The sequence below is a fragment of the Actinomadura sp. NTSP31 genome (assembly GCF_041951385.1).
Taxonomy (GTDB): domain Bacteria; phylum Actinomycetota; class Actinomycetes; order Streptosporangiales; family Streptosporangiaceae; genus Spirillospora; species Spirillospora napierensis.
On sequence record NZ_JBGNUT010000002.1, the window covers coordinates 56000 to 111363 of the forward strand.

Sequence of the window (55364 nt, forward strand, 5' to 3'; positions counted from 1 at the left end):
GCCAGGAGCTGATGACGCCCTCCTCCATGGTGTCGGAGAGGCGCGGCATGAGGATCTCGGTCATCGGGCGGGCTCCAGCACGGGACGGCCGGTCGCGCGGAGCGTGTCGCGGACGGCGGTGAGCAGGGAGTCGGCGGACGGCAGCGCCGCCGACTCCAGGGACTTGGCGTAGGGCAGCGGCACCTCGGCCATCGCGACGCGGCGGACCGGCGCGTCCAGCCAGTCGAAGGCGCCCTCCTGGATCGTCGCGGCGATCTCCGCGCCGATGCCGTAGGTGAGCCAGTCGTCCTCGGCGACGACGGCGCAGCCGGTCTTGCGGACCGACTCGACGATCGTGGCGCGGTCCAGCGGCCGCAGGCTGCGCAGGTCGACGACCTCGGCGGACACGCCCTGGGCGGCGAGGGTCTCGGCGACCTCGGCGGCGACCCGCGCCATCCGCGAGTAGCCGATGATCGTGATGTCGGTGCCGGGGCGGGTGACGCCGGCGCGGCCGATCTCGGCGGGCTCGATCTCCTCCACCGGGGCCGGCAGCTCGCCCTTGGTGTTGTAGAGGGCGAGGTTCTCCAGGAACAGCACCGGGTCGTCGTCGCGGATCGCGGCCTTCAGCATCGCCGACGCCTCGGCGGGCGTGCTCGGCGCGACGACCTTCAGGCCGGGGATGAAGGAGTAGAACAGCTCGACGTTCTGCGAGTGGGTGGCGCCGAGCTGCTGCCCGCCGCCGCCCGGGGTGCGGATCACCATCGGCACGCTGGCCTGCCCGCCGAACATGCCGTAGATCTTGGCGGCGTGGTTGACGATCTGGTCCAGCGCGAGCAGCGAGAAGTTGATCGTCATGATCTCCACGACGGGGCGCAGGCCGAGCATCGCGGCGCCGATCGCGGCGCCGACGAAGCCCTCCTCGGCGATCGGGGTGTCCCGGACCCGTTTCGGCCCGAACTCCTTCAGCAGCCCCTCGGTGATCTTGTAGGAGCCCTCGAAGAGCCCGATCTCCTCGCCCATCAGGAAGACGTTCTCGTCGCGGAGCATCTCCGCGCGCAGCGTGTCCCGGAGCGCCTGGCGGTAAGTGACGGGTGCCATGGAACTGCTCCTCAGGAACTGAATACCGGGTCGGCGGGCAGGCGGCGGAGCTCGCCCGGGACCGGGGTGGCGTAGGTGTAGTCGAACAGCGTGGAGACCTCGGGCGCCGGGCTCCGGTCGGCGAACGCGGCGGCGGCGTCGATCTCGGCGGTGACCTCCGCGTCGAGGCGGTCGCGCTCGTCGTGCGACAGGATGCCCGCCTCCTGCAGCTCCAGCGCCATCCGGGCGAGGGGGTCGGCGGCCTTCAGGGCCTCCTTCTCCTCCTTGGACCGGTAGCGGGCCGGGTCGACGACGGAGTGCCCCTTGAGCCGGGGGCTCGTGGTCTCCAGCAGGTACGGCTTGCTCTCGGCGCGGGCGCGCTCGACGGCGACGCGCGCGGCGTCCCGGACGGCCACCGCGTCGGTGCCGTCCACCCGGACGCTCTCCATCCGGTAGGCGGCGCCGCGCCGGTACAGCTCGGGCTCGGCGGCGGAGTGCTCCACGGTGGTGCCCATGCCCAGCCCGTTGTTGATCACTACGAAGACGACCGGGAGGTCCCAGAGGCCGGCGATGTTCAGCGACTCGTGGAAGGCGCCGATCGCGGTGGTGCCGTCGCCCATGTGGCACATGACGACCTCGTCGCCGCCCTTGTAGGAGACGGCGAGGGCGGCGCCGGCCGCCAGCGGGACCTGGCCGCCGACGATGCCGTAGCCGCCGAGCAGCCGCGCCTCGGCGTCGAACAGGTGCATGGACCCGCCCCAGCCCTTGGAGACGCCGGTGGAGCGCCCGTACAGCTCGGCCATCACGCGCTCGGCGGAGATGCCCTTGGCCAGCGCGTAGCCGTGCTCGCGGTAGTTGGTGAACAGGTAGTCGCTCGGGCGCAGCGCGGCCATCAGGCCGACGACGGTCGCCTCCTCGCCGAGGTTCAGGTGGCAGTAGCCGCCGATCTTCGCCTCGGTGTAGGCGCGGGCGGCCCGCTCCTCGAAGCGCCGGATCAGCAGCATCTGCCGGTAGTAGCCGACCAGCGTCTCGGCGCTCTCCGCCGGGGCGCCGGCCGCGGCGCCGTTCACCGTGCGCGCGGCACCGCTCTTCGCCGACGCGGCCGTCGGCCCGGAGGCCTCGGTGCCGCGCGCTCTCCGGGGCGTGCGAGCCGGAGCGGCCTTGGTAGCCGACCGTGTGGTCTCAGCCATCGGCGACCTTCCTTAGTCCGGGGGAACGCCGTAGGATCGCCACGACGCTCACCGATCATCATTGATCAATGATCGATCATATTCGAGTCTACCGGGTCGGGCGTCAAGACCCACTTACCGTCGCCCCGTCTAATATTGGCTCCCGTGAACACGCCCGTCCCCGCCCAGCTGCTGCGCACCGGGCTCGCCGACCAGATCCGCGAGTTCATCGTGGAGGGCATCAGCTCGGGGCGCTGGGAGCCGGGCGAGCGCATCGTCGAGCGCCGCATCGCCACCGAGCTCGGCGTCAGCCAGGGGCCGGTGCGCGAGGCGCTGCGGCAGCTGGAGGCGCAGCGGCTGATCGAGTCGCTGCCGAACCGGGGCGCCCGCGTCCGGGAGTTCACCGAGCAGGACCTCGCCGAGATCTTCCCCGTCCGCGCCGGGCTGGAGCGCACCGCCGCCGAGCTCGGAATGGCGCGCATCGCGGGCTGCCTGGACGCGCTGGAGCGGCGCAACCGGCAGCTGAGCGAGGCGGCGCGCGAGGGCGACCTGCACGAGCAGATGCGGCTCAGCATCGACTTCCACCGCGAGATCGTCGAGGCGGCCGGCAACCGGCTGCTGTTCTCGGTGTGGGAGGGCCTCGGCATCGAGCTGTGGACGACGCTCTCGCTGCGGCTGCACCACACCGAGATCTACTCCAAGTCGGCCGAGCACGCCGAGCTGATCGAGGCGTTCCGGCGCCGCGACCCGCGGGCGCCGCAGCTGCTGCACGACCACGTCATGAACTACGCGCCGCAGGCGCCGGAGGACGCCGCGCCGTGAGCCGCCCGGGCGGTGCCCGCGCGGGTCACTCCTGCTCGCGGTACGCCTTGGTGAGCTGCGCCTCCGCGTCGTCGAGGTAGGAGCGCAGCTCGGCCTCGGCGGCGTCCAGGTCGCCGCGTTCCAGCAGGTCGTACAGCCGCCGGTTGCGGGCGAGGTACGGTTCGTGGAACTCGCGCGGCGAGCCCATCTCATGGAAGACCAGGCGCATCTCGGCCAGCAGGTGCCGCGTCATCTCATCGACCCGGGGGCTGCCGACCAGCGCGGCGAGCGCCTGGTGGAAGCGGATGTCGGCGGTGCCGACCTGCTCCCAGACGTCGTCCTCGGCGGCGCGCTCGCCGTCGACCACGGCGGCCTCCACCCGGGCGAGCGCCTCGGACGGGGCGGACGGCGCGCACCGCACGCCCTCGCACTCCAGGATCCGGCGGACCCGGTACAGGTCGGCGAGCCCGTCGGCGGTGACGCGGCGGACGAACACCCCGCGGTTGAACTCGTGCACGAGCAGCCGCTCGTTGATGAGCAGCCGGAACGCCTCGCGGATGGTGTTGCGGGACACCTTCGCGGCGCGGCCGAGGTCCTCCTCGGGGATCCGCTGGCCGGGCACGAGGCGCCCGTCGGTGATCTGCTCGCGCAGCAGGTGGGCGACGCGGTCGGCGGTGCTGTGCCGGCCGATGTCGTCGCGGGCCGCCGCGATGGTGTCCAGCCACGACCCCTGCGCCGGCATCGGCCCGTCCTCCCACCGTGCGCGCGGCGCCGCCGGCCCGCGCGCGGAACTCCTACGGGCACCACCGTATCCCCTTCCCGGCAGAAATCATCAACAAGGGGATTGCTGGATTGTTGAACAATCCTTACGCTGTCGGAAAGCCCGACACCCCGGAAGGGGCAGCCATGACGGACACCGCCCTCGACCAGCCCCCGGCCCCGCCCGCCCCCGCCTCCCGCCGCGGCGCCCTGCTCGGCGCCATGTTCCTGATGGCCACCAGCGCCATCGGCCCCGGGTTCATCACCCAGACCACCTCGTTCACCGCCAAGCTCGGCGCCGCGATGGCGTTCGCGATCCTGGTATCGGTGCTGGTGGACATCGCGATCCAGCTGAACGTGTGGCGGATCGTCGGCGTCTCCGGACGGCGCGCCCAGGACCTCGGCAACTCCGTGGTGCCCGGCGGCGGCTACGCGCTGGCCGCCCTGGACGTCTTCGGCGGCCTGGTGTTCAACATCGGCAACGTCGCCGGCTGCGCGCTCGGGCTGAACGCGCTGCTCGGCCTGGACGTCAAGATCGGCGGCGCGCTGTCCGCGCTGGTCGCGATCGCGGTCTTCCTGATCCGGCGGGCCGGCGTCGCGATGGACCGGATCGTGGTGGTGCTCGGCGCCGTCATGATCGTGATGACGCTGTACGTCGCGGTGAAGTCGGGCCCGCCGATCGGCGACGCGCTCCGCCAGACCGTCGCGCCCGACCAGGTCGACTTCCTGGTCATCACCACGCTCATCGGCGGCACCGTCGGCGGCTACATCACCTACGCCGGCGCGCACCGCATGATCGACTCCGGGCTGACCGGGCCGGGCAACGTCCGCGAGATCAACCGCAGCGCCGTCACCGGCATCCTCGTCACCGCCGTGATGCGGGTGCTGCTGTTCCTCGCCGTGCTCGGCGTCGTCGCCGGCGGCGTCACCCTCGCCAAGGACAACCCCGCCCCGTCGGCCTTCCAGCACGCCGCCGGCGAGACCGGGCTGCGCGTGTTCGGCCTGATCATGTGGTCCGCCGCGATCACCTCGGTGATCGGCGCGTCCTACACCTCGGTGTCGTTCCTGGTGTCGTTCTCCGGCTGGATCGAGCGCAACCGCAACCGGCTCGTCGTCGCGTTCATCGTGGTCTCCACCGCGATCTACCTGGCGATGGGCACCACCCCCGCCAAGCTGCTGATCCTCGCCGGCGCCCTCAACGGGCTCATCCTGCCGTTCGGGCTGGCCGTGCTGCTGTGGGTCGCGGCCCGCCGCCGCGACCTGCTCGGCGGCTACCGCTACCCGGCCTGGCTGCTGCTGCTCGGCGTCGCCGCCTGGCTGCTCTCGCTCTACCTGGGATGGAACTCCCTGACCGGCATCAAGCACCTCTGGAACTGAGAGGGGGGAGGGGATGCGGATCCTGCCGGCCGGCGACCGGGCCCTCCTCGTCGAACTGCCCGGCCCGGAGGCGATGCTCGGCCTGTACGCGGCGCTCACCGCCGCCCCGCCGCGCGGCGTCGCCGACGTCGTCCCGGCGGCCCGCACCCTCACCCTGCTGCTCGACCCGTCCGCCGACCCCGCCGAGGTCGCCGCCGCCGTGCGCGGCGCGCGGCCCGGCGCGGCGGCCGGGTCCGCGGAGACCGTCGAGGTCCCCGTCGTCTACGACGGCCCGGACCTCGGCGCGGTCGCCGCGCTCACCGGGCTCGCCCCCGACGCGGTCGTCGCCGCCCACACCGGCACGCCGTGGCGGGTCGCGTTCACCGGGTTCGCCCCCGGGTTCGGCTACCTGGAGGGCGGGGACCCGCGGCTGGACGTCCCGCGCCGCGGAACGCCGCGCGTCCGGGTCCCGGCCGGCGCGGTCGGGCTCGCGGGCAGGTTCAGCGGCGTCTACCCGGTCGAGTCGCCGGGAGGATGGCAGCTCATAGGGCGAACGGAGGCCGTCCTATGGGACCTGGACCGCGACCCGCCCGCCCTGCTCAGGCCGGGGGTAAAAGTTCGTTTCGTCCGGAGGGAACCATGAAGCGCGGCCTGGACGTTCTCCAGTCAGGACTCCTGGCGACCGTTCAGGATCTGGGACGTCCGGGTCACGCGGCGCTCGGCGTGGGGGTGGCGGGCGCCGCGGACCCGGATTCGTTCCGCCTCGCGAACCGCGCGGTCGGCAATCCCGAGGACGCCGCCGCCATCGAGGTCACCCTCGGCGGGCTGCGCGTCCGATCCCGCGGGGGAGTGCTCGCGGCCGTGACCGGAGCACCCGCGCCCCTGACCGTCGACGGCCGGGCCGCCGCGCCCTACTCGGTCTTCCACGTGCCCGACGGCGCCGAGCTGCGCATGGGCACGCCCGCCGCCGGCCTGCGCAGCTACCTGGCCGTGCGCGGCGGCATCGCGGTCCCGCCCGTCCTCGGCTCCCGCTCCACCGACACGCTGTCCGGGCTCGGCCCGGCGCCGCTCAAGCCCGGCGACGTGCTGCCGGTCGGCCCGCCGCCGCGCGGGAACCCGCTGCTGGACGTGCTCCCCGTCGCGCCGCCGCCCGCGTCCGCCATCGAGCTGCGCGCGATCCCCGGCCCGCGCGCCGACTGGCTGGTCCCCGGCGCCCTGGACGTGCTGTTCGGCGCGCCCTACGAGGTGACCAGCGAGATCGACCGGGTCGGCATGCGGCTGGACGGCCCGCGCCTGGAGCACGCCGGGCGCGGCGAGCTGCCCAGCGAGGGGACCGTGACCGGCGCGCTCCAGGTCCCGCCGTCCGGGCTCCCCGTGCTGTTCCTGGCCGACCACCCGGTGACCGGCGGCTACCCGGTGATCGCCGTGCTGGCCTCCGCCGACATCGGGCGCGCCGCGCAGGCGCGTCCCGGGCAGCGGCTGCGGTTCCGCCCGCAGCCGGCCCCCGCCCTCGCAGGACCGCACTCCCGACAGGAGCGAACGTGACGAACCCCATCGACCCCGGCTCGCTGTCCCCGGACCAGGCCAGGGCGCTGTTCCGCGCCGGGCTGCGCGTCCCCACGGCCGGGTGGTGCTCCGGCTGGACGCAGGCCAACCTCATCGCCGTGCCCCGCGACCAGGCCTACGACCTGCTGCTGTTCGCGCAGCGCAACCCGAAGCCGTGCCCCGTGCTGGACGTCACCGAGCCGGGCGCGGTGTCGGCGCCGCTGTTCGCCGGCGACCTGCGCACCGACCTGCCCGGCTACATCGTGTACGAGGACGGCGAACCGGTCGCCGAGGTGCCCGCCGTCACCGACCACTGGCGCGACGACCTCGTCTGCTTCCTCATCGGGTGCAGCTTCACCTTCGAGGACGCGCTCCGCGAGGCCGGCGTCCCCGTCCGGCACATCGAGCAGAACACCAACGTCCCGATGTACCGGACGAACCGGATGTGCCGCCGCGCGGGCGGGTTCGGCGGCCCGCTGGTCGTCTCGATGCGGCCCGTCCCGGCCGCGCAGGTCGCCGACGCCGTCCGGGTCACCGCGCGGTACCCGTCCGTGCACGGCGCGCCCGTGCACGTCGGCGACCCGGTGGAGCTCGGCATCGACGACCTGGACGCGCCCGACTTCGGCGACCCGGTCGAGGTCCGGGTCGACGAGATCCCGGTGTTCTGGGCGTGCGGGGTGACGCCGCAGGCCGCGGTCATGGCGTCCCGCCCCAAGCTGGCGATCGGCCACGCGCCGGGCCACATGGCGATCACCGACGCCCGCGACACCCGGTACCTCGTGCCCTGAGTCCGGCATAGGCTGCCCCCATGCCCGAGATCGTCGCCCCGGGCGACCGGCTCGGGGAGCGCTACCTGCTGGAGGCGCCGCTGGGCGCCGGCGGGATGGCCACCGTCTGGCGCGCCACCGACCTCGTCCTGGACCGCGCCGTCGCGGTGAAGGTGCCGGCGGACGGCTGGCCGGAGGAGTTCACCCGCCGGCTCCGCCAGGAGGCCAAGGCCGCCGCCGGCCTCGCCCACCCGAGCATCACCGGCGTCTACGACTACGGCGAGGACGAGATCACCCCGCGCACGGGCCGGTTCGCCCAGCGGCGGCGCGTCCCGTACGTGGTCATGGAGCTGCTGGACGGCGAGACGCTGTCGGCGCGGCTGGCGCGGGGACCGCTGCCGTGGCGGGAGGCGGCCGGGATCTGCGCCCGGATCGCCGACGCGCTGGCCGCCGCGCACGCCGCCGGGATCGTGCACCGCGACGTCAAGCCCGCGAACGTGTTCCTGACCCCGCTCGGCGTGAAGGTCCTCGACTTCGGCATCGCGTTCACCGGCCCCCCGAAGTCCGCCGGGTCCGGCGGGCCCATGCTGGGCACCCCGGCCTACGTCGCGCCCGAGCTGCTCACCGGGACGCCGCCGGCGCCCGCGGCGGACGTCTTCTCGCTGGGCGTCGTCCTCGGCCAGGCGCTCGCCGGGGGCGCGCCGTCGCCGGTCGCCGACCCGCCGCCGGACGTCCCCGCCGAGGTCGCCGCCCTGGGCCGGCGCTGCCGGGACGAGGACCCGGCCGCCCGCCCGACCGCGGCGGAGGCGGCCCGCGTCCTGGCCGGCGCCGCCGGCGTCCAGCTCGCCGCGTTCCCGCAGCACGCCGGGGCCGCGGCGGTGGCCGGCGACGGCGAGCACCCTCCGACGCGCGTGCTGGACGAGCCGCTCCCGGAGCCGTCCGACGCGCCCGCATCGAGCGAGCCCGCGCCCGAGCCCGTGCCCGAGCTCGCGCCCGCCCCGGGCGAGCCGCCGCCGGGCGGCCCTGTGCCGTCGCGCCGGCCGCTGGTCATCGCGGGCGCGGCGGTCGGCGCGCTCGGCCTGGCGGCGCTGCTGATCGGCGTGCTCACGCCGGACTCCTCGCCGAAGACGGGCGGCCCACCGAAGGGGCCCGCACCGTCCGAGAGCACCGCGACCGCGGCGGCGACCGCGTGCTCGGTGGCGTACCGGATCGACGGGTCGTGGCCGCAGGGCTTCCAGGCCACGGTGCGGATCACCAACCTCGGAAAGGCCCGGGTCGACGGCTGGCGGCTGGCGTTCGACTTCCCGGACGGCCAGTCGATCACGCAGGTGTGGAACGCCGGGCAGGAGCAGCGCGGCGCGTCGGTGACGGTCACCGCGGCCGGCTGGAACGCGTCGATCCCGCCGCGCGGGACGGTCGAGTTCGGCTTCCTCGGACGCTGGGACGGCGGCAACGGGCGCCCGACGCGGTTCGCCCTGAACGGCGTGGAGTGCCGCTAGCCGGCCCGTTCATGGGAGCGCTCCCAGAAAGTTCCCGCAGCTCACCGGCCATTTTCTGCGGTCAATCCTGATTGTCCTATTGTGCGGCGGATCGCCGAGGGCTTAGCATCCCGGTCAATCGAAGCGCTTCGACACCGTTCGACGGACACGACCCCACCCGGTCCCACCCCCGTGAAGGATCCCCCCATGTTCAAGGCAGGCAGGGGTGCGGCGCTGCTCGCCGCCCTCGCCACCGCGGCCCTGTCGCTCTCCGCCTGTGGCGGCGACGGCGGCGGCTCCGACGGCAAGGTGCTCAAGCTCTGGCACTACGAGGCCCCCGACAGCGCCATGGGCCAGGCGTGGAACGAGGCGATCAAGGAGTTCCAGGCCGCCCACCCGGGCGTCAAGGTGAAGTTCGAGGAGAAGGGCTTCGAGCAGATCCAGAAGACCGCGCCGATGGTCCTCAACTCCAAGGACGCCCCCGACGTCCTGGAGTACAACAAGGGCAACGCGACCGCCGGCACCCTGTCCAAGCAGGGCCTCCTCCAGGACCTCACCCCCGAGGTCACCAAGCGCGGCTGGGACAAGCTGGTCAGCCCCGGCGTCCAGGTCACCGCCAAGTACGACGCCAAGGGCACCATGGGCGGCGACAAGTGGTTCGGCGTCCCCAACTACGGCGAGTACCTGCAGGTCTACTACAACAAGGACCTGTTCAAGAAGAACGGCGTCAAGATCCCGACGACGTTCGCCGAGCTCACCGCCGCGATGGACGCGTTCGTCGCCAAGGGCGTCACCCCGCTGACCAACGCCGGCGCCGAGTACATGGCGCACCAGTTCGTCTACCAGCTCGCCCTCGACAAGGCGCCCGACCGCTCCTGGGTGGACGCCTACCAGCGCTACACCGCCAAGCCGGACTTCAAGGACGCCGCCTGGACCTACGGCGCCACCACCTTCTCCGACTGGGTGAAGAAGAAGTACGTCGCCAAGGACTCGGTGAGCAAGAAGGCCGAGGACGCGGGCGTCGCCTTCATGAGCGGCAAGTTCCCGATGATGTTCTCCGGCAGCTGGTGGTTCGGCCGGGTCGCCAAGGAGGCCAAGTTCGACTGGGAGACCGCGGTCTGGCCGGGCGCGAACATGACCCTCGGCTCCAGCGGCAACCTGTGGGTCGTCCCCAAGGGCGCGAAGAACAAGGAGCTGGCCTACGACTTCATCGACATCACGATGAAGAAGAAGGTCCAGAACATGCTCGGCAACCTCGGCGGCATCCCGGTCGCGGCCGACTCCTCGGCGATCACCGACCCCAAGGTCAAGAAGCTCACCGACGACTTCACGGCCCTGGCGCAGAACAACCGGCTCGCCTACTACCCGGACTGGCCGGTCTCCGGCTTCTACGACGCCTGGGTCGCCCAGGTCCAGAAGATCATGAACGGGACCGCGCCCGGCGAGGCGCTGGGCGCGCTGCAGAAGACCTACGAAGACGGCCTGCCCAAGTGACGACGCACCACGAGGCCGGGAAGGGACGCGGCGCCGCCACCGGCGCCGCGACCCGCCCGGCGGGACGCGCGCGGGCGCGCGAGCAGCTCGGGTACCTGCCCTACCTGCTCCCCGGGCTGCTGCTGTTCACCGCCGTCATCGGCGTGCCGTTCCTGATGAACATCGGGACGAGCTTCACCGAGTGGTCCGGCGTCGGCAGCCCGTCCTGGATCGGCCTCGACAACTACCGGGAGCTGGTGAAGGACGGCGAGTTCTGGGCCTCGTTCCGGCACAACGTCCTGGTCATCATCGGGATGGCGATCGTCCCGACCGCGATCGGGCTGGTGCTGGCCGCCGCCCTCACCGACCTGATCGACCGGCACTTCGGGTCGCGCGTCGCGGCCGTCCTGCGCGCCTGCCTGTACCTGCCGCAGGTCCTGCCGATCGTCATCGGCGGCGTGGTGTGGAGCTGGCTGCTGTCGCCCGACAACGGCGCGGTGAACACGCTGCTCGACGACGTCGGGCTCGGCTCGCTGGCGCACGACTGGCTCGGCGACCCGTCCACCGCGCTGTGGTCCGTCCTCGGCGTCATGGTGTGGATGCAGATCGGGTTCCCGCTCGTGGTGTTCATGTCGGGGCTCCAGCGCGTCGACCCGTCGCTGTACGAGGCGGCCGAGATCGACGGCGCGACGTGGGCGCGGCGGTTCTGGCACATCACGATCCCGCAGATCCGCCCGGAGATCTTCGTCGTGCTGCTGTGGACGACGATCGCGGCGCTCAAGGCCTTCCCGCAGATCTTCGTGCTGACCAAGGGCGGGCCGGGCGGCGCCACGAACGTCCCGTCGTACTACTCCTACGTCAACTTCTTCGAGAAGTCCGACGTCGGCTACGGATCGGCGATCGCGACCGTGCTGACGCTCGTCATCGTCGCGCTCACCGTCGTCTTCCTGCGGCTGCAGGGACGTGACCTGGGGGAGGAGGGGCGATGACCGTGACGATGACCAAGCCCGGCGCCCCGGCGCGGGACCGGCGGGACGCTCCGCGCCGGCGCCGCCGCCGCGGCCCGTCGGCCTACGCGGTGCTCGTCGCACTGATCGCGCTGGCCGGGGTCATGCTGATCCCGTTCCTGGTCGTGGTGTCCAACGCGCTGAAGACGCCGCAGGAGTACACCTCCAAGGGGCCGCTCGCGCCGCCGTCCGGGTTCAACCTCGACGCGATCCGCGACTTCTGGGAGCGGGTCGACTTCGGGCACGTCCTGTGGAACAGCGTGCTCGTCAGCGGCTCGGTCGCGGTGCTGGCCGTCCTGCTGTCGGTGTTCAACGCCTACGCGCTCGGCATCGGCCGCATCAAGGGCCGCATCTGGCTGCTCGCGCTGCTGCTGCTCGCCAACACGCTGCCGCAGGAGGCGCTGGTCTACCCGCTGTACTACCTGGCCAAGCAGTTCGGGATCTACGACACCCGGCTCAGCGTGATCATCGTGTTCACGGTGGTGCAGAGCGCCTTCGGCACCTACCTGCTGTCGTCGGTGATGTCGGCGTTCCCGCGCCCGCTGCTGGAGGCGGCCCGCATCGACGGCGCGAACCGCTGGCAGATCCTGTGGCGGGTGGTCGTCCCGGTCGTGCGGCCGACGCTGAGCGTGCTGCTCGTCTTCTTCTTCGTGTGGACGTGGAACGAGTTCCTCATCCCCATGGTCTTCCTCATCTCCAACGAGAACCAGACGGTCTCCGTCGCGCTCGGCGTGCTGCAGGGGCAGCGCCTCATGGACGCCACCATGTCCAGCGCCGCCGCGCTCCTCGGCCTCCTCCCGACCGTCGTGTTCTTCCTCATCTTCCAGCGCACCCTGTCGCGCGGACTCACCGCAGGAGCCATTAAGTAATGAAGTTCAGTGACGGCTACTGGATGATGCGCGAGGGTGTGCACGCCGTTCATCCGGTGGAGGTCCTCGACGTCGCGGAAGGGCCCGGATCGTTCTCGGTCCAGGCGCCCGGGCAGCGGATCCGGCACCGGGGCGACCTGCTCAAGGGGCCGGTGGTGACGATCGACTGCGCGTCGCCCATGCCGGACGTCATCGGCGTCACGATCACCCATTTCGCGGGCACGAAGCGGCGCGGGCCGGAATTCGAGCTGGCCGCCGATCCGGCCGGCGACGTCCGGGTGGACGGCGACGCGGCGGAACTGACGTCCGGCGCGCTGACCGTCAGGGTCCGGCGCGGCGGGGAATGGGGCGTCGACTTCCTGGCGGACGGCCGGCGGCTGACCGGGACGGCGCCGAAGGCGACGGCGGTCATCGACACCGACGACGGCAGGCACTACGTGCGCGAGCAGCTCGATCTGGGCGTCGACCATTTCGTGTACGGGCTCGGCGAACGGTTCGGGCCGCTGGTGAAGAACGGCCAGTCCGTCGACATCTGGAACGCCGACGGCGGCACCGCCAGCGAGCAGGCCTACAAGAACGTGCCGTTCTTCCTGACGAACGCCGGCTACGGCGTCTTCGTCGACCATCCCGGGCACGTCTCGTTCGAGGTCGCCTCCGAGGCCGTCGCGCGGACGCAGTTCAGCGTCGAGGGCCAGTCGATGCGGTACTTCGTCATCTACGGGCCGTCGCCGCGGGAGATCCTGCGCAAGTACACCGCGCTGACCGGGCGGCCCGCGCGGCTGCCGGACTGGTCGTTCGGGCTGTGGCTGTCCACCTCGTTCACCACCGACTACGACGAGGCGACCGTCTCCTCGTTCATCGACGGGATGGCGGAGCGGGACCTGCCGCTCAGCGTGTTCCACTTCGACTGCTTCTGGATGCGCGAGTTCCAGTGGTGCGACTTCGAATGGGATCCGCGGGTGTTCCCGGACCCGGCCGGAATGCTGCGCCGGCTCAAGGAGCGCGGCCTGAAGATCTGCCTGTGGGTCAACCCCTACATCGGGCAGCGCTCACCGCTGTTCGAGGAGGGCAGGGCGCGCGGCTACCTGCTGACGCGGCCGAACGGGGACGTCTGGCAGTGGGACAAGTGGCAGCCCGGCCTGGCGGTGGTCGACTTCACCAATCCCGAGGCGCGGGAGTGGTATTCGGCGAAGCTGGAGGCGCTGCTGGACATGGGCGTCGACTGCTTCAAGACCGACTTCGGCGAGCGCATCCCCACCGACGTCGTGTACCACGACGGCTCCGACCCCGAGCGGGCGCACAACTATTACACCTATCTCTACAACCAGACCGTTTTCGAGCTGCTGCGCAAGAAGCGTGGCGAGGGCGAGGCGGTGGTGTTCGCCCGGTCGGCGACGACCGGAGGGCAGCGTTTCCCGGTGCACTGGGGCGGCGACTGCGAGTCGACGTTCGAGGCCATGGGGGAGAGTCTTCGCGGGGGCCTTTCCCTCGGCGTGTCGGGGTTCGGCTACTGGAGCCACGACATCGGCGGCTTCGAGGGGACGCCCGATCCGGCGCTGTTCAAGCGGTGGATCGCGTTCGGGATGCTGTCCTCGCACAGCCGGCTGCACGGAAGCCATTCCTACCGGGTGCCGTGGCTGTTCGACGAGGAGTCGGTGGACGTCCTCCGCGACTTCACCAAACTGAAGATGCGGCTGATGCCCTACCTCTCTGAGGCGGCGCGGCAGGCCTGCGGCGAGGGCGTGCCGATGATGCGGGCGATGGTCCTGCAATTCCCGGACGACCCGGCCTGCACGCATCTCGAACGCCAGTACATGCTCGGCGACGATCTGCTGGTGGCGCCCGTGTTCTCCGCGGAAGGCGACGTCTCCTATTACGTCCCGGACGGCGTGTGGACCCATTACCTCACGGGCGAACGCGTGCACGGCGGACGTTGGGTGAAGGAGCGGCACGGGTTCGGCAGCGTCCCATTGCTGGCCCGTCCCGGCGCGGTCATCCCCGAGGGCTCGGTGGACGACCGGCCCGACTACGACCACGCCGACGGCGTGACGTTGCGGGTGTACGAGCCGTCCGACGGGATGCACGTCGTGACCCAGGTGGACGAGACGACGTTCACCACCGCGCGAAGCGGCGCGACCGTCCGCGTGACGGGCGAAGGGGCTTGGAACGTTCTGCTGGTCAACGCGCGGGTGTCCACCGTCGAGGGGGGCGACGCGTCCCATCATCCGCAAGGGGTTCTGGTCAAGGCGGCCGGTGGCGAACTCGTCATCACTCTGGAAGAGGAGAACTGATGGGATTCCCGGACGGATTCCTGTGGGGAACGGCGACGGCGTCCTACCAGATCGAGGGCGCCGCCGCGGAGGACGGCCGCACGCCGTCCATCTGGGACACCTTCAGCCGCACGCCGGGAAAGGTGCTGAACGGCGACACCGGTGACGTCGCCACCGACCATTACCACCGCTGGCGGGAGGACGTCGCGTCCATGGCGCGGCTGGGGGTCGGCGGCTACCGGTTCTCGATCTCGTGGTCGCGCGTCCTGCCGGAGGGGAAGCCCAACCAGAAGGGCCTCGACTTCTACTCGCGGCTCGTCGACGAACTGCTCGAGAACGGCATCGCGCCCGTCGCCACGCTCTACCACTGGGACCTCCCGCAGGAGCTGGAGAACGCGGGCGGCTGGCCGGTGCGCGACACCGCGCGCCGCTTCGCCGACTACGCCGAACGCGTCGGCCGGGTGCTCGGCGACCGCGTCGAGACCTGGACGACGCTGAACGAGCCGTGGTGCTCGGCGTTCCTCGGCTACGCGGCGGGCGTCCACGCGCCGGGACGCACCGACCCGGCGGACGCGCTCGCCGCCGCCCACCACCTCAACCTCGCGCACGGCCTGGCGGTGCGGGCGCTGCGCGGCGTCGTGCCGCCGTCCGCGCGGCACTCGGTCACCCTGAACCTGCACCATTTGCGCGGCGACGCGGAGGCCGTCCGGCGGGCCGACGCCGTCGCCAACCGGATCTTCCTCGACCCGGTGCTCGGCCGCGGCTACCCCGCCGACCTGCTCGCCGACACCGCGGGGATCACCGACTGGGCGTTCGTCCGCGACGGCGACACCGACGTCATCGCCGCGCCGATCGACGTCCTCGGCGTCAACTACTACTCGCCGACGCTCGTCCGCGTGTGGGACGGGGTGACGCCGCGCGAGAACGACGACGGCCACAAGCGGGGCGCCGCGACCCCGTTCGTCGGCTGCGAGGGCCTGGAGTTCGTGAGGCAGCCGGGCCCGTACACGGCGATGGGCTGGCCGATCGACGCGTCCGGGCTGGAGGAGCTGCTGCTGCGGCTGCACCGCGAGTACCCCGACACCCCGTTGATGATCACTGAGAACGGCGCCGCGTTCGACGACGAGGTGGTGGACGGCCGGATCCGCGACGACCGCCGCATCGCCTACCTGCGCGACCACATCGCCGCCGCGGAGCGCGCCTGCGACGCGGGCGTCGACCTGCGCGGGTACTTCGCCTGGTCGCTGCTCGACAACTTCGAATGGGCCTACGGCTACGACCGGCGCTTCGGGCTGATCCACGTCGATTACGGCACGGGCGAACGCACCTGGAAAGACAGTGCGTTCTGGTACCGCGACGCCATTTCCGCGTCGCCGGCATCGGACGCCAAGTGAACCGCTCGACGACGGGACGCTCCGTGGTCAAGATCACCGATGTGGCGCGGCACGCCGGGGTGTCGCCGAGCACGGTGTCCTACGTGCTGAGCGGCAAGCGCACGATCTCCGAGGAGACCCGGCGGCGCGTCCGCGACAGCATCCGCGAGCTCGGCTACCGCCCGCACGCCGGGGCCCGCGCCCTCGCCAGCAGCCGCTCCAACGTGCTGGCGCTGATGATCCCGCTGCGCTCGGGCATCGCGGTCCCCGTCGTCATGCAGTTCGCGATGTCGGTGGTGACCGCCGCCCGCCGGCACGACCACGACGTCCTGCTGCTGACCCAGGAGGAGGGCGAGGACGGCCTGCGCCGCGTCGCCGACAGCGCGCTCGTGGACGCCCTCATCGTGATGGACGTGCAGATGGAGGACCCCCGGCTGCCGCTGCTGCGCTCGCTCGACCGGCCCAGCGTGCTCATCGGGTTCCCGGCCGACGCCGGCGACCTGACCTGCATCGACCTGGACTTCCACGCGGCCGGCGCGGTCTGCGTGGAGCATCTGGCCGGGCTCGGGCACCGGGAGGTCGCGCTGGTCGGCTCGCCGCCCGAGGTGTACGCCCGGCAGACCGGGTTCGCGCAGCGGGTCGCGGACGGGTTCGGCGCGGCGGTCCGCGAGCACGGCCTGGCCGGCGGCGTCCACCCGTGCGAGGCGACCCCGGAGGCGGCCCGCGCGCTGGTCGCCCGGCTGCTCGCCGAACGCCCGGGGCTGACCGGGATCCTCGTCCACAACGAGCCGGTCGTGGACACGGTCGTGCGGGCGCTGCGGGCGAACGGGCGCGCCGTCCCGCAGGACGTGTCGGTCGTGGCGATCTGCCCGGACGAGATGGCCGAGCACGCCGAACCGCCGCTGTCGTGCGTCGCGATCCCGGCGCAGGAGGTGGGCGGGCGCGCCGTCGAGCTGCTGATGGGCAAGCTCGACGGCGGGACCGTCCCGGCCGCGACCCTGCTCCCGCCGACCCTGACCCCGCGCGCGAGCACCGCCCCGGCGCCGCGCTGACGACCCCGCCCGTCCCGCCCACCACACATCCCGCTCTCACCACCCGCTCACCGTCCCGCCCCGCCGGACCGAAGGAGGCATGCGTCCGGGCCCGCGCGGCCCGGTTGTCGAAGCGCTTCGACACTTGTTGCTCGGGGGACGAGTCCAAGAGGAGGAACAGGTGCACACCACCCCCCCCACCCCCCCTTTCCCCGCCCGGCGCCGCCGGGCCGTCGCCCTCGCCGTGGCCGCCGTGCTGGCGGCCCCGGCCGCGTGGACGGCCGCCCCGGCCTCGGCCGTCGAGACCTTCCCGTTCCGCGACCCCCACCTGCCGGTCGACGCCCGCGTCAAGGACCTGCTGGGACGGCTCACGACCGACGAGAAGGTCTCGCTGCTCCACCAGTACGAGCCCGCGATCCCGCGCCTCGGGATCAAGCGGTTCAAGACCGGGACCGAGGCGCTGCACGGCGTCGCCTGGTCCACCGACATCGACGCCTCCGGCGCCGTCCGGACCGCGCAGGGCACGGTGTTCCCGCAGTCGGTCGGCCTCGGCGCCACCTGGGACCCGGCGCTGATGAAGCAGATCGGGTCCGCGGTCGGCGACGAGGCCCGCGGCTACAACAGCGAGAACCCCGACGTGTGGGGCCTGCAGCTGTGGGCGCCCGTCGTCAACCTGCTGCGCGACCCCCGCTGGGGGCGCAACGAGGAGGGCTACTCCGAGGACCCGCTGCTCACCGGGCTCCTCGCCACCGCCTACGGCAAGGGCATGCAGGGCGACGACCCGGACCGGCTCAAGGCCGCGCCCGTCCTCAAGCACTACCTGGCCTACAACAACGAGATCCGCCGCGACCAGACGTCCTCCAGCGTGCGGCCCCGCGTGCTCAAGGAGTACGACGAGGTGCCGTTCAAGCTGCCGCTGACGCAGGACGCGGCGACCGGCCTGATGACCTCCTACAACCTGGTCAACGGACGCCCGGCGACGGCGTCGCCGCTGGTGAACGACGCCAGACGGTGGAGCGGGAAGACCCTGCTGAACGTCACCGACGCGGGCGCGCCCAACAACCTCGTCGGCTCCGAGCAGTACTACCCGGACCTGCCCGCCGGCGACGCCGCCACCATCAAGGCGGGCGTCGACAGTTTCACCACCGACGACACGAACTCGTCCATCACCACGAACGCGGTCAAGACGGCCCTGTCGAAGGGCCTGCTCAGCGAGGCCGACCTCGACCGCGCGGTCGGGAACATCCTCAGCGTCCGCGTCCGGCTCGGCGAGTTCGACCCGGGCGGCGGCAAGTACGGGAAGATCACCAAGGACGCCGTCGACAGCCCCGCCCACCGCGCCCTCGAACGCAAGGCCGCGACAGAGCAGATGGTGCTGCTGAAGAATCAGAACAACGCGCTGCCGCTGTCGTCCGGCAAGAAGGTCGCCGTCGTCGGCCCCCTCTCGAACACGCTCTACACCGACTGGTACTCGGGTTCGCTCCCGTACAAGGTCACTCCGCTGGACGGCATCAAGAACAAGGTCGGCGCCGGGAACGTCGCGTCCAGCGAGGGGGTCGACCGCATCGCCCTCAAGGACGTGAAGACCGGCAAGTACGTGGCGGGCGGGACCACCGCCGCCGGGGCCGTCCTCAAGACGGGCCCGACGACCGCCGACGCCTCCGCCCAGTTCGACGTCTTCGACTGGGGCCAGGGCATCGTCACCCTGCGCTCCGCCGCCAACGGCAAGACCGTCGGCATCCACTCCGGCAACACCTTCGCCAACGACCAGGACCAGCCGAACGGCTGGTTCGTCCAGCAGATGTTCAAGCTGGAGAAGCAGGGCGACGGCTCTTACCTCATGCGCTACGCGGGCTACGAGAAGGCCTACGACTGGGCCGACCCGACCAAGATCTACGTGAAGGCGCAGGACGACGGCACGCTCGTCCTCACCACCAAGGACGACGCCACCGCGTTCGCCAAGGACGTCGTCGGCAGCGGCGTCGACTCCGCCGTCAAGGCCGCCACCAGCGCGGACACCGCCGTCGTCGTGGTCGGCAGCATGCCGTTCATCAACGGCCGCGAGGACCACGACCGCACCACCATGGCGCTCGCCGAAGGCCAGGAAGAGCTCATCAAGGCCGTCCGCAAGGCCAACCCGAACACGGTCGTCGTCGTGGAGAACAGCTACCCGACGACCCTCACCTGGGAACAGGCGAACGTCCCGGCGATCCTGTGGACGAGCCACGCCGGCGCCGAGACCGGCAACGCCCTCGCGTCCGTCCTGTTCGGCGACGAGAGCCCGTCGGGCAAGCTGCCGCAGACCTGGTACCGCTCCGAGAGCGACCTGCCCGACATCCTCGACTACGACATCATCAAGTCCGACCGCACCTACCTGTACTACAAGGGCAAGCCGCTCTACCCGTTCGGCTACGGCCTCACCTACACCACCTTCCGGTACGGCAAGCCGAAGCTCAGCAGCCACTCGCTGTCAGGCGGCAAGACCCTGACCGTCACCGTCCCGGTCACCAACACCGGCAGGCGGGCGGCGGACGAGGTCGTCCAGCTCTACACCCACCAGCGGACGTCCCGCGTGAAGCAGCCCGTCGAGCAGCTCCGCGCCTTCCAGAAGGTCCACCTCGCACCCGGCAAGACCGCCTCGGTGACCCTCCAGGTGAAGGCGTCCGACCTGGCGACCTGGGACGTCACCCGCAACAAGTGGACCCTCGAGACCTCCAGGCAGGACGTCCTCGTCGGCTCCTCGTCCACCGACATCCGGCAGCGCGCCGCGGTCGACGTCCACGGCGAGCGCGTCCCCGCCCGCGACCTCACGCGGCCGACCCGCGCCGCCGACTTCGACGACCAGAACGCCGTCCAGCTCGTCGACGAGTCCAAGGCCAAGGGCGACGCGGTCGCCGGCACCGAAGGCTCCTGGCTGGCCTTCAAGGACGCGGCGCTCGAGAACGGAACCCTCACCGTCCGCGCGGCCAAGGAGACCGCCGGGAACTCCACCGTCCAGGTCCGCCTCGACAGCCCGACCGGCCCCGTGGCCGCGACGCTGACCGTCCCGTCCACCGGCGGCAAGTACACCTACAAGGACGTGACGGCCGCCCTGCACGCCACCGGCCGCCACGACCTCTACCTCGTCTTCAACGGCGAGGCCCGCCTGTCCGCCCTCACCCTCCGCTGAGAAGATCCCGGCTCGCCGCCCTCCAGCGGCGAGCCGGGCCCCTCACGCCGAGGTCCGATGCTCCCCGCCGCGGGCCCTTGCCTCCGCCTTCAGCAACTGCGAAACCCGCTGGGTCGAGACGCCCAGAATGATCCCGATCTCCTTGCCCGTGAGCCCCTCGTCGTGAAGCATGCGCGCCACCCTCCGCAGCTTCAGCGCCGCGTCGTCGCGCGCCTTCTCAGCGGCCCGGGTCTCCGCCCTCGCCTGGCGGGCCTGCTCGGCGAGCCCTTCCCCGATATCGGGAACGAGTTCCAGGTCGAAAGAGTCCATCGGGACGTCCAGCGCGAGCGAGATGTAGTCGCGCGCCATCATCTCGGCGTCCTTCAGGCTGTGCGACTGAGTCGCGCCCACCGATTCGATGTCCAGCTCCCAGCCGTGCTCCCATCTGCGGGCCCGCACCCGGTACACATCCCGCCCGTCGCTCACTGGAGCCATCCCTCCTCGAGGCAGACCAGGCCTTTGATCGTGTTGCTCACGACGAGCGCGGAGATCTCCCGGTGCCGGGAATGATCGCCCTGTGCTCCCCGCACGGACAGACCCATTTCGTATGCGGACCCCTGTCGGGCGTCCGCTTGTCGCAGCCCTGTCTTCTCAACGCACGCTCAAGGTCGGCCAGCTTCATCGGTTTGGGCACCAGTGTAATCTAGCCCCCCTTGATGTTCTCTGTGATCTGATCGGCACTCTAAGTGAGCAGTGCATTGTCGCCTCAGCCGGTGACGTCGACGGCTCTGTTCCGGCTTGGTCGGGGCGGGGTCGCCGGCCTGAGCGACAGCAGCGCGTCGCGGGACGCCGACCCCGGCGGCGCGGTGTAGAAGACGGTCCACTGGTCGCGGTCCGGGTCGTGCAAGGCCTCGCACTCCAGATCGAGCAGGCCGGCCACCGGGTGGTGGATGCGCTTGCGGACGGACCGCTCGACCCGGACGTCCTGCTCCTCCCACAGGCTCCGGAACTCGGCGCTCGCGGCCAGGAGCCGCTCGACCAGGTCGCGGACGCCGTGGTCGCGCGGATACCGGGCGGCGGCCGCCCGCAGGTCGGCCACCGCCTCGCGCGCGAACCGGGGCGCGTCGGCCGCGTCCACCCGCCTTTGCGCCCGCGGCCGGGCGAAGAACCGCCATACGATGTTGCGCTCGCGCTCCGGCATGGCGGCGAAATCCCCGAGCAGCGCGCACGCCATCGGATTCCACGCCAGGACATCGAACTTGGCGTCGCACACCAGCGCGGGCGTGTCGTCGAGCCCCTCCAGCAGGCGAAGGACGCTCGGCCGCACCTCCCGGACCGGCGTCGGCGGCGGCGCGGGCACCTCGCCCGCCAGGTAGTGCAGGTGGGCCCGCTCGGCGTCCGACAACCGCAGCGCCCGCCCGAGCGAGGTCAGCACCTGCCGCGACGGACGCGGCCCGCGTCCCTGTTCGAGCCGGACGTAGTAGTCCACCGACATCCCCGCCAGCTGCGCGACCTCCTGCCGCCGCAGCCCGGGCGTGCGCCGGCGTCCCGGACGCAGCCCGACGTCGGACGGCTGCACCCGTGCGCGCCACCGCCGCAGGAAGGCGGCCAGCTCCGCCCGGTCTCCGTGCTCCACCCCCCAAGTGTGGCCGCCCCGGCGCGCGGCGACCATGGGACCGCCGGTACCAGTCTCAACGGTCCTCTCCCGGACCGGGCGGACCGCGGCCACGGTGGGACCCATGACGACAGAGAAGATCGCCTTGATCACGGGCGCCAACAAGGGCATCGGATTCGCGACGGCGGGCGCGCTGGCACGGGCGGGCCACACCGTCCTGCTCGGGGCCCGCGACCCCGGCCGCGGCGAGGCGGCCGCCGCGGCCCTGGCCGGCGAGGGGCTGGACGTCCGCTTCGTCCCGCTCGACGTGACCGATCCCGCGACGATCGCGGCCGCCGCCGCGCTGATCGACGCCGACCACGGCCGGCTGGACGTCCTGGTCAACAACGCCGCCGTCACCCGCGACCGGTCGCGTCCGCCGGCGGAGCTGCCGGTCGCCGACCTGCGCGAGGTCTACGAGACCAACGTGCTCGGCGTCGTCGCGGTGACCAACGCCATGCTGCCGCTGCTGCGCAGGTCGCCGGCCGGCTGCATCGGCAACGTCTCCAGCGGCCTCGGCACGTTCGCCTTCCTCCAGGAGCCGGACGAGGGACTCGCGCGCTATGCGAACCTGCTCGGCTACAACTCCTCCAAGGCGGCGCTGAACGCGGTCACGCTCATCTACGCCAACGCGCTGCGCGACGAGGGCATCAGGGTCAACGCGCTCTCGCCGGGCTTCTGCGCCACCGACCTCAACGGCCATACCGGCGTCCTGACCGCCGAGGAGGGCGGAGCCCACCTCGCCCGCCAGCTGGAACGCCCCGAGACCGGCGCCTTCCTCAACGAGAACGGAGGCACCTACCCCTGGTGACCGGCACCCTTCCTTCTTCGGTGCGGGGGCTTGCGCGCCGTGGTTAATGGCACTAACTTGAAGTTAATCCTATTAACCACCAAGGGAGGGTGACATGGCGAGCATCGCCACCGCGCCGCGCGGGGGGCTGCTGAGCGTTCCGGCCGTGGCCGGGATCGGATACGCGCTCTCGTGGGCCGCCGGGCTGTCGGTTCCGGTGCCCGCGGCCGGGTTCGGCGCGTCCGGGAGCGAGATCGTCCGGGACTACGCGGGGCACGGGGGCGCGCTGACCGTGCAGTTCCTGCTCACCGAGGGATTGCCGGCGGCGGGGCTCGCGCTGGTTCCGCTCGCGCTGGGACGGGCGGCGCGCTGGTCGAGGGCCGGACGGATCGCCGCGGGCGCCGGGCTGGTGGCCGCGGCGATCTCCCTGGCGCAGTTCGCGATCGGGCTGGGGCTGGTCGCCGCGTCCTCACCGGGCACGGCGCACGGACTGCTGGAGGCGCTCAACCGCGCGGACGGCGTCAAGATGCTCCTTCTCGCCGCCGTCGGGGCCGCGGGAGCCCTCTCGGGGACGCTTCCCCGCCGGCTCCGCCACGTCGGATTCGCCCTGTCCGTCGCCATCGCGGGCTCGGGCATCGGCTACGCGCTGCTCCTCACCGGCGTCGCTACGCTGGCGTACGTGTCGCTTCCGCTGCTGATCCTCTTCGTCGCCGGCTCCGGCATCGCGCTCGGCCGGACGGGCAGGTAGGGGATGCCGCGCGCGGGACTCACCCCGGAGCGGGTCATCGCCGAGGCCGCGGCCGTCGCCGACGAGGCGGGCCTCGAACGGCTCACGCTGGCGGCGGTCGCGAAGCGGTGCGGGGTGTCGCTGCCGGGGCTGTACAAGCACGTGGAAGGGCTGGACGCCGTCAAGCGCGGCATCGCGATCCTGGCCGTCGGGGAGATGACGGCGCGGCTCGCGGCGGCGACCTCCGGGGTCACCGGACGGGACGCGCTCGCGGAACTGTCGGCCGCCTACCGGGCCTACGCCGCCGCCCGTCCCGGACGCTACGCCGCGAGCGTCCGGGCACCGGCTCCCGGCGACGGGGAGCACGCGGCGGTCGCCGAGCAGGCGGTCGCCGTCGTCGCGTCCGCGTTCAAGGGGTACCGGCTCGAAGGCGGCGATCTCGTCCACGCGATCCGCATGTGGCGGATCGCCTGCCACGGGTTCGCGTCGCTGGAGGGCGAGACGGCGTTCGGGCTGCCGGAGTCGCTCGACGAGACCTTCGGACGCCTCGTCGACGCACTCGACGAGGCCTTCCGGAGGATGGCCCCCGGCTCCCCGTCGTCCGAGGCCTGACCGCCGCCGCCGGTCAGGGGCGCAGGGCGGCGGGGAGCCTGTCGGGGCGGCGCAGGTGGTGGGCGACGTTCCCGACGAGCTCCAGGGTGATGCGGCGCTCGGCGAAGCGCCACCGGCCGTCGCGCAACGCGAACCGGTCGTCGTAGCGGCCGGCGCAGATCGGCTGGAAGGGCAGGTCCGGCGTGGCCTGGAGCACGGTGAAGTACGACGCGGCCGTGGCCGCCGGGCCGTCCGGCTCGACCGCGACGTTGGTGGTGACGTGCTTGGTGCGCGGCGTGCCGTCGTCGTACAGGATGATCGTCTTCTCGAACATCCGCGCCACCGCGTCGCCGGTCAGCGTGGCGCCGCCGCTCACGAAGTCGGCGTCCGCGAACAGCCGGGCGACCGCCGCGAAGTCGCCGCGGTCGACCGCCTCGGCGTAGGCGAAGATCAGGTTCCGGACGGCCTGGTCGGCCGGAAGGGCGTCGGGCATGCGCGGCCTCCAGAGGCGGAGCGTCCGCTCATTGAAGCCCCCGCGGCGGCGGGCCGGCGGCGCGGTCCCGGTCGGCGGGACTCAGGAGCAGGCGCGGGTGTGCAGGTCGCGGACCTCGGCCTCCAGGGCGGGGACCGGGCCGTCCACCCGGATGCCTGGCACCACGTCCTGGATCGGGATCGCGTTGACCGGCGACGGCGGCACGCCCAGCGCCGCCCGCCACTCGGCGACCTGCCGGGACGAGTGCACGTAGACGATGCGGCCGAGGCCGACCCAGCCGTGCGCGGCCGAGCACATCGGGCAGTGCTCCCCGGAGGTGAACACGGTCGCGGCGGCGCGCTCGTCCGGCGCCACGTTGCCGGCGGCCCAGCGCGCCGCCTCGAACTCCGGATGCCGGGTCTGGTCGCCGCCGGCGGTGCGGTTGCGGTCCTCGAACAGCACCTTCCCGGACGCCGCGACCAGCACGGTGCCGAACGGCTCGTCGCCGTCCGCCAGCGCCTCGGCGGCCAGCTCGACGGCGCGCCGCAGGTGCGCCATCTCCTCGTCGGTCGGCGTGTAGGCCACGGCGGGCTCCTCTCGGTTCGGCGAAGTCATGAGCGATCATAGGCCGGGCTCATGACAGTGGAGGACGCCGTTACGCCGACTCGCGCAGCACCAGGTGCGGGCGCATGATGACCACCGGGTCGGCGACGGCCTCGCCGCGGATCCGGGACACCAGCAGCCGCGCCATCGCCACGCCCATCTCCTCCGGCGACTGGTGCACGCTGCTGAGCGGCGGGTCGGCCAGCGGCGCGGACGCGGAGTCGTCGAAGCCGATCACCGCGACGTCGTCGGGGACGCGGCGGCCGAGCCGGCGCAGCACCCGCAGCGTGCCGAGCGCCATCGGGTCGCTCGCGGCGAACACCGCGTCCATCGCGGGCTCGCCGGCCAGCAGCCGCTCGGCGGCGCTGATGCCGGTGGCCTCGCCGAAGTCGCCGAACGCGACGTACTCCGGCAGCCCCGCCTCGCCGAGCGCCTCCCGGTACCCGGCGAGCCGGTCGATGCCCACCCCCATGTCCTGCGGGCCGGCGATCGTCGCGATGCGGCGCCGCCCCCCGGCGATGAGGTGCCCGACGGCCTCGCGGGCGCCGAGCCGGTTGTCGACGTCGACGTAGCTGACCGGCGACAGTCCCGGCGGGCGGCCGCCGAGCACCGTCGGCACCCCGTTGGCCTCCAGCTTGGCGGGCAGCGGGTCCTCGGCGTGCAGCGAGGTCAGCAGCACCCCGTCCACGTGCTGGGTGGTCAGGTAGTGCTCCAGGCGCGCGTACTCCTCGGGGGAGCGGGCGAGCGCGAGCAGCAGCTGCAGCCCCGTGTCGCCGAGGCCGTTGCTGATGCCCCGGATGATCCCGGCGAAGTACGGCTCGCCGAACAGCCGCTGGTCGGACTCGGCGATCACCAGCGCCACCGTGTCGGTGCGCCGGGTGACGAGCGTGCGGGCCGCCCGGTTGGGCACGTACCCGAGCTCGTCGATCGCCTTCAGCACGGCCTGCCGGGCCCGCTCGCTGACCCGCGGCGACCCGTTGACCACCCGGGACACCGTGCCGCGGCCGACCCCGGCGCGCGCCGCGACCTCTTCCAGGGTCGGGCGCGTCCCCCTCTGCGTCATCAGGCCCCTCCGTCCTTCCTGTGGCGTCGCCGCCGCTCCGCCGGGCCGGCGGCCGCCGGGGCGCCGGCCCGGCCGGGCGGCGGGGCCGGCCCCCGGGCGGTGCCGATCCGGCGATCCTCAGCCGCGCCCGGGCAGGCCGCCCCGCCGGATCACGTCCGAGTACCAGCGCGCGCTGTCCTTGGGCGTCCGGCGCTGCGTCGCGTAGTCCACGTGGACCAGCCCGAAGCGCTTGGAGTAGCCCCAAGCCCACTCGAAATTATCCAGCAGCGACCATGTGAAATAGCCCGCAAGCGGTACGCCGTCGGCGATGGCGTCGTGGCACGCGCGCAGGTGCGCGTCGATGTAGGCGATGCGCCCCGCGTCGTGGACCGTGCCATCGCCGTCCGGGGCCTCGTCGTAGCCGGCGCCGTTCTCGGTGATGTACAGCGGGACGGCCGGGTACTCGCGGTGCACCCGGGTGAGCACCTCGTGCAGCCCGCCCTCGTCGATCTCCCAGCCCATCCCGGTGGTCGGCCGCCCCGCCGGGACGAACCGGACGTGCTCGCTGCCCACCCACGGCGAGTGCGTCGCGAACGGCCCCGACGCCGTCTGCGCGGCCTCCCCGGGCGTCCCCGCGACCGTGTGCCGCGTGTAGTAGTTGATGCCGAGCTGGTCGATCGGCTGGTTGATGACGGCCAGGTCCGCGGCGTCGGGGTCGAACCCGTGCCGGGCGGTGTCGGCCAGCACGTCGTCGGGGTAGCGGCCGAGCAGCAGCGGGTCGAGGAACAGCCGGTTCTGCATGCCGTCGATGCGGCGCGCGGCGTCCACGTCGGCGGGGTCGTCGGTCGCGGGGGAGACCGCGTACAGGTTGACGGCCGCGCCGAAGTGGTTGCCCGGGTGGCGGGCCCGCATCGACTGCACCGCCAGCCCGTGCCCCAGCATCAGGTGATGGGCCGCGAGCAGGGCGCCGGACGGGTCGAGCCGCCCGGGCGCGTGGTCGCCGGACGCGTAGCCGAGGAACGCCGCGCACCACGGCTCGTTCACCGTCGTCCAGTGCTTCACCCGGTCGCCGAGCGCCTCGTGCACGGCGGCGGCGTAGTCGGCGAACCGGTGCGCCGTCTCGCGCCGCGGCCAGCCGCCCGCGTCCTCCAGCGGCTGCGGCAGGTCCCAGTGGTACAGCGTCGGCCAGGGCTCGACCCCCGCCTCCAGCAGCGCGTCGACGAGGCGCCGGTAGAAGTCGAGCCCCGGCTCGTTGACGGCCCCGGCCCCGGACGGCTGCACCCGGGGCCAGGAGATGGAGAACCGGTAGGAGGTGAGGCCGAGCTCGCGCATCAGCGCGACGTCCTCGGGGTACCGGTGGTAGTGGTCCACGGCGACGTCCCCCGTGTCGCCGCCGAGGACCTTGCCGGGCGTGCGGGCGAAGGTGTCCCAGACCGACGGTCCGCGGCCGTCCTCGGCGGCGGCGCCCTCGATCTGGTAGGCGGCCGTGGCCGCGCCCCAGCGGAACCCGGTGGGGAACCGCGGTCCGGTCCCGCGGGCGCCGGCAGGCTCTTCGGTCGGGCCCTGTACGGCGCTCGATTCCAGAGAGGTCACGCCTTCACTGCACCTTCCATGATTCCGCCGATGATCTGGCGGCCGAAAACGACGAACACCACGAGCAGCGGCAGGATCGCCACGGTGGTACCGGCGAACATGAGCGTGTAGTCCTTGAAGTACGCGTTCGCCAGGTTGTTGATCGAGATCTGGACCGTGGGGTTCTCCGGCGTGAGCACCGCGAGCGGCCACATGAAGTCGTTCCAGGTCTGCATGAACGTGAACAGGCCGAGCACGCCGGCGGCGGGCCGCAGCGCGGGCAGCACGACGCGCCAGTAGATGCCGAACGTGGTGCACCCGTCGACCCGGGCGGCCTCGATCAGCTCGTCCGGGACGGCCTGGTCGGCGTACTGCCGCATCATGAACACGCCGAACCCGGTGACCAGGAACGGCACGATCACCGCCTGCAGATGGCTCTGCCAGCCCAGCTTCACCATGATCATGTAGAGCGGGATGATGCCCATCTGCACCGGGATCATCATGGTCGCGACGATCGACACCAGCAGCACGTTCTTGCCGCGGAAGCGCAGCTTGGCGAAGGCGAAGCCGGCCAGCGAGGCGAAGAAGACGGTGGAGACCGTCACGCACGCCGAGGCGATCGCCGAGTTCACCAGGCCCTTGGCGAAGTAGGCGTCGGGGTTGTCGAACAGCCGGCGCACGTTGTCCCCGCCGTGCCCGCCGGGCAGCATCGGCGGCGGGACGTCGGCGACCACGTCGTTGGTGCGGGTCGCCACCGCGATCATCCAGTAGATCGGGAAGACCGACAGGGCGAGCGCGACGATCAGCGTGAGATAGGTCAGCGGGCTGGCGTTCCACAGGTTGCGGAACCGGCCGGGCCGGCCGCCGCGGGCGTGCCGGGCGTCGCCGGGACCGGCCAGGAGCGTGGTCACTTGGTGCCTCCCGTGCGCCGCACGAAAAGGAAGTTGATCAGGGAGAACAGGATGATCATCAGGAACAGGGCCCACGCGACCGTGGCGCCGTAGCCGTACCGGTCATGGCCGAAGGCGTTGTCGTACATGTACATCGTCAGCGTCTGGAACTGGTGCAGCGGGCCGCCGTCCATCTTGTTGGGGGTGCCCACGCTGAACAGCACCGGCTCGGTGAACAGCTGCAGCCCGCCGATGGTCGCGATGATCGTCGTGAAGATGATCGTCGGGCGCAGCATCGGCACGGTGATCTGCCAGAACTGCCGGATCCGGGACGCGCCGTCGATCGAGGCGGCCTCGTACAGGTCCTTCGGGATCGCCTGCATCGCGGCGAGGTAGATCAGCGCGTTGTAGCCGGTCCAGCGCCAGTCGACCATGGTGGCGATCGCCACCCAGGACCAGCCGCGGCTGCTCGTCCAGTCGATCGGGTCGATCCCCACCAGCCCGATCGCCCAGTTGATCATGCCCCAGTCGTGGTCGAACATCTGGGTGAACACGATCGCGACGGCGGCGGTGGAGGTGACCAGCGGCGCCACCATGCCGATCCGGAACAGCGTCGGCACGCGCATCCGCCGGTTCAGCGCGTTGGCGACGAACAGCGCGATCATCAGCTGCGGCACGGTCGACAGGACGAAGATGCCGATGGTGTTGACCGTCGCGTGCCAGAAGTCGGCGTCGCTCCACAGGTACTTGTAGTTGTCCAGGCCGACCCACTTGCGGGTGCCCGAGGCGAGCTCCCAGTCGTGCAGGGACACCCAGAGCGTGTAGACCAGCGGGAACGCGCCGAAGATCGCGAACACGAGGTAGAACGGCGAGATGAAGGCGTAGGGCGACGCCTTCACGTCGAGCCGGGTCAGGCGGGTCCGCAGGGAGCGGCGCCCGGCCGGTGGGGCCTGCGCCGGTGGATGCTGGGGACCGTTCCGGCTGGGGCGCAGATCGGTGGCCATGGCCATGCGCCTCCTTTCCGAGGACGGGGCTGAGCGGGAGAAGGAACGGCGGCGGCGCCGCGCGGGGAGGTGGGCACGGCGCCGCCGCCGTGGCGGGAGGCGGCTACCTGGCGGCCTTCTTGGCCTCCTCGACGGCCTTGGACCAGGCCTCATCCGGCTTGACCTTGCCCTGCCCGACCGAGATCAGCACGTTCTCCACGGCCGCCCGCACGTCCTCGTTCTTCGGGCCGAGGTGCACCGGCTTCACCGAGGCCACCAGGCTGCCGAAGATCGTGCCGATGGGCGCGTCGTTGAAGTAGGCGCTCTTCGCGCCGGAGACCGTCGGGTCCTGCTCGGCCTGCGGCGACGAGGGGAAGGTGTTGGCCGACTTGAAGGCCCCGGCCTGCCCCTGCGGGGAGGTCAGGAACTCGGCCAGCGCGGCGGCCTGCTTGGCGTGCTTGGTCTGCTTGGGGACGGCGAGCCACGAGCCGCCCCAGTAGCCCGAGCCGCCGGGCGTCGTCGCCACGTCCCACTTGCCCTTGCCGGAGGCGCCGGAGAACTGCTCGATGCCGCCGAGCATCCACGACGGGCAGGGCACGGTGGCGAACGTGTCGCGCTTGAGCCCGGTCTGCCACGGCGGGGTGAACACCGACATGTCGGAGGTGAGCTTGCTCTGCTCGAACTTGAGCGAGGTGTCGAACGCCTGCTTCACCGCCGGGTTGCTGTCGAAGACGAGGTTGTCGTTCTTGTCGAAGAAGCTGTAGCCGGGGCCGGCGCCGGCGTTCTGCAGGACGGTGGCGCGGAAGACCGCGGTCGGGCCGTCGAGCCACTTGGTGCCGGACACCTTCTGCTGGAACTTCTGCCCGGTCTGCAGGAACGCGTCCCACGTCGGCCAGAGCTTGCCGACCTCGTCGCGGTCGGTGGGCAGGCCCGCCTTCTGGAACAGGTCCTTGCGGTAGCACATGGCGAGCGGGCCGACGTCGGTGCCGAGCCCGACGAGCTGCTTGCCGTCGGGGCTGAGGCCCATCTGCCACTTCCACGGCAGGAACTTGTCCTGCAGCGCCTTGCCGCCGTAGTCGAGCAGGTTGACGAACTTGGACCGCTGCTGCATGTAGAGCGGCAGGATGCCCTCCTCGAGCATCACCACGTCGCCGGCGCCGCTGCCCGTGGCCATCCACTGCTGGATGCGGGGCTTGTACTCGTCCAGCGACGAGACCTTGCGCTGCTTGATGGTGACGCCGGGGTGGGACTGCTCGTACTGCTTGTAGAGCTGGTCGTAGCCCACCTCGCCGAACACGTCGACGGTGAGCGTCACCGGCCCCGAGTCCGCGTCCTTCTTCTTGTCGCCGTCGTCGCCGCCGCAGGCGGCCGCGAGACCGCCCGCGAGCACCACCGCCATCGCCGTGCCCAGTCCGCGCCGCATGATGGCCCTCATGGCGGACCCCTCTCAGGTTGTGTCTTCCATTGCGTGGGAGCGCTCCCACGGATGAAAGACCGTGACGGGCCTCACTGTCAATCCGCCGCAACACATTCGTTACAACTCGAACGGATCGCCCGAGGCCCCCGGCGAACCCGGGCTCAGGCCTCCGGTACGGTGGACAGCCGCCGGCCGGCCGGGGGCGGGGCCGCCGGGACCGGCGCCGAGGACCGCCGGACCACCAGTTCCGGACGGAACAGCAGCTCGGTGCGGGGGGAGCGGGCCCCGCGGATCTCGTCCAGCACCGTGCTCACCGCCGCCATCGACATCTCCCGCACGGCCTGCCGGATCGTGGTGAGCGGCGGGTCGAGGTAGGCGGTCAGCAGCGAGTCGTCCATGCCGGTCACCGACACGTCCTCGGGTACCCGCAGGCCACGCGCGCGGGCCGCCCGGATCGCGCCGAGCGCCATGATGTCGTTGCCGCCGCAGATCGCGGTGCAGCCCGCGTCCAGCAGCTTCGCCGCCGCCGCCTGCCCGCCCTCGACCGTGTACATCGTGTTCACGACCAGCTCTTCGACCTCGGCCGCAGGCAGCCCGGTGTGCGCCGCCATCGCCCGCCGGAACCCCTCGGTCTTGCGGCGCGTCGGCACGTACACGTCCTGCCCGATCGCCAGGCCGATCCGCCGGTGGCCCATTGCGGCCAGATGCCCGACGATCGCCTCCAGCGACGCGACGTCGTCGTTGGAGACGAACGGCGCGTCGATGTCGGGCCGGTACCCGTTCACCAGCACGATCGGCAGCGCCTGCTCGGTCAGCCGCGCGTACCGGGCCCGGTCGGAGCGCGCGTTGGCGTGCAGCCCGTTGACGAAGATGATCCCGGCGACGCCGCGCTCCAGCAGCATCTCGATGTAGTCGTCCTCCGCGACGCCGCCCGGTGCCTGCGAGCACAGCACCGCCATGTACCCGTGCCGGGCCAGCGCGCTCTCGATGACCTCGGCGAACGCCGGGAAGATCGGGTTGGTCAGCTCCGGGATGATCAGCCCGATCAGGCCGGCCCGCCGCTGGCGCAGCCGGGCCGGCCGCTCGTAGCCGAGCACGTCCAGCGCGGTCAGCACCGCCTGCCGGGTGCTCGGCGACACGCCCGGTTTGCCGTTGAGGACCCGGCTCACGGTCGCCTCGCTCACCCCGGCGTGCACGGCGATGTCCGCCAGCCGTGTCGTCATAGGTCTCAAGTTATCCCTCATTAACGTCCCGCCACAGCGCGGTGTCGGGCGCGAGCTCGGCGGTGCCGCCGGCGGTGTGGACCGGTCCGCTGGCGAGCAGCGGGGTTCCGGGGACGGGGACGCGGACCGCGCGGTCGCCCATGTTCACGACGCAGACGCAGGCGCGGCCCGTCGCCGGGTCCTCGCGGGCGAACGACAGCGTGCCGGGCGGGCCGTCCAGCCAGCGGAGGGGGCCGTCGCCGAGCGCCGGATGGTCGCGGCGGGCGCGCAGCGCCGCCCGGTAGAGGGCGAGCATCGAGCCGGGGTCGTCGCTCTGCGCCGCGACGGTCAGGTCGCGCCAGGACGTCGGGATCGGCAGCCACGACGAGGCGCCGGCGCCGAAGCCGAACGGCGGCTCCTCGCCCTCCCACGGCATCGGCACCCGGCAGCCGTCGCGTCCCTGGCCCTCGCCGCGCAGCCGCTGCGGGTCCTGCTGGAACTCCTCCGGCAGGTCGAGCACCTCGGGAAGACCCAGCTCCTCGCCCTGGTAGACGTACGACGAGCCGGGCAGCGCGAGCGTCAGCAGCGCCGCCGCGCGAGCCCGCCGCAGGCCCGTGCCGCCGCCGCCGTAGCGGGTGACGTGCCGCTTGACGTCGTGGTTCGACAGCACCCACGTCGCGGGCGCGCCGACCGCCCCGGCGGTGCGCAGCGACTCCTCGATCACCGCGCGCATCGCGGGCGCCTCCCACGGCGCGGTCAGGTAGTGGAAGTTGAACGCCTGGTGCGACTCGTCCGGGCGGGTGTAGGCGGCGAGCCGCTCGGGCGTCGGCGCCCACGCCTCGGCGACGGCGATCCGCTCCCCGGCGTAGCCGTCCAGGATGCGGCGCCACTCGCGGTGGATGTCGTGCACCGGATCCTGGTCGAAGTAGGGCAGCACGGCGGTACCGAGCATCTCCACCTGGTTCGCGTGCCCGACGTCCGGCAGGCCCGGCGCCTTGGCCATGCCGTGCGCGACGTCGACGCGGAAGCCGTCCACGCCGAGGTCGAGCCAGAACTTCAGGATGCCGGCGAACTCGGCGCGGACCTCGGGGTTCTCCCAGTCCAGGTCGGGCTGCTCGGCGGCGAACAGGTGCAGGTACCACTGCCCGTCCGGCAGCCGCGTCCAGGCGGGGCCGCCGAACACCGACTCCCAGTCGTTGGGCGGCTCGGCGCCGTCCGGGCCGCGGCCGTCGCGGAAGACGTAGCGGGCCCGCTCCGGCGAGCCGGGCGCGGCGGCCAGCGCCGCCTGGAACCAGGGGTGCCGGTCGGAGGTGTGGTTCGGGACGACGTCGACGATGATCCGCAGACCGTGCCGGTGCGCGTCGCCGATCAGGCCGCGGGCGTCGGCGAGCGTGCCGAACAGCGGGTCGACGTCGCGGTAGTCGGCGACGTCGTAGCCGAAGTCGGCCATCGGCGAGACGTAGAACGGGGTCAGCCACAGCGCGTCCACGCCGAGGGAGGCCAGGTACGGCAGCCGGGACCGGATGCCCGGCAGGTCGCCGACGCCGTCCCCGTCCGAGTCGGCGAAGCTGCGCACGTACACCTGGTAGATGACGGCGTCGCGCCACCAGCGGGCGGTGCCCCGGGCACGGGCGGCGGGGGCGGCGAGGGTGTCCTGCGTCATGTACGTCCTTCGGGTCGGGTGCCTGACATCTCACTCTGCCGCAGGGCCGGCAGGGTCACTTCACGCCGCCGGCGGTGAGGCCGGCGACGATCCGGCGCTGGAAGACCAGCACCACGGCGATCAGCGGGACGGTCACCACGACCCCCGCCGCCATCTGGGTGCCGAACGGCTGGTCGAAGCCCGACACGCCGGTGAACTTCGAGATCGCCACGGTGGCGGTCTGCATCTCCTTCTTGTTGACCATGGACAGCGCGATGAGGAACTCGTTCCACGCGGCGATGAACGTCAGGATCGCCGTGGTGAACACCCCGGGCGCCGCCAGCGGCACGATGATCTTGCGGAACGCCTGGCCGCGGGTGCAGCCGTCCACCATCGCGGCCTGCTCCAGCTCGCGCGGCAGCTGCCGGAAGAAGGCGGTGAGCAGCCACACCGACAGCGGCAGCGCGAACCCCAGGCTGGGCACGATCATCGCCTGGTACGTGTTGATCCACTTGATGTCCGTGAAGAGCTTCAGCAAGGGCACCAGCTGGGAGATTCCCGGGAACATCGTGGTCGCGACGATCAGCCCGAGCACCGCGTTCTTGAACCGGAAGTCCAGCCGGGCCAGCGCGTAGGCGGTGAACGTGCCGATGAGCAGGGTCAGCGCGGTGGTGCAGCCCGCCACGACGACGCTGTTCAGCAGGGCCCGGCCGAAGCCGTTGTCACCGGAGAACACCGCGTGGAAGTTCTCCCACGACCACTGCGTGGGGACGATCGAGTTGTCGAACTGGTCCTGCGGCCGTCGGAACGCCGACACGGCCATCCAGTAGAAGGGCGCCAGGCAGTAGCCGGCGACGACCGCGAGGCCGAGGTAGGAGAGCAGCCGCTTCGGCAGTGAGCCCGTCATGCGGTCACCTTCTTCCGGCGGCGGCCCCTCACCGGACGGCTCCCGCGGGTCCGCTTCGTCTGCTGCCGGGCCTCGCCGATGATGTCGGCGCCGAGGAGCCGGACGAACAGGTACGCGATCAGCGCGATGTACAGGAAGAGGATGGTCGCGTACGCCGCCGCCGACCCGTACCGCAGGTTGGACGCCTCGAACCAGGCGATCATCGTCAGGGTCTCCACCGACCTCTGGTTGACGCCGATCAGCACGGCGGGCAGGTCGAACATCCGCAGCACGTCCAGCATCCGGAACAGCACCGCGACCAGCAGGGCGGGCCGGACCAGCGGCAGCGTGATCCGCCAGAACCGCTGGAGCGGGCCGGCGCCGTCGACCTGGGCGGCCTCGTAGACGTCCCGGGGGATCATCTGCAGGCCGGCGAGGACGAGCAGCCCGATGAACGGGGAGGTCTTCCACACCTCGGCGATGACGACGGCCAGCTTGGCGGGGAACCCGTCGGCGGTCCACAGGATCTGGTGGCGCAGCACCGCGTTCGCGGCGCCGTCCGCCTGGAAGATCCACCGCCACAGCAGGCCGGAGATCGCGGTCGGGATCGCCCACGGGACGAGGATGCTGGCCCGCACGAACGCCCGGCCGCGGAACGCCTGCTGCATGATCAGCGCCATGCCGACGCCGATCACCGTCTCCAGCACCACGGTCGTGACGGTGAAGAACGTCGTGTTGCCGAAGGCGTTCCAGAACGCGCCGGCGCGGTCGCCGTGGAAGATCGCCGTGTAGTTGTCCAGGCCGGCGAACCGGTCGCCCTGGACGACGAAGCCGTCGGCGTCCAGCCCCTCGCCGCGCGCGTACAGCGACTCGCGGAAGCCGGCGAGCACCGGGTAGCCGATGACCAGCGCGAGCACCAGCAGGGTCGGCGACAGCAGCAGCGCCGCGAGCCGCTTCGTCCCCTGCACGTCGCGCCCGCGGGAGCGCGGCCCGCCCGCCGCGGCGGTGCCCGCGGCGGGCGGCGTGCCGTCGTACGTGGTGGTCATGCCGCTCACTGCGCGGTCAGCGGGCCGAGCGCGGCCTGCAGGTCGGCCAGCGCCTGGTCGACGGGCTTCCTGCCGGTCACCGCGTCGTACACCTGGCCCTGGATCGCGGCGGTCACGTCGCCGTACTTGATCGCGACCGGGCGCGGCGTGGCGCCGGCGATGGCCTGCTTGAGCACCGGCAGGTACGGGAACTTCTTCGCCATCTCCGGGTCGTCGTAGAGCGAGGCGACCGTCGGCGCCTGCGAGGTGGCCAGCAGGTTCGCGCGCTGCGACTGCTCACCGGTCAGGTAGCGGACGAAGTCGAGCGCGGTCGCCTTGTTCTTGGCGAACGAGGAGATCGCGAGGTTGTGGCCGCCGAGGTTGGCGACGCCGGGCCCGTTCGGGCCGGGCAGCTGCGCGACCGCGAACTTGCCCGCCACCTTCGACGAGCCGTCGCCGGCGTTCGCGAGCGCGTACTGGTAGGGCCACTGGCGCTGGAACAGCAGCCTGCCGGACTGGAAGTAGCGGCGGCCGCCCTCGGTGTCGAGGGTGACGGCCTCCTTCGGCATCCGGCCGTCCTTCTTGGCGTCGACCAGGAACTCCAGGCCCTGCTTGGCCTGCGGGGTGTTCAGCGTGGGCTTGCCGTCCGGCCCCACGATCGACCCGCCCGCGCCGCCGATCGCCTCGACCGCGCTGATGGTGATGCTCTCGGTCTTGTTGACCTCGGTGAAGTAGCAGTCGACGCCCTTGCCCTCGGGCAGCTTCTTCACCTTGTCGCAGTCGGACCACATCTCGGCGTAGGTCTTCGGCGGCGCGGAGATCCCGGCCTTGTCGAGCAGGTCCTTGCGGTAGTACAGCATCCCGGCGTCGGACGTGGACGGCACCGCGTACAGGTTGCCGCGGTACTGGCCGGTCGTGACGGTCGCGGGCAGCATCTTCGACAGGTCGACCCGGTCCTTGGGCAGCGGCGTCAGCCAGCGGTTGGCGGCGAACTCCGCGGTCCACACGACGTCGAGGTTCAGCACGGTGTACGCGTCGGACTTCGTCGTCGCGTTCTGGATCATCTGCTGGCGCTGGTCGTTCGGCTCGTCCGGCAGCTCGATGACCCGGGCCTTCTCCTTCGGGTGGTCGGTGTTCCAGCCGTCGATCTGCTTCTGCAGGTAGCCGGAGCGGTCCTTGCCGGTGACGAAGGTGATGGGCCCGCGGCCGGTGAGGCTCGCCGCGCCCGCCGCGTCCTTGGAGCCGCCGTCGTCCCCGCCGCAGGCGGAGAGGGAGAGCGCGAGGACCGCGCAGACGGCGGTACCTGCAATGAGGGGGCCAGGGGTTCTCAGGGCGCCGATCGGGGGGATGCGCCGCATGGGGTCCTCCTTCGCGGGACGGGCCGGACGGCCGCCCCGCAGGGTCCGGGATTGGGGTGGCTGGACCGGGACGCTAGCAAGGGGTTGCAGCTCCGTAAATAGCTTGCAGAAATTTTCTGCAAGTCTGTGCCGAACCCGTAACGCCTTACGCACCGGAGGGAAACCGGGTGGCGTCCGGGCAGCCGTCTGCGCGAGGCTGCCGTCCGTGACCTCCGAAGACCTCCGGCTCGTGCGCGACCACACCGTCCTGTCGGTCGTGACGGGCTCGCGCGCGTACGGGCTGGCGACCGGCGACAGCGACGTGGACCGGCGCGGCGTCTTCGCCGCGCCGGCACCGCTGTTCTGGCGTTTCACCAAACCGCCCACCCATCTGGACGGCCCGCTGCCCGAGCAGTTCTCGTGGGAGTTCGAGCGCTTCTGCGAGCTGGCGCTGGCGGCCAACCCGACCGTCCTGGAATGCCTCTGGTCGCCGATCGTCGAGAAGGTCACGCCGGTCGGCGAGGAGCTGCTGGAGGCCCGGGAGGCGTTCCTGTCCCGGCACGCGCACCGCACCTTCCTCCGCTACGCCGACGCGCAGTTCCGCAAGCTGCAAGGCGACTTGCGCAACCGCGGCGAGCCGAAGTGGAAGCACGTCATGCACCTGCTGCGGCTGCTCGTCAGCGGCGAGCACCTCGTCCGGACGGGGGAGCCGCTGGTGGACGTCGGCGACCTGCGCGACCGGCTCCTCGCCGTCCGGCGCGGCGAGACCGGCTGGGACGAGATCGAGCGCTGGCGCGCGTCCCTCGCCGCCGGCCTGGACGATGCCCTCCACCGCAGCCCGCTGCCCGCCGAACCCGACCGCGACCGCATCGAGAACCTGCTGATCTCCGTCCGCCGCAGGAGCGTGGCCCCGTGACCCTCCCCGCGGGAATGCTCGACGCCCTGGCCGCCGGCTGACCGGATACGGTCCCTCCTACCTGCCGGAACTGGTCGAGGCCAAGCGCGCCGCCGAGCACGGGCCGCTCCCGCCGGACGCGCCGTCACCGGAGGCCTTGCAGGCGGACGTCGCCGCGCTCACGTCCCGGCCGGAGGAGGAGCGCGGGCGCAGCGCCCTCCCCGAGCAGCCGTCGGCGCGGCGCGCGCTGCACGAACCGGTGGTCCGCGCGCGGCTCGGCTGAACCTCAGGGCCCCCCTCCGCCGTGCCATTCGGTGTAGCGACCCGCGGAAAACATTCGGACTCTGAATGATTCGCGGGGAGATTCGTTGGTGGGACGCGACCACGGGCCGTGGCCGCTGCGTACCAGTCGCTGCGGAGCACGGTGATCAACGAGCCGAGGAGGGGAAGATGCACGACCAGGGCATCGGCCGCGAGGAGATCGGGGACGTCGCGGAGGCGGACCTGCGGACGCGGCGCGGGACGTTCCGCGCCGTGGCGTTCCGCGACCCGGTCGACGGGAACGAGCACATGGCGCTCGTCCGGGGCGAGGTGGCGGGCCGGGCCGGCGTGCTCGTCCGGATGCACTCCGAATGCATGACCGGCGACATCTTCGGCGCCACCCGCTGCGAGTGCGGCGACCAGCTGCGCGCGTCCATGGACGCGGTCGTCCGGGAGGGCAGCGGTGTCCTGGTCTACCTGCGCGGGCACGAGGGCCGGGGGATCGGGCTGGTCGCGAAGGTGCGCACGCACGTCCTCCAGGACCAGGGCCTCGACACCGTCGACTCCGCGACCGCGATCGGGCTGCCGGTCGACACCCGCGACTACGGCCCCGCCGCCCGCGTCCTGCGCCACCTCGGCGTCGGGTCGGTGCGGCTGCTGTCCAACAACCCGGCGAAGGTCAGCGCCCTGGAGTCCTACGGCATCGGCGTCACGGCCCGCGTCCCCCTCCTCGCGCCGGTCAACGACGACAACATCCGCTACCTGACCGCCAAGCGCGACCGCCTCGGCCACGACCTGCCGCAACTGGACGCCGTCGCGCCGCAGGGCGCCCGGGTGGACGCCGGCGAGGCCCGCTGATGGCGCGGCCGGTGACCGTCTCGCGGCCGGTGTTCCGGCCGGTGCGGCGCGGGCCCGTCGCGTGGCGGGCGTGGGAGCTGGCGGGCGCCGCGTGCGTCCAGACGGGGGCCGTGGCGGCGCTGCGGCCGGGCGCGGCCGGGCTCGCCGTCGGCGCCGGGTTCGCGCTCGCGTCGTGGGGCGTCCTCGGGTTCGCCTTCCGGGGGCGGCGGGCGCTCGGGCCCGCCGACCACGTCACGCTGGCGCGGGTCGTCCTCGTGGGATGCGTCGCGGCGCTCGTCGCGGGGCATCTGGTCCATGGCGGGCCGGTCGCGGTGCTGGTCGCGCTCGCGTCGGCGGCGCTCGTCCTGGACGGGGCGGACGGCTGGGTCGCGCGGCGCACCGGGACGTCCTCGGACCTCGGCGCCCGGTTCGACATGGAGGCCGACGCGCTGCTGATCCTGGTGCTGAGCGTGCAGGCCGCGATGGCGGCCGGGATGTGGGCGCTGGCGATCGGGACGATGCGGTACGCGTTCGTCGCGGCGTCGTGGGCGGCGCCGTGGCTGCGGTCGCCGCTGCGGCCGAGCTTCGCGCGCAAGGCGGTCGCGGTCGTGCAGGGCGTCGTGCTGGCGGCCGTCGCGTCCGGCGCCGTCCCGTACGCGCGGGTGGTCGTCGCGGCGGCGCTGGCCCTGCTGGCGTGGTCGTTCGGACGGGACGTGCTGTGGCTGGCCGTGCGGCACCACGGGGCTCGGCGGGGGAGGGGTGTTCATGGAACTCGGCGCGCGCGCGTTCTGGATCCGGTCGCCAGGTGAGGGGGAGATCCGCCCGGTCGAGCTGCGGGAGCCGGGGCCGGGGGAGGTCCTCGTCCGGACGGTGTTCTCCGGCGTCAGCCGGGGGACGGAGGCGCTGGTGTTCCGCGGCGGAGTCCCGGAGAACCAGCACGCGCTGATGCGGGCGCCGTTCCAGGACGGCGCGTTCCCCGGGCCGGTGAAGTACGGGTACCTGAACGTCGGCATGGTCGAGCACGGCCCGTCCGAGCTGGTCGGGCGGCACGTGTTCTGCCTCTATCCGCACCAGACCCGCTACGTGGTGCCGGCGAGCGCGGTCGTCCCGCTGCCGGACGGCGTGCCGCCCGGACGCGCCGTCCTCGCCGGGACCGTCGAGACCGCCGTGAACGCCTGCTGGGACGCGGCGCCGCTGGTCGGCGACCGGATCGCGGTCGTCGGGGCCGGCATGGTCGGCTGCTCGGTCGCCGGGGTCCTCGCCGGGCTGCCGGGATGCGACGTCCAGCTGGTCGACGTCGACCCGGCGCGGGCGGCGACGGCGCGGGCGCTCGGCGTCCGGTTCGCCCTGCCCGCCGACGCCGAGGGCGGCCGCGACCTGGTCTTCCACGCCAGCGCGACGGAGGCCGGGCTCGTCCGGTCGCTGGAGCTGCTCGCGCCCGAGGGGGAGGTGATCGAGCTGAGCTGGTACGGCGACCGGACGGTGCGCGTCCCGCTCGGCGAGTCCTTCCACTCGCGCCGGCTCGCCGTCCGCGCCAGCCAGGTCGGCATGGTCGCCCCCGCCCGCCGGTCCCGGCGCTCGCCCGCCGACCGGCTCGCGCTGGCCCTGCGCCTGCTGGCCGCCCCGGCGTTCGACGCACTGATCACGGGGAACAGCCCGTTCGAGGAGATTCCCCAGGCCATGGCCCGCTTGGCGAGCGGGGAGCTCCCCGCGCTCTGCCACCGGATCGACTACCCGCAGGCCTAGTCACACCCAGGAAAGCCGGCACAGGAAACAGGGAGGGCCCTTGTTCGGCATCACCGTCCGCGACCACTTCATGGTCGCGCACAGCTTCCGCGGCGAGGTCTTCGGCCCGGCGCGGCGGCTGCACGGCGCCACCTTCGTCGTGGACGCGACGTTCCGCCGCGCGGAACTCGACGCCGACAACATCGTCGTCGACATCGGGCTCGCCACCCGCGAGCTCGGCGAGGTGCTGCGGGAGCTGAACTACCGCAACCTCGACGACGAACCCGAGTTCGCGGGGGTCAACACGACGACGGAGTACCTGGCGAAGGTCGTCGCCGACCGGCTCGCCGCCCGGGTCCACGCCGGGTCGATGGGGGAGAGCGCGCGCGGCCTGGCGGAGATCGCGGTGACGCTGCACGAGTCGCACGTCGCGCGGGCGAGTTACGAGCGCCCGCTATGACCGCGGAAGCCTGCTTCGTCGTCCCCGGTGACATCGACGACCCGGACGTGCCGAGCGGCGGCAACGTCTACGACCGGCGGCTCTGCCAGGAGCTCGCCGCGGCGGGACGGGCCGTCCGGGAGATCCCCGCGCCGGGCGCCTGGCCGCGCCCGGACGCCGCCGCCCGCGCGGGCCTCGGCCGGTCCCTCGCCGCGCTGCCGGACGGCGCCGTCGTCCTGATGGACGGCCTGGTCGCGTGCGGAGTCCCGGACGTCGTCGTCCCGCACGCGTCCCGGCTGCGCCTCGCCGTCCTCGTCCACCTGCCGCTCGCCGACGAGGGCGGCGCCGACCTCGACGCGCTCGAACGCGCCACCCTGCACGCCGCCGGCGCGGTCGTCGCGACCAGCCCGTGGGCGATGAAACGCCTGATCGGGCGGCACGACCTCGACCCCGCCCGGGTCCACGCCGTCGCCCCCGGCGTCGACCCCGCACCGATCGCCACCGGCACCGACGGGGCGTCCCGGCTGCTGTGCGTCGCGTCCGTGACCCCACGCAAGGGGCACGACGTCCTCGTCGAAGCGCTCGCCGCCGTCGCGGACCTGCCGTGGAAGTGCGCCTGCGCCGGGTCCCTGGACCGCGACCCCGCCCACGTCGCGCGGGTGCGCGAGTCGATCGGCCGGCACGGCCTCGGCGACCGCGTGCACCTCGCCGGACCCCTCACCGGGCTCCGCCTCGACGCCGTCTACAGTGCCGCCGACCTCGCCGTCCTGCCCACCCGCTCGGAGACCTACGGCATGGTCGTCACCGAGGCCCTCGCGCGCGGGATCCCCGTCCTGACCAGCGACGCCGACGGCGTCCCCGGCACGCTCGGGCACGCCCCGGGCGGCACGGTCCCCGGTCTCCTCGTCCCCCCGGACGACCCGGCCGCGCTCGCCGCGGCCCTGCGCCGCTGGCTGCTGGACCCCGGGCTGCGCGACGGCCTCCGGTCCGCCGCCCGGCGGCGCCGCGGCACGCTGCACGGCTGGGACGCGACGTCCCGCCGGATGGCCGCCGTGCTGGACGGACTCGGGAAGGAGACGACATGACCGCCTATGCCCCGACCTGGCTGGCGCTGCGCGAGGAGGCCGACGCCGCCGCCCGCGCCGGCGAGCTGCTCGGCCCGCTGCGCGCGCACCTGCCGCCGCCCGGCCGGCCGCTGGTCATCTGGGACCTCGGCTGCGGCACCGGCGCGCTCGGCCGCTGGCTCGCCCCCCGGCTGCCCGGACCCCAGCACTGGATCCTGTACGACAGCGACCCCGGCCTGCTGGAGGAGGCCCGCGCCAACGCCTACCGCACCGCCGACGGCACGCCCGCCACCCTCGAGACCCGCGAGGGCGACCTCACCGGGCTGCACGCCGCCGACCTCGTCGGCGCGTCCCTGGTCACCGCGTCCGCGCTGCTGGACGTCCTCACCGCCGAGCAGGTCGACGGCATCGCCGCCGCCGCGTGCTGCCCCGCGCTGCTGACCCTGTCGGTCGCCGGACGCGTCCGGCTCTTCCCGTCCGACCCGCTGGACGCCGCGATCGGCGCCGCCTTCGACGCCCACCAGCGCCGGGACGGGCTGCTCGGACCGGACGCCCCGGCCGCCGCCGCCACCGCGTTCCGCCGCCGCGGCGCGACCGTCGCGACGCGGCCCAGCCCGTGGCGGCTCGGGCCCGCGCAGGCCGCGCTCACCCGCGAATGGCTGCGCGGCTGGGTCGGCGCCGCCGTCGAGCAGCGCCCCGACCTCGCCGAACCCGCCGCCGAGTACCTGCGCCGCCGGCTCGGCGAATGCGACGCCGGGCGCCTCACCGCCGAGATCCACCACCTCGACCTGCTCGCACTCCCCGGGAGCGCATCGTGAAGTTCTGGCCCTGGCTGCGCGTGCTCGCCGCCCTGGCGATCCTCGCCGGCCTGCTGTGGTGGCACAGCACGGCCGCGTTCGTGGCCGCGCTGAAGGCCGTCGACGGGCCGTCCGTCGCCGCCGCCCTGCTCATCGGCCTGTTCAGCACGGTCTGCGCGGCCGCCCGCTGGCGGCTGATCGCCCGCGGGCTCGGCCTGCCGCTGCCGCTGCGCGGCGCGGTCGCCGCCTACTACCGGGCGATGTTCCTGAACGCGGTGCTGCCCGCGGGCGTCCTCGGCGACGTGCACCGCGCCGTCAGCCACGGCCAGCGGTCCGGCGACCTCGGCCGGGGCGTCCGCGCCGTCGTGCTGGAGCGCGCCGCCGGGCAGATCGTCCTGGTGCTCGCCTGCCTGGCCGTCCTGCCGGCCCGCCCGTCGCTGCTGGCGTCGCTGAAGCCCGCTCTGATCCCCGCCGTGCTGCTGCTGAGCCTGCTCGCCGCCCTGGCCCGCTGGCGCCACCGCGCCGTCGCCGCCGCGCTCGCCGAGGCCCGCGGCGCCCTGGCGGCCTGGCCCGGCATCACCGCGCTGTCCGCCGCGGCCCTCGCCGGCCACCTCGCGCTGTTCGTCGTCGCCGCCCGCGCCGCCGGCTCGCACGCCCCGCTCGCCGAACTGCTGCCGCTGCTCCTGCTGGCGCTGCTGGTCATGGGCCTGCCGATCAACGTCGGCGGCTGGGGCCCCCGGGAGGCGGTGACCGCGCTGGCGTTCGGCGCCGCCGGCCTAGGCTCCGCCGAGGGCCTCACCATCTCCGTCGTCTACGGCGTCCTGACGCTCGTCTCCGCCCTGCCGGGCGCCCTGACCCTGCTGGTCGAGCACCGCGAGGCAGTGCCCGAACGCCCCGGCGAGGCTCGCGAGCGCGTCCCGGCCCTTGCCGGCGGAGGCCAGTGACGGCCGCCCGATGACCCCCGACGCGGTGTAGCGCGCCATCCCGGCGGTCAGCAGGTGCCGCCGGTCGTCGGCCAGGTGGTCGGCGCGCTCGTATCCGGGCCGCACCAGTTCCGGATGCGCGTGCAGCAGGATGGACGTCTCCAGCTCACCGGCGTGCATGTCGCTGATTCCGGACGTCTGCATTCCCGCCGCCGCCCGCGCCTCCTCCCACTCGTCCATTCCGGGGAACAGCGCCATGTCCCCGCCGGCCTCCTGGACGACGTTGCCGAGCACGTAGTTGCCTCCGTGCCCGTTGACCAGCACCAGCTTCGGCACGCCCGCCCTCCGCAGCGAGTCCGCCACGTCCCGGACCACCGCGTGCAGGGTCGCCGCCGAGATGCTGACCGTCCCGGGCCATTCCGCGTGCTCGTGCGAGCAGGAGATCGTCACCGGCGGCAGCAGCCGCACCGGATGCGCCTCCGCGATCTCCGCCGCGACCGTGCAGGCGACCACCGTGTCCGTGGCCAGCGGCAGGAACGGCCCGTGCTGCTCGAAACTCCCGACGGGCAGCAGCGCCACGCGGACGTCCCGTTCCTCCGTGCTCGTGTGCGTCGGCAGCATGCGCCCACCCTGCCACGCCGGCGCCCGTCCGGGGCCGCGCTCCCGGCCGGACGACCTGTTCGCCGCGACTCGCATTGCTTATCGTTTTTGTCGTACATGATCAGCATGTCCATTATCTGGGCTTCTGCCGGTGACGGAGAATCGTCGCTTGGGAAGCGGCCGACGCGGACTTCACGATCTCCTTCCCTCGCTGTTCCCAATGTTTGCGATCAGCGCGACATCAGGCGAAATCTCCCGGGAACTGTGATCAACGAAACGATGTCGGACACCTCCGGCAAAGAACAAGATCACGAGTTCGGGGAGAAGTATGATGACAAGCGCGCGAACCGGCATGATGCTCGCGGTGGCCGGCGCGGCGAGCGGCCTGACGCTGCTGGGCGGCGGCGCCGCCCTGGCGGCCACCGCGCCGCACGGCGGGCCCGTCGGCGCCGGCGACATCTGCCGGTACGAGGTCATCGCGCGGAGCGGCCTGAACGTCCACCAGACCCCGCAGGGCAAGCTCATCCCGCCGCCGCTGAAGTTCGGCCTGCACATCGGGGCGGACTGCAAGACGAGCCACGGCGGCTGGGTCGAGCTGCACCAGGGCGTGCCGAAGGACCAGCTGCACGGCTGGGTCTTCCGCAAGTACCTGAAGCCGATCAAGCCCAGCGGCGGCGTCTCCGCCGGTGGTGGCGGCACCTCCGCGACGGCGAACCCGCTGCTGGCGGGGGCCGGTGCGGGCACCATCGCGCTGGGCGCCGGCATCGCGATCGCGGTGCGGCGCCGCCAGGTGAAGGGCCTTTCCTGACCCTGGGCGCCGAGCGGGGCGCGGCGGCCGGCCAGTGCACCAGCGGGTGCCGGCCGGCCGCCGTTCCCCGCCCCGGGGACCGCCCGGGGCACGTCGCCCGTTCGTCCGCCGCGCGGCGGAGTTCATTTCCCGGAACGGGTGATATTCGCCGTCCTTGTCGGTCGATGAACGCATTGTCGATAATGGTGACCTTGTCGCCGGATATAGAACGTCGCTTGGCCGTTGAACAATGAGATTTTCGAGGTGCCGACACAACGCTATCCCCAACGTTTGCGACAACGACGGCATGTGCCGAATGCGGAGGGGGCAGCTTGATCAACGACGATGTCGGACACCTCCGGCATCAACAAGATCATTAGTTGGGGGAAGAATGAGGACAAGCGCGCGCACAGGCACGCTGCTCGCGGTGGCCGGGGCGGCGAGCGGCCTGACGCTGCTGACCGGCGGGACCGCCGCCCAGGCGGCGGCGCCCGCCACGCCGCACAAGGCGGCCGCGGCCAAGATCTGCCGGTACGAGGTGATCGCGCGGAGCGGCCTGAACGTCCGCACGGGTCCTGGCACCCAGTTCCGGAAGGTGCCGCCTCCGCTGGCGTTCGGCAAGCACATCGGCGCCGACTGCACGTCGACCCACGGCTGGACCCGGCTGCGCCAGAGCGTGCCGGCGAACCAGGTCGGCAAGTGGGTCTCCAGGACGTACCTGAAGCCGATCGTGACCGGCGGGGTCTGCCGCTACGAGGTCAACGCGCGGAGCGGGCTGAACGTCCGTGAAACGCCGAACGGCCGCCTGGTGCCGCCGCCGCTGCCGTACCGCAAGCACATCGGCGCCGACTGCACCGCCACGAACGGCTGGGTCCGGCTGCGGCAGAGCGTGCCGGCGAACCAGGTCGGCAAGTGGGTCTTCCGGGCCTACCTCAAGCCGATCACGCCCCGGAGCGGCGTGATGGCCGGTGGCGGCGGCACCTCCGCCACCACCTCGCGCGACCCGCTGCTGGCCGGGGCCGGCCTCGGCGTCATCGCGCTGGGCGGCGGCGTCGCGATCGCGGCACTCCGCCGCCGGGCGAAGGGCCTCTCCTGAGCCTATGAGCAGAGCAAGGCGCAGCGGCCGGCCGATACACCCGTGGTATTGGCTGGCCGCCGTCCTCATCGCGACAGGAACCGCCCTGTGCGTCGTCGGATTCAGGCTCGGCGGCCCCGACGCGCCACCGCAACCGCCCTCGGCCGACCTGGTGGGGAAGGCACCCGAGAACGCCGCCCCGAACCCGGAGCAGGCGCTCTCCCCGTCCTTGCCGCGACGGATCAGGGTCCCGTCCATCAAGGTCGACGCGCCGGTCGTCCCGGTCGCCACCCGCCGGGACGGCGAACTCGGGGTACCGCCGCTGAGCAGGGTGGACGAGGTCGGCTGGTACGAGGACGGCCCGACCCCGGGGGAGAACGGCCGCAGCGTCCTCGTCGGCCACGTCGACTCCAAGACCGAGCCGGGCGTCTTCTACAGGCTCGGCGCGCTCCGCCCGGGCCGCCGGATCGAGGTCGTCCGCAAGGACGGCACCGCGCCGGCCTTCCGCATCGACCGCGTCCAGCGCGTCGCCAAGGACAGGTTCCCGACGGACAAGGTCTACGGGCAGGAAGGGGGCCCGGAACTGCGCCTCATCACCTGCGGCGGCGCCTTCGACCGCAAGCGGGGCCACTACGACGACAACATCATCGTCTACGCGTCCCTGATCCCCGGCGCGCAGAACGCCGCCCAGGGCGCCCACCGCAACACCTGAAACCCGCGCCGGCCGGCCCGCCGCCCAGTGCGGGCCGGCCGGACGGTGAACCGCCCCCGCGAGCGCCTCGCCGACGACGCGTGGGACTCTGGAGACGCACCGCCCCCGGGAGAACGGAGCTCCGATGGCCGGCCCCCCGCTGCGCGACCGGGTCATCGACGAGTGCACCGCCAAGCCCGGCTCGGTGGAGGACTACCCGTTCGGCGACCAGGTGGCCGTCTTCAAGGTCTGCGGACGGATGTTCGCCCTCGTGTCCCTCGGACCGCCGCCGGGATCCGTCAGCCTCAAATGCGACCCCGGCCTGGCCCTCGACCTCCGCGCCCGCCATCCGGCCATCACCGCCGGCTACCACCTCAACAAACGCCACTGGAACACCGTCGCCCTGGACGGCTCCGTCCCCGACGACGAACTCGATGAGCTGATCGACCACTCCTACGACCTGGTGGTGGCCCGCCTGACCAGAGCCCAGCGAAACGAACTGAGAAGCTGACCGTCAGCGTCCGCGGCCCCGCCCCACGAAGGGCGTCAGCGCCACAACCCCGGCGGCCGCCGCAGCGGCGACCGCCCACGGGCGCCACTGGACCGGCGTGCGCTCGGCCGGCGGCGCGGGAGCGCGGCGATACTCCTCGTCCAGGATCTCGTGGAAGCGGCGCGCCCGCTTGCTCCCCGACGTGCTCAGCCGGACCTGCCGCGCCTCCCGCCAGTACGCCCGCCCGGGCCGGCCGCTGAACATCTCCCGCGAGACGGCCCGGAGACGCACCTCGGGCAGGGCCTTGGTCTCGTACGACATCTGCCACTCAGAGACGATCATGTTGATGTACATGAGCTGCCGCCGCGCCTTGCGGTCTCCCCCTTCGGGAACCGGCCCCCACGCCTCGTCCAGAGCCGGATCGTCCATCGCCACCTTGAGCAGCTCGGCAATCGCGACCCGCCGAGCCTCCTCCCGCGCGATCTTCGTATCCCGCGCCTGAAACATCAACGCGGTCACAATTCCGATCAGCGCGACGACGGCGAGCACCGCCATCGTGGCCAGGACGTAGGGACCACTTGTCCGTACGGAATCCTTTTGAAGGACGATCACCATGCTGAACGTGAGCACGGCGAGGAGCGAACCAAGGACGAGGGGAAGCGCACTCGACCCGGTCCGCTTAACGCGGCTGGGGGGCATGGGGGAAGCATAGGTTCAGCCCCAAGCGACGATCCCGGATTTGAGAGAACCGGGACGCTCCCACCGCCGACAGATATTCGCCGCACGCAGGTTTAGTCCGAATTGCGTTAAGTGGCTGCTAATAAGCAGTGCCGCCTGCGGGTCGACCGCGCCGGCCTCTCAGGCGTCCCGGATGTCGGGCTTGGCGGCCGAGAGCAGGCGCCCGGAGATGATCACGAGGCGCTCGTCGGCGCCCATGCTCACGCCCGGCGGGAGCCGGTCGGCATAAGCGGTCGTGGCGTCGCGGCCGATGACGGCGATATCGCCGTTGTCCAGCTCCCAGATTTCAGGGCAGTCCTGCGTGGTGCGGCTGTCGCCCACCTCGGCGGCGGTCTTGCCGAGCCTGCGCCGGAACTCCGCTGCGTGGTCCGCTTCCCACGGTCTCGTCATGAGGCACTCGCTTCCCGTCGACGGCATCGCGCTGAAACTCTCGCACCACACCTCAAAAGTGACAAGAGTTGCTTTTAATGGACGAGTTAGACAGCGGGTTCCCGGTCGCCCGCCGCCGGTCACCTGTGCTGCCACGATCCTCGGACTCGCTCGAACGCGCAGTTACAGCCCTCTTGCTTCCAGGTAAGGCTCAGGCTCGTCCGGTGGTCAGGGTGGCGGAGAGGTCTCCGCGGCGGGCATGAGGGCCCAGATGATTTTGCCGACGCCGTTCGCGGACGGACGGACGCCGGTGCCCTTGGCATAGGCGGCGACGATCGCCAGGCCGCGCCCGTTCAGGGCGTCCAGGCCGGCCTTGCGGGGGAGGGGAGTTCCGGGCGCCGGATCCCAGCACTCCAGCAGCGGCGCACCGTTGAACGTGGTGATGCGGATCCGGATGTGGCGGCCGGGCGCCGCGTTGACCGCGTTCGTCGTGATCTCGCTCATGACGAGGATCGAGTCGTCGACCAGCGACCGCTCGTGGCCCCAATGGGTGAGCGCGTAGCGGACGAGTTCGCGAGCGAGCGCGACCGAAGACCCCACAGCGAGCAGGGTCATCCGGATTTCATCCGATTTGGGCATTTTAAACGTCGGAACCTGATCACTCATGACTTCCGTCCTGTTCTCTGAAACGTGCTCACAGGATCGGTGTTCGAGAGTTATCGTGCTTTGCATCAGGAACCATTGGATACATCGGAGGGCGACGTGAGTGTCCGTGAGACCGTCGAGCCGAAATCTTCGCTGTGGGCCTGGTTGGCCTTTGACCTGTGGTTCTATCGGACTCAGAGAGGGTTGTCCCTGGCTCAGGTCGGCTTGATCGTTAAGGCCGCGCGCGGCACTGTATCCAACTGGGAGGCGGGGCGTCGCCGGCCAAAAAATGATCACATGAAGCGACTCGATGATGCCTGGGACACCGGCGGGCATTTCCAGAGGCTGCTGTACTACGCCTGCACCGGACATGATCCTGACTGGTTCAAGCAGTACATTCAGTACGAATCGGCCGCGGACGTGATCAAGGTTTACCACGGTCAGTCTCTTCCCGTTCCGGTGCAGACCACCGAGTATGCGCGGTCGCTGCTTTCTCGTGGCGCCGGTGCAGAGGACATTGAAGGGGCGCTCGAGGTGCGGATAAAACGGCAGGAGACGCTCAGGCGTGCGGCGCCACCGAGGCTGTGGATCCTATTCGATGAGGCGGTACTGAATCAGATGGTCGGCGGTCGGGATGTTATGCGTGACCAGATGCGCAGGCTGCTCGAGTTGAGGGAGTCCCCCAACGTCGTCTGCCGGGTAGTCCCTTTCTCTGCGGGTGCTCATCCTGGGCTTGACGGCCCATTCCAAGTACTCACGGTAGGCGGCCGTGACATCGCGTATGCCGGAGCGCAGATCGGCGGTCGCTTGATCGAGGGCGGTGACGAGGTCAACGTCCTCAGGGTACGGTTCGACGAGATCGGGGCCGAGGCGCTGTCTCGGTCGAGTTCGGTCGCTCTCATTGAGCGGAGGCTGGAGGAGTTGTCTTGACGGAATGGCGCAAGAGTTCGCACAGCGGTGGCGTCAATGACGAAGCCTGCGTCGAGGTGACTGACCTGGGTGGACGTATTGCGGTGCGGGACTCCAAGAACCCTGAGGGGCCGCGCCTCGGGTTCAGTGCCGACGACTTCGGCGGGTTGCTGGCGCGCATCAGGCGCGGGGAGATGGACCTCGACCGGAGCGCTACCTGAAGGCCAAGTACCCGAGTGCGGGCGCAGACATCAGAAGGTGGCGACGACCCGCAGCTGACGGTGACGTCCCTACGCCGGGGCTCAGATCGGCGGGCGCTTGATCGAGGCTGGTGACGAGACCGCCGGTCTGGGGATAAAGTTTGATCAATTCGGGGCCGCTTGCCCTGTCTTGCGCCCTCGCTGGATCTGATCGAACGGACGTTGAGGGCGTACGAATGATCAAGTGGTGGAAGAGCTCCCGGAGTGGCGGCGTCAACGACAATGCGTGCGTCGAGGTGGCTGACCTCGGCGGACGTATCGGGGTGCGGGACTCCAAGGACCCTGACGGGCCACGCCTCGGGTTCAGTGCCGACGACTTCGGCGGGTTGCTGGCGCGCATCAGGCGCGGAGAGATGGACCTCGACCGGCGCGCTACCTGAAAGCCCATGTACCTGAGTGCGGGCGCGAGCATCAGAAGGTGGCCGCCTGCCTGTCGCTCGCGCTGGAACAGGCGGCCGTGCAGTGCGGCGCCTTCTCGACATCGGAGACGACCCGAAGCTGACGGTGACGTCGCCTACGCCGGGGCTCAGATCGGCGGGCGTCGGTTGATCGAGGCCGGTGACGAGACCGTCGGCCTGGGGACAAGGTTTGGTCAAATCGGGGCGCTCGCCCTGTCTCGGGACGCTCCGCTGGATCTGATCGAAGAGACGTTGAGGCGTACGAATGATCAAGTGGCGGAAGAGTTCCTACACGGGCAGCGGTAACGATGATGCGTGCGTCGAGGTGGCTGACCTCGGCGGACGTATCGGGGTGCGGGACTCCAAGGCCCCTGGGGGGCCGCGCCTCGGGTTCAGTGCCGACGACTTCGGCGGGTTGCTGGCGCGCATCAGGCGCGGGGAGTTGAACCTCGACCAGCGCGTTTCCTGACGGCTGATTTCGGTTCGAGTGGGTGACGAGCGGGTTCGTCCAACCGCTCGCATGCGGTGAGGGCACGTCACGGCCCGTAGGATCTGTGTCGCTGTACGCCAACCTGGAGCGCCGAACATGCCCGTGTGGCACCGACAGCAACACGAGCCGATCACCTGGGAGATGTTCCTTGAGTTCGATGAGGGCATCAGGCGTGACCTGGAGATCGTCGACGGTTATGTGGTGCCGCGGGAGCAGCGCGGACGTGAGCATCAGAAGGTGGCCACCCGTCTGTCCCTCGCGCTGGAACAGGCGGCCGTGCAGCAGATCCGGCGCAGCGGACGCGCGGAGCGCTATGAGACGAACACCGAGGTGGACGTCCTGCTGTGGGAAGCGCCCCCGACCGGTCGAAAGCCGGATGCGGTGCTGCATCGCTGCATACCGGACTTCGAGCAGTTGGCGGCTGAGCACGTCCTGATCGCCGTGGAGGTGCGCTCGCCCTGGTCGGAGCGGCGCGACCGGGTTCACAAGATGGCCGATTACGCCGACGCGGGCATACCGCACTACTGGCTGGTTTCCTTCGACAAGGTGGGGGCGCTGTCCATCGAGCGCTATGCGCTGGCGGGTGGCCCTGGGCGGTATGCGTACATCGGGACGACCCATCGTGACATGGGGCCTGTGGCGGTGACCGCGTCCGATCCCTTCCCGATCGAGGTGCTTTGGGAGCACCTGGAAGTCGCTCCCTCTTTGTGAGATGCGGTGGCGTGGGGGGTCAGGGTTTGCGGGCTACGCCGGCGTAGCCGTCTACGGGGGCTCCAGTCAGGTCCGGGTGGACGGGGCGCCACTGGGTGATCTCGACCAGGCCCGGGTCGACGAGGTCGAGGCCGCGGAACAGGCGGGCGACCTGGTCCACCGAGCGGGCCGTCATGGGGGTCGTTCCGTCGGCCTGGTTCCACGTCTCGATCGCCTGGTCGGTCCGCTCGCCGTGCACGACGTTCGTCGTGGCGTACAGCGCCAGGTACGACCCGGACGGCAGCGCCGCCACCAGCTGGTCGACGATGCCGAACAGCTGGTCGTGGTCGGGGATGAACTCGGTGATGCCCATGAGCATCAGCGCGACCGGCCGGCCGAAGTCCAGCGTCCGGGCGGCCTCTTTCAGGATGGTGTCGGGGTCGCGCAGGTCGGTGTGGAGGTACTCGCAGGCGCCCTCGGGGCTGCTCGCCAGCAGGGCCCGGGCGTGGACCAGCACGAGGGGGTCGTTGTCGACGTAGACGATCCGGGCGTCGGGCGCCGACCGCTGGGCGACCTCGTGCGTGTTGTCGGCCGTGGGCAGGCCGGTGCCGATGTCGAGGAACTGCCGCACGCCGGCCTCTTCCACCAGGTAGGACACCGCGCGGTTGAGGTACTGGCGGGATTCGCGGGCTAGCCGCGCCACCTCGGGCAGCACGTCCAGGGCCTGGTCGCCCGCCGCCTGGTCGGAGGGGTAGTTGTCCTTCCCGCCGAGCAGGTAGTTCCAGACGCGGGCGGAATGCGGGACGTCCTGGTTGATCTCCGGTTCCGTCATGGCTCCTCGATCCGGCCGGAACTGTGTCGGGTCAGAGCGTAAGAGCCGGCCGTCCACAGGGGAGCGGGGGAGCGTACGGCGGCCGGATGTGGCCCGGTGGGCTACGGGGTCCAGATCATTGTTCGCTGGTGGAGGCGCTGCCCGCGGTACCGGACGCCGGGGACGAGGCGGGCCGGGCCGTGCTCGGTGAAGCCCATGCGGCGGAAGAACGAGAGGGCGCGGGTGTTCTCGCACAGGGTCTGCAGGTGGCAGCCGGGGGAGCCGGTGGACCTGAGCCGGTCGAACCAGGCGGTCATGAGGTTCTCGGCGGCTCCGGTCCCGCGTGCCTCGGGGACGAGGTTGATGTGCAGGTGGGCGGGCCATCGGGGGTCCTCGAAGGCCCCTGCCCTGGGGCGGCGGCGGGCGGCGGCCCACAGCAGGTCCCCGGTGCTGCGCGCGAAGAAGGCCGCGAGACGGGGGCGCAGCATGAGGCGGTGCCTCCGGATGGCCTCCAGCGTGCGGGCCTCCTCGCTCGGGAGGCGGGACGAGTCGCGGCATCCGGTCAGGCAGCCGACGAGCCGTCCCCCGGACTCGGCGACGAAGAGCGACTCCGGTTCCAGGTCCATGTAGGGGGTGAGGTAGATGGACGCCTCGGACTCCTCGTGGCCCCAGAGGGACCCGGACGGGGAGCCCTCGCGGGCGCGGCCGAACAGGGCGAGCAGTTCCGTTCGGTCGTTCTCGGTAAAGGGGCGGATCCCCGCCGGCGCGGGGGGACCGGCGGCGCCATCGGGGGGCCAAGCCCTTTCGGTCTGCAGGTAAAGCGGGTTCATGTCCACCCCAACGTCCGGGACGGACCGGATGACTCCTGGCGATCAACGATGGGGCTCGCCCCGTCCGGCCGGGGGCCGGGGGCGGATAGCGTTGAGGGCCTATGAGCGCCACTCTCGTTGTCAAAGATCTCGCGGCCGGGCATGGGGACCGTGCGCTGTTCGACGGCCTCGACCTGGTCATCGCCCCGGGGGACGTCATCGGGCTCGTCGGCGGCAACGGTGCGGGCAAGTCGACGCTGCTGCGGCTGCTGGCCGGGATCGGGACGCCGGAGCAGGGCGCCGTCCAGTTGAGCCCCGCGTCGGCGGCCGTCGGGTACCTGCCGCAGGAGCCGGAGCGGCGGCCGGGGGAGTCCGTGGCGGGGTTCCTCGCGCGCCGGACGGGCGTGGCGACGGCGCAGGCCGACCTGGACGCGGCGACCGAGGGCCTGGTGGAAGGGCGCGCGGGCGCCGACGACGCCTACGCGGTGGCGCTGGAGCGCTGGCTCGCCCTCGGCGGCGCCGATCTCGAGGACCGGGCCGGGGAGGTCGCGGACGAGCTGGGCCTCGGGGTCGGGCTCGACCGGCCGATGACCGCGCTGTCGGGCGGGCAGGCGGCGCGGGCGGGCCTGGCGTCGCTGCTGCTCAGCCGGTACGACGTGTTCCTGCTGGACGAGCCCACGAACGACCTGGACCTGGACGGCCTCGATCGGCTGGAGCGGTTCGTCACGGGGCTGCGGGCGGGGACGGTCGTCGTCAGCCACGACCGCGAGTTCCTCGCCCGGACGGCGACCGCCGTCCTCGAACTGGACCTCGCCCAGCGCCAGGTGAACCTGTACGGCGGCGGATACGACGCCTACCTGGCCGAGCGCGAGGTCGCGCGGCGGCACGCGCGGGCGGAGTACGAGGAGTACGCGGGCAAGCTGTCGGCGCTGCGCGAGCGCGGCCAGATGCAGCGTTCCTGGATGGACAAGGGCGTCCGCAACGCGCGCCGCAAGGCCACCGACAACGACAAGATCGGCCGCAAGTTCCGCTCGGAGGCCAGCGAGAAGCAGGCGGCGAAGGCGCGGCAGACCGAGCGGGCCATCGAGCGCCTCGACACCGTCGAGGAGCCGCGCAAGGAGTGGGAGCTGCGGATGGAGATCGCCGCGGCGCCCCGGTCCGGCGCGATCGTGGCGACGCTGCGGGGCGCGGTGGTGCGGCGCGGCGCGTTCACGCTGGGGCCGGTGGACCTGGAGATCGGCTGGGCCGACCGGGTCGCGATCACCGGCGCGAACGGCGCGGGCAAGTCGACGCTGCTGGGCGCGCTGCTCGGCCGGATCGTCCCGGACGAGGGCGACGCCGCGCTCGGGCCGGGCGTCGTGGTGGGCGAGGTCGACCAGGCGCGCGGCCTGTTCCTCGGGGACGAGCCGCTGCTGGAGGCGTTCGCCGCCGCGTCCGGCCTCGATCCGGAACCGGCCCGGACCCTGCTGGCGAAGTTCGGCCTGCGCGCCGGCCACGTCCTGCGCCCGGCGGGCACCCTGTCGCCCGGCGAGCGGACCCGCGCCGCCCTCGCCCTGCTCCAGGGCAGGGGCGTCAACCTGCTGGTGCTGGACGAGCCGACCAACCACCTCGATCTCCCGGCCATCGAGCAGCTCGAATCCGCGCTGGACGGCTACACCGGCACGCTGCTGCTGGTCACGCACGACCGCCGGATGCTCCAGGCCGTCCGCACCACCCGCCGCCTCAC

Annotated in this window: 58 protein-coding genes and 1 pseudogene (2 of these 59 running past the window's edge); 35 read left to right on the forward strand and 24 right to left on the reverse strand. The window is 72.1% G+C overall.

Features of this window, described 5'->3' with window-relative positions; genetic code table 11:
• The 3 genes in view from ACA514_RS03100 to pdhA are tightly spaced (at most 11 nt apart) and all read right to left on the reverse strand, a layout consistent with a single transcriptional unit that may run on beyond the window.
• Nucleotides 1-64, reverse strand: partial view of a dihydrolipoamide acetyltransferase family protein gene (locus ACA514_RS03100; protein ID WP_375039431.1) — the 5' portion only. The gene continues 1247 nt to the left of window position 1, outside the view; 64 of the gene's 1311 nt are visible here — the first part of the coding sequence; it begins with the start codon at nt 62-64; the stop codon falls past the left edge of the window.
• A complete protein-coding gene (locus ACA514_RS03105) occupies nt 61-1077 on the reverse strand; it encodes an alpha-ketoacid dehydrogenase subunit beta (protein WP_375039432.1) in 1017 nt (338 codons plus the stop codon). The genes ACA514_RS03100 and ACA514_RS03105 overlap by 4 nt, the downstream gene beginning before the upstream one ends.
• 11 nt (nt 1078-1088) lie before the next feature.
• A complete protein-coding gene (pdhA, locus tag ACA514_RS03110) occupies nt 1089-2246 on the reverse strand; it encodes a pyruvate dehydrogenase (acetyl-transferring) E1 component subunit alpha (RefSeq protein WP_375039433.1) in 1158 nt (385 codons plus the stop codon).
• A gap of 144 nt (nt 2247-2390) precedes the next feature.
• Here pdhA and ACA514_RS03115 point away from each other — a divergent pair, with 144 nt between their 5' ends.
• Nucleotides 2391-3047, forward strand: a complete 657-nt coding sequence (locus ACA514_RS03115) for a GntR family transcriptional regulator (protein ID WP_375039434.1) — start codon at nt 2391-2393, stop codon at nt 3045-3047.
• A 25-nt stretch (nt 3048-3072) separates the two neighbouring features.
• Here ACA514_RS03115 and ACA514_RS03120 read toward each other — a convergent pair whose 3' ends face one another.
• Nucleotides 3073-3768 (reverse strand): GntR family transcriptional regulator, encoded by a 696-nt coding sequence (locus ACA514_RS03120; RefSeq protein ID WP_375039435.1) that lies wholly within the window; start codon nt 3766-3768, stop codon nt 3073-3075.
• 164 nt (nt 3769-3932) lie between these two features.
• On the opposite strand from ACA514_RS03120, the gene ACA514_RS03125 reads away from it, so the two are divergent.
• The 12 genes from ACA514_RS03125 (at nt 3933) to ACA514_RS03180 (ending at nt 20123) form a co-directional block, all read left to right on the forward strand.
• On the forward strand, nt 3933-5162 hold the full coding sequence (locus ACA514_RS03125) for an NRAMP family divalent metal transporter (RefSeq protein WP_375039436.1): 1230 nt from the start codon (nt 3933-3935) through the stop codon (nt 5160-5162).
• A 13-nt stretch (nt 5163-5175) separates the two neighbouring features.
• Nucleotides 5176-5784, forward strand: coding sequence for an allophanate hydrolase subunit 1 (locus ACA514_RS03130; protein WP_375039437.1), 609 nt, complete (start codon nt 5176-5178; stop codon nt 5782-5784).
• On the forward strand, nt 5781-6686 hold the full coding sequence (locus tag ACA514_RS03135; protein WP_375039438.1) for a biotin-dependent carboxyltransferase family protein: 906 nt from the start codon (nt 5781-5783) through the stop codon (nt 6684-6686). The genes ACA514_RS03130 and ACA514_RS03135 overlap by 4 nt, the downstream gene beginning before the upstream one ends.
• Nucleotides 6683-7474, forward strand: coding sequence for a putative hydro-lyase (locus ACA514_RS03140; RefSeq protein ID WP_375039439.1), 792 nt, complete (start codon nt 6683-6685; stop codon nt 7472-7474). The genes ACA514_RS03135 and ACA514_RS03140 overlap by 4 nt, the downstream gene beginning before the upstream one ends.
• A 20-nt stretch (nt 7475-7494) precedes the next feature.
• Entirely contained in the window at nt 7495-8952 is a 1458-nt protein-coding gene (locus ACA514_RS03145; protein WP_375039440.1) for a cellulose binding domain-containing protein, read from the forward strand.
• A 186-nt stretch (nt 8953-9138) separates the two neighbouring features.
• Entirely contained in the window at nt 9139-10425 is a 1287-nt protein-coding gene (locus ACA514_RS03150; protein WP_375039441.1) for an ABC transporter substrate-binding protein, read from the forward strand.
• The gene (locus ACA514_RS03155) at nt 10422-11393 is read left to right on the forward strand and encodes a carbohydrate ABC transporter permease (protein ID WP_375039442.1); all 972 of its coding nucleotides are present in this window, start codon (nt 10422-10424) and stop codon (nt 11391-11393) included. Before ACA514_RS03150 ends, ACA514_RS03155 begins: the two co-directional genes overlap by 4 nt.
• Nucleotides 11390-12280, forward strand: coding sequence for a carbohydrate ABC transporter permease (locus ACA514_RS03160; RefSeq protein ID WP_375039443.1), 891 nt, complete (start codon nt 11390-11392; stop codon nt 12278-12280). Before ACA514_RS03155 ends, ACA514_RS03160 begins: the two co-directional genes overlap by 4 nt.
• Entirely contained in the window at nt 12280-14571 is a 2292-nt protein-coding gene (yicI, locus tag ACA514_RS03165) for an alpha-xylosidase (protein WP_375039444.1), read from the forward strand. The genes ACA514_RS03160 and yicI overlap by 1 nt, the downstream gene beginning before the upstream one ends.
• Entirely contained in the window at nt 14571-15944 is a 1374-nt protein-coding gene (locus ACA514_RS03170) for a GH1 family beta-glucosidase (RefSeq protein ID WP_375039445.1), read from the forward strand. Before yicI ends, ACA514_RS03170 begins: the two co-directional genes overlap by 1 nt.
• Entirely contained in the window at nt 15941-16975 is a 1035-nt protein-coding gene (locus tag ACA514_RS03175) for a LacI family DNA-binding transcriptional regulator (RefSeq protein ID WP_375039446.1), read from the forward strand. The genes ACA514_RS03170 and ACA514_RS03175 overlap by 4 nt, the downstream gene beginning before the upstream one ends.
• A gap of 160 nt (nt 16976-17135) precedes the next feature.
• Nucleotides 17136-20123 (forward strand): glycoside hydrolase family 3 C-terminal domain-containing protein, encoded by a 2988-nt coding sequence (locus ACA514_RS03180; protein ID WP_375039447.1) that lies wholly within the window; start codon nt 17136-17138, stop codon nt 20121-20123.
• Between the two features lie 42 nt (nt 20124-20165).
• Here the strand turns inward: ACA514_RS03180 and ACA514_RS03185 are convergent, their stop codons facing one another.
• Both ACA514_RS03185 and ACA514_RS03190 read right to left on the reverse strand, forming a co-directional pair.
• The gene (locus ACA514_RS03185) at nt 20166-20588 is read right to left on the reverse strand and encodes a sigma factor-like helix-turn-helix DNA-binding protein (protein ID WP_375039448.1); all 423 of its coding nucleotides are present in this window, start codon (nt 20586-20588) and stop codon (nt 20166-20168) included.
• Nucleotides 20589-20868: 280 nt separating this feature from the next.
• Nucleotides 20869-21738 carry a helix-turn-helix transcriptional regulator gene (locus ACA514_RS03190; RefSeq protein WP_375039449.1) on the reverse strand — a complete coding sequence of 290 codons (870 nt, stop codon included), beginning with the start codon at nt 21736-21738 and terminating at the stop codon, nt 20869-20871.
• Between the two features lie 103 nt (nt 21739-21841).
• Here ACA514_RS03190 and ACA514_RS03195 point away from each other — a divergent pair, with 103 nt between their 5' ends.
• The 3 genes from ACA514_RS03195 to ACA514_RS03205 all read left to right on the forward strand — a co-directional run bounded on the left by ACA514_RS03195 (nt 21842) and on the right by ACA514_RS03205 (nt 23885).
• Entirely contained in the window at nt 21842-22567 is a 726-nt protein-coding gene (locus tag ACA514_RS03195; RefSeq protein ID WP_375039450.1) for an SDR family NAD(P)-dependent oxidoreductase, read from the forward strand.
• Nucleotides 22568-22661: 94 nt separating this feature from the next.
• Nucleotides 22662-23294, forward strand: a complete 633-nt coding sequence (locus ACA514_RS03200; RefSeq protein ID WP_375039451.1) for a hypothetical protein — start codon at nt 22662-22664, stop codon at nt 23292-23294.
• Nucleotides 23295-23297: 3 nt separating this feature from the next.
• Complete coding sequence (locus ACA514_RS03205) at nt 23298-23885, forward strand: TetR/AcrR family transcriptional regulator (RefSeq protein ID WP_375039452.1); 588 nt, start codon at nt 23298-23300, stop codon at nt 23883-23885.
• A gap of 13 nt (nt 23886-23898) precedes the next feature.
• Here ACA514_RS03205 and ACA514_RS03210 read toward each other — a convergent pair whose 3' ends face one another.
• The 12 genes from ACA514_RS03210 to ACA514_RS03265 all read right to left on the reverse strand — a co-directional run bounded on the left by ACA514_RS03210 (nt 23899) and on the right by ACA514_RS03265 (nt 36956).
• A complete protein-coding gene (locus ACA514_RS03210; RefSeq protein ID WP_375039453.1) occupies nt 23899-24357 on the reverse strand; it encodes a nuclear transport factor 2 family protein in 459 nt (152 codons plus the stop codon).
• A gap of 81 nt (nt 24358-24438) precedes the next feature.
• Nucleotides 24439-24894: a nucleoside deaminase gene (locus ACA514_RS03215; RefSeq protein WP_375039830.1), complete on the reverse strand. Its 456-nt coding sequence runs from the start codon at nt 24892-24894 to the stop codon at nt 24439-24441.
• Between the two features lie 97 nt (nt 24895-24991).
• Complete coding sequence (locus ACA514_RS03220; protein WP_375039454.1) at nt 24992-26002, reverse strand: LacI family DNA-binding transcriptional regulator; 1011 nt, start codon at nt 26000-26002, stop codon at nt 24992-24994.
• Nucleotides 26003-26119: 117 nt separating this feature from the next.
• Nucleotides 26120-27565, reverse strand: a complete 1446-nt coding sequence (locus ACA514_RS03225; protein WP_375039831.1) for a GH1 family beta-glucosidase — start codon at nt 27563-27565, stop codon at nt 26120-26122.
• 5 nt (nt 27566-27570) lie between these two features.
• A complete protein-coding gene (locus ACA514_RS03230; RefSeq protein ID WP_375039455.1) occupies nt 27571-28464 on the reverse strand; it encodes a carbohydrate ABC transporter permease in 894 nt (297 codons plus the stop codon).
• Entirely contained in the window at nt 28461-29447 is a 987-nt protein-coding gene (locus ACA514_RS03235; protein WP_375039456.1) for a carbohydrate ABC transporter permease, read from the reverse strand. The genes ACA514_RS03230 and ACA514_RS03235 overlap by 4 nt, the downstream gene beginning before the upstream one ends.
• 103 nt (nt 29448-29550) lie before the next feature.
• Complete coding sequence (locus ACA514_RS03240) at nt 29551-30849, reverse strand: ABC transporter substrate-binding protein (RefSeq protein WP_375039457.1); 1299 nt, start codon at nt 30847-30849, stop codon at nt 29551-29553.
• 155 nt (nt 30850-31004) lie between these two features.
• Nucleotides 31005-32066 carry a LacI family DNA-binding transcriptional regulator gene (locus ACA514_RS03245; protein ID WP_375039458.1) on the reverse strand — a complete coding sequence of 354 codons (1062 nt, stop codon included), beginning with the start codon at nt 32064-32066 and terminating at the stop codon, nt 31005-31007.
• Between the two features lie 10 nt (nt 32067-32076).
• Entirely contained in the window at nt 32077-33708 is a 1632-nt protein-coding gene (locus ACA514_RS03250; RefSeq protein ID WP_375039459.1) for a glycoside hydrolase family 13 protein, read from the reverse strand.
• A gap of 55 nt (nt 33709-33763) precedes the next feature.
• Nucleotides 33764-34594 carry a carbohydrate ABC transporter permease gene (locus ACA514_RS03255; RefSeq protein ID WP_375039460.1) on the reverse strand — a complete coding sequence of 277 codons (831 nt, stop codon included), beginning with the start codon at nt 34592-34594 and terminating at the stop codon, nt 33764-33766.
• Nucleotides 34591-35619 carry a carbohydrate ABC transporter permease gene (locus ACA514_RS03260; protein ID WP_375039461.1) on the reverse strand — a complete coding sequence of 343 codons (1029 nt, stop codon included), beginning with the start codon at nt 35617-35619 and terminating at the stop codon, nt 34591-34593. The genes ACA514_RS03255 and ACA514_RS03260 overlap by 4 nt, the downstream gene beginning before the upstream one ends.
• A gap of 5 nt (nt 35620-35624) precedes the next feature.
• A complete protein-coding gene (locus ACA514_RS03265) occupies nt 35625-36956 on the reverse strand; it encodes an ABC transporter substrate-binding protein (RefSeq protein WP_375039462.1) in 1332 nt (443 codons plus the stop codon).
• 205 nt (nt 36957-37161) lie between these two features.
• Here ACA514_RS03265 and ACA514_RS03270 point away from each other — a divergent pair, with 205 nt between their 5' ends.
• The 9 genes and pseudogenes from ACA514_RS03270 to ACA514_RS03310 all read left to right on the forward strand — a co-directional run.
• A complete protein-coding gene (locus ACA514_RS03270; protein ID WP_375039463.1) occupies nt 37162-37851 on the forward strand; it encodes a DNA polymerase beta superfamily protein in 690 nt (229 codons plus the stop codon).
• Between the two features lie 136 nt (nt 37852-37987).
• Nucleotides 37988-38113 carry a hypothetical protein gene (locus ACA514_RS03275; protein WP_375039464.1) on the forward strand — a complete coding sequence of 42 codons (126 nt, stop codon included), beginning with the start codon at nt 37988-37990 and terminating at the stop codon, nt 38111-38113.
• 167 nt (nt 38114-38280) lie between these two features.
• Complete coding sequence (gene ribA, locus ACA514_RS03280) at nt 38281-38949, forward strand: GTP cyclohydrolase II (RefSeq protein ID WP_375039465.1); 669 nt, start codon at nt 38281-38283, stop codon at nt 38947-38949.
• 11 nt (nt 38950-38960) lie between these two features.
• Nucleotides 38961-39737 carry a CDP-alcohol phosphatidyltransferase family protein gene (locus ACA514_RS03285; protein ID WP_375039466.1) on the forward strand — a complete coding sequence of 259 codons (777 nt, stop codon included), beginning with the start codon at nt 38961-38963 and terminating at the stop codon, nt 39735-39737.
• Nucleotides 39694-40674: a zinc-binding alcohol dehydrogenase gene (locus tag ACA514_RS03290; protein ID WP_375039467.1), complete on the forward strand. Its 981-nt coding sequence runs from the start codon at nt 39694-39696 to the stop codon at nt 40672-40674. Before ACA514_RS03285 ends, ACA514_RS03290 begins: the two co-directional genes overlap by 44 nt.
• Before the next feature lie 40 nt (nt 40675-40714).
• Entirely contained in the window at nt 40715-41113 is a 399-nt protein-coding gene (locus tag ACA514_RS03295) for a 6-pyruvoyl tetrahydropterin synthase family protein (RefSeq protein WP_375039468.1), read from the forward strand.
• On the forward strand, nt 41110-42177 hold the full coding sequence (locus ACA514_RS03300) for a glycosyltransferase family 4 protein (RefSeq protein WP_375039469.1): 1068 nt from the start codon (nt 41110-41112) through the stop codon (nt 42175-42177). The genes ACA514_RS03295 and ACA514_RS03300 overlap by 4 nt, the downstream gene beginning before the upstream one ends.
• A complete protein-coding gene (locus tag ACA514_RS03305) occupies nt 42174-42974 on the forward strand; it encodes a methyltransferase domain-containing protein (RefSeq protein WP_375039470.1) in 801 nt (266 codons plus the stop codon). The genes ACA514_RS03300 and ACA514_RS03305 overlap by 4 nt, the downstream gene beginning before the upstream one ends.
• A pseudogene (locus tag ACA514_RS03310) lies at nt 42902-43741 on the forward strand (lysylphosphatidylglycerol synthase transmembrane domain-containing protein); the annotation flags it as partial. The gene ACA514_RS03305 and the pseudogene ACA514_RS03310, both read left to right, overlap by 73 nt.
• Here ACA514_RS03310 and ACA514_RS03315 read toward each other — a convergent pair.
• Complete coding sequence (locus ACA514_RS03315; RefSeq protein WP_375039471.1) at nt 43730-44497, reverse strand: creatininase family protein; 768 nt, start codon at nt 44495-44497, stop codon at nt 43730-43732. The pseudogene ACA514_RS03310 and the gene ACA514_RS03315 sit on opposite strands and share 12 nt — an antisense overlap.
• Before the next feature lie 310 nt (nt 44498-44807).
• Here ACA514_RS03315 and ACA514_RS03320 point away from each other — a divergent pair, with 310 nt between their 5' ends.
• The 4 genes from ACA514_RS03320 (at nt 44808) to ACA514_RS03335 (ending at nt 47540) form a co-directional block, all read left to right on the forward strand.
• Nucleotides 44808-45284: a hypothetical protein gene (locus ACA514_RS03320; protein ID WP_375039472.1), complete on the forward strand. Its 477-nt coding sequence runs from the start codon at nt 44808-44810 to the stop codon at nt 45282-45284.
• A 370-nt stretch (nt 45285-45654) separates the two neighbouring features.
• Nucleotides 45655-46359 (forward strand): hypothetical protein, encoded by a 705-nt coding sequence (locus ACA514_RS03325; RefSeq protein ID WP_375039473.1) that lies wholly within the window; start codon nt 45655-45657, stop codon nt 46357-46359.
• Between the two features lie 4 nt (nt 46360-46363).
• Nucleotides 46364-47050 carry a class F sortase gene (locus ACA514_RS03330; RefSeq protein ID WP_375039474.1) on the forward strand — a complete coding sequence of 229 codons (687 nt, stop codon included), beginning with the start codon at nt 46364-46366 and terminating at the stop codon, nt 47048-47050.
• A gap of 124 nt (nt 47051-47174) precedes the next feature.
• Nucleotides 47175-47540, forward strand: coding sequence for an MmcQ/YjbR family DNA-binding protein (locus tag ACA514_RS03335; protein WP_375039475.1), 366 nt, complete (start codon nt 47175-47177; stop codon nt 47538-47540).
• 3 nt (nt 47541-47543) lie between these two features.
• On the opposite strand, the gene ACA514_RS03340 is transcribed toward ACA514_RS03335, so the two are convergent.
• From ACA514_RS03340 to ACA514_RS03350, 3 genes are all read right to left on the reverse strand, one after another.
• On the reverse strand, nt 47544-48149 hold the full coding sequence (locus ACA514_RS03340) for a DUF6082 family protein (protein WP_375039476.1): 606 nt from the start codon (nt 48147-48149) through the stop codon (nt 47544-47546).
• A gap of 228 nt (nt 48150-48377) precedes the next feature.
• Nucleotides 48378-48647 (reverse strand): hypothetical protein, encoded by a 270-nt coding sequence (locus ACA514_RS03345; RefSeq protein WP_375039477.1) that lies wholly within the window; start codon nt 48645-48647, stop codon nt 48378-48380.
• A gap of 207 nt (nt 48648-48854) precedes the next feature.
• Nucleotides 48855-49292 (reverse strand): ATP-binding protein, encoded by a 438-nt coding sequence (locus tag ACA514_RS03350; protein ID WP_375039478.1) that lies wholly within the window; start codon nt 49290-49292, stop codon nt 48855-48857.
• A 96-nt stretch (nt 49293-49388) separates the two neighbouring features.
• Between ACA514_RS03350 and ACA514_RS03355 the strand changes: the two genes are divergently transcribed.
• The 5 genes from ACA514_RS03355 (at nt 49389) to ACA514_RS03375 (ending at nt 52039) form a co-directional block, all read left to right on the forward strand.
• Nucleotides 49389-50201, forward strand: a complete 813-nt coding sequence (locus ACA514_RS03355) for a helix-turn-helix transcriptional regulator (RefSeq protein WP_375039479.1) — start codon at nt 49389-49391, stop codon at nt 50199-50201.
• The gene (locus ACA514_RS03360; RefSeq protein WP_375039480.1) at nt 50198-50401 is read left to right on the forward strand and encodes a DUF397 domain-containing protein; all 204 of its coding nucleotides are present in this window, start codon (nt 50198-50200) and stop codon (nt 50399-50401) included. Before ACA514_RS03355 ends, ACA514_RS03360 begins: the two co-directional genes overlap by 4 nt.
• Before the next feature lie 215 nt (nt 50402-50616).
• A complete protein-coding gene (locus ACA514_RS03365; protein ID WP_375039481.1) occupies nt 50617-50820 on the forward strand; it encodes a DUF397 domain-containing protein in 204 nt (67 codons plus the stop codon).
• A gap of 283 nt (nt 50821-51103) precedes the next feature.
• Nucleotides 51104-51307: a DUF397 domain-containing protein gene (locus ACA514_RS03370; protein WP_375039482.1), complete on the forward strand. Its 204-nt coding sequence runs from the start codon at nt 51104-51106 to the stop codon at nt 51305-51307.
• 117 nt (nt 51308-51424) lie between these two features.
• A complete protein-coding gene (locus ACA514_RS03375; protein WP_375039483.1) occupies nt 51425-52039 on the forward strand; it encodes a Uma2 family endonuclease in 615 nt (204 codons plus the stop codon).
• Nucleotides 52040-52058: 19 nt separating this feature from the next.
• Here ACA514_RS03375 and ACA514_RS03380 read toward each other — a convergent pair whose 3' ends face one another.
• Nucleotides 52059-52850, reverse strand: a complete 792-nt coding sequence (locus ACA514_RS03380; RefSeq protein WP_375039484.1) for an SAM-dependent methyltransferase — start codon at nt 52848-52850, stop codon at nt 52059-52061.
• A 101-nt stretch (nt 52851-52951) separates the two neighbouring features.
• A complete protein-coding gene (locus ACA514_RS03385) occupies nt 52952-53659 on the reverse strand; it encodes a GNAT family N-acetyltransferase (RefSeq protein WP_375039485.1) in 708 nt (235 codons plus the stop codon).
• Nucleotides 53660-53760: 101 nt separating this feature from the next.
• Here ACA514_RS03385 and ACA514_RS03390 point away from each other — a divergent pair, with 101 nt between their 5' ends.
• Nucleotides 53761-55364, forward strand: the 5' portion of a protein-coding gene (locus ACA514_RS03390) for an ABC-F family ATP-binding cassette domain-containing protein (protein WP_375039486.1). It continues 49 nt past the right edge of the window; only the first 1604 of its 1653 coding nucleotides appear in the window; the start codon lies at nt 53761-53763; its stop codon lies beyond the right edge, outside the window.

What these genes read in the sequence shown, in the direction of transcription:
- ACA514_RS03240 (WP_375039457.1), bottom strand. Translation starts at nt 30,849, where the DNA reads ATGCGGCGCGGACTGGGCACGGCGATGGCGGTGGTGCTCGCGGGCGGT.
- ACA514_RS03375 (WP_375039483.1), top strand. Translation starts at nt 51,425, where the DNA reads ATGCCCGTGTGGCACCGACAGCAACACGAGCCGATCACCTGGGAGATG.
- ACA514_RS03205 (WP_375039452.1), top strand. Translation starts at nt 23,298, where the DNA reads ATGCCGCGCGCGGGACTCACCCCGGAGCGGGTCATCGCCGAGGCCGCG.
- ribA (WP_375039465.1), top strand. Translation starts at nt 38,281, where the DNA reads ATGCACGACCAGGGCATCGGCCGCGAGGAGATCGGGGACGTCGCGGAG.
- ACA514_RS03105 (WP_375039432.1), bottom strand. Translation starts at nt 1,077, where the DNA reads ATGGCACCCGTCACTTACCGCCAGGCGCTCCGGGACACGCTGCGCGCG.
- ACA514_RS03330 (WP_375039474.1), top strand. Translation starts at nt 46,364, where the DNA reads ATGAGCAGAGCAAGGCGCAGCGGCCGGCCGATACACCCGTGGTATTGG.
- ACA514_RS03135 (WP_375039438.1), top strand. Translation starts at nt 5,781, where the DNA reads ATGAAGCGCGGCCTGGACGTTCTCCAGTCAGGACTCCTGGCGACCGTT.
- ACA514_RS03305 (WP_375039470.1), top strand. Translation starts at nt 42,174, where the DNA reads ATGACCGCCTATGCCCCGACCTGGCTGGCGCTGCGCGAGGAGGCCGAC.
- ACA514_RS03260 (WP_375039461.1), bottom strand. Translation starts at nt 35,619, where the DNA reads ATGACCACCACGTACGACGGCACGCCGCCCGCCGCGGGCACCGCCGCG.
- ACA514_RS03210 (WP_375039453.1), bottom strand. Translation starts at nt 24,357, where the DNA reads ATGCCCGACGCCCTTCCGGCCGACCAGGCCGTCCGGAACCTGATCTTC.
- ACA514_RS03195 (WP_375039450.1), top strand. Translation starts at nt 21,842, where the DNA reads ATGACGACAGAGAAGATCGCCTTGATCACGGGCGCCAACAAGGGCATC.
- ACA514_RS03335 (WP_375039475.1), top strand. Translation starts at nt 47,175, where the DNA reads ATGGCCGGCCCCCCGCTGCGCGACCGGGTCATCGACGAGTGCACCGCC.
- ACA514_RS03290 (WP_375039467.1), top strand. Translation starts at nt 39,694, where the DNA reads ATGGAACTCGGCGCGCGCGCGTTCTGGATCCGGTCGCCAGGTGAGGGG.
- ACA514_RS03160 (WP_375039443.1), top strand. Translation starts at nt 11,390, where the DNA reads ATGACCGTGACGATGACCAAGCCCGGCGCCCCGGCGCGGGACCGGCGG.
- ACA514_RS03145 (WP_375039440.1), top strand. Translation starts at nt 7,495, where the DNA reads ATGCCCGAGATCGTCGCCCCGGGCGACCGGCTCGGGGAGCGCTACCTG.
- ACA514_RS03320 (WP_375039472.1), top strand. Translation starts at nt 44,808, where the DNA reads ATGACAAGCGCGCGAACCGGCATGATGCTCGCGGTGGCCGGCGCGGCG.
- ACA514_RS03350 (WP_375039478.1), bottom strand. Translation starts at nt 49,292, where the DNA reads ATGAGTGATCAGGTTCCGACGTTTAAAATGCCCAAATCGGATGAAATC.
- ACA514_RS03255 (WP_375039460.1), bottom strand. Translation starts at nt 34,594, where the DNA reads ATGACGGGCTCACTGCCGAAGCGGCTGCTCTCCTACCTCGGCCTCGCG.
- ACA514_RS03235 (WP_375039456.1), bottom strand. Translation starts at nt 29,447, where the DNA reads ATGGCCACCGATCTGCGCCCCAGCCGGAACGGTCCCCAGCATCCACCG.
- ACA514_RS03120 (WP_375039435.1), bottom strand. Translation starts at nt 3,768, where the DNA reads ATGCCGGCGCAGGGGTCGTGGCTGGACACCATCGCGGCGGCCCGCGAC.
- ACA514_RS03130 (WP_375039437.1), top strand. Translation starts at nt 5,176, where the DNA reads ATGCGGATCCTGCCGGCCGGCGACCGGGCCCTCCTCGTCGAACTGCCC.
- ACA514_RS03250 (WP_375039459.1), bottom strand. Translation starts at nt 33,708, where the DNA reads ATGACGCAGGACACCCTCGCCGCCCCCGCCGCCCGTGCCCGGGGCACC.
- ACA514_RS03265 (WP_375039462.1), bottom strand. Translation starts at nt 36,956, where the DNA reads ATGCGGCGCATCCCCCCGATCGGCGCCCTGAGAACCCCTGGCCCCCTC.
- ACA514_RS03325 (WP_375039473.1), top strand. Translation starts at nt 45,655, where the DNA reads ATGAGGACAAGCGCGCGCACAGGCACGCTGCTCGCGGTGGCCGGGGCG.
- ACA514_RS03245 (WP_375039458.1), bottom strand. Translation starts at nt 32,066, where the DNA reads ATGACGACACGGCTGGCGGACATCGCCGTGCACGCCGGGGTGAGCGAG.
- ACA514_RS03220 (WP_375039454.1), bottom strand. Translation starts at nt 26,002, where the DNA reads ATGACGCAGAGGGGGACGCGCCCGACCCTGGAAGAGGTCGCGGCGCGC.
- ACA514_RS03365 (WP_375039481.1), top strand. Translation starts at nt 50,617, where the DNA reads ATGATCAAGTGGTGGAAGAGCTCCCGGAGTGGCGGCGTCAACGACAAT.
- yicI (WP_375039444.1), top strand. Translation starts at nt 12,280, where the DNA reads ATGAAGTTCAGTGACGGCTACTGGATGATGCGCGAGGGTGTGCACGCC.
- ACA514_RS03150 (WP_375039441.1), top strand. Translation starts at nt 9,139, where the DNA reads ATGTTCAAGGCAGGCAGGGGTGCGGCGCTGCTCGCCGCCCTCGCCACC.
- pdhA (WP_375039433.1), bottom strand. Translation starts at nt 2,246, where the DNA reads ATGGCTGAGACCACACGGTCGGCTACCAAGGCCGCTCCGGCTCGCACG.
- ACA514_RS03315 (WP_375039471.1), bottom strand. Translation starts at nt 44,497, where the DNA reads ATGCTGCCGACGCACACGAGCACGGAGGAACGGGACGTCCGCGTGGCG.
- ACA514_RS03215 (WP_375039830.1), bottom strand. Translation starts at nt 24,894, where the DNA reads ATGGCGCACCTGCGGCGCGCCGTCGAGCTGGCCGCCGAGGCGCTGGCG.
- ACA514_RS03370 (WP_375039482.1), top strand. Translation starts at nt 51,104, where the DNA reads ATGATCAAGTGGCGGAAGAGTTCCTACACGGGCAGCGGTAACGATGAT.
- ACA514_RS03170 (WP_375039445.1), top strand. Translation starts at nt 14,571, where the DNA reads ATGGGATTCCCGGACGGATTCCTGTGGGGAACGGCGACGGCGTCCTAC.
- ACA514_RS03385 (WP_375039485.1), bottom strand. Translation starts at nt 53,659, where the DNA reads ATGAACCCGCTTTACCTGCAGACCGAAAGGGCTTGGCCCCCCGATGGC.
- ACA514_RS03380 (WP_375039484.1), bottom strand. Translation starts at nt 52,850, where the DNA reads ATGACGGAACCGGAGATCAACCAGGACGTCCCGCATTCCGCCCGCGTC.
- ACA514_RS03200 (WP_375039451.1), top strand. Translation starts at nt 22,662, where the DNA reads ATGGCGAGCATCGCCACCGCGCCGCGCGGGGGGCTGCTGAGCGTTCCG.
- ACA514_RS03125 (WP_375039436.1), top strand. Translation starts at nt 3,933, where the DNA reads ATGACGGACACCGCCCTCGACCAGCCCCCGGCCCCGCCCGCCCCCGCC.
- ACA514_RS03300 (WP_375039469.1), top strand. Translation starts at nt 41,110, where the DNA reads ATGACCGCGGAAGCCTGCTTCGTCGTCCCCGGTGACATCGACGACCCG.
- ACA514_RS03345 (WP_375039477.1), bottom strand. Translation starts at nt 48,647, where the DNA reads ATGACGAGACCGTGGGAAGCGGACCACGCAGCGGAGTTCCGGCGCAGG.